The sequence below is a fragment of the Priestia sp. P5 genome (assembly GCF_029522155.1).
Classification (GTDB): domain Bacteria; phylum Bacillota; class Bacilli; order Bacillales; family Bacillaceae_H; genus Priestia; species Priestia megaterium_E.
This window is the reverse complement of the sequence record NZ_JAKWFJ010000001.1, coordinates 1885164-1942289: the sequence shown is the minus strand read 5'-3', so window position 1 is coordinate 1942289 and position 57126 is coordinate 1885164. Positions and strand designations below refer to the sequence as shown.

General features: G+C 38.3%; 63 protein-coding genes, 1 pseudogene and 1 other annotated feature (1 of these 65 cut by a window edge). Of the genes and pseudogenes, 13 read left to right on the top strand and 51 right to left on the bottom strand.

Annotation, left to right across the window (positions count from 1 at the left end):
- From MMB69_RS10630 to MMB69_RS10620, 3 genes are all read right to left on the bottom strand, one after another.
- A protein-coding gene (locus MMB69_RS10630) for a carbohydrate ABC transporter permease (RefSeq protein ID WP_221784903.1) crosses the window boundary here: on the bottom strand, positions 1-611 show its 5' portion. The gene continues 322 nt to the left of window position 1, outside the view; only the first 611 of its 933 coding nucleotides appear in the window; its start codon is at positions 609-611; the stop codon falls past the left edge of the window.
- Between the two features lie 89 nt (positions 612-700).
- On the bottom strand, positions 701-1960 hold the full coding sequence (locus MMB69_RS10625) for an ABC transporter substrate-binding protein (protein ID WP_221784902.1): 1260 nt from the start codon (positions 1958-1960) through the stop codon (positions 701-703).
- Positions 1961-2271: 311 nt separating this feature from the next.
- Entirely contained in the window at positions 2272-3306 is a 1035-nt protein-coding gene (locus tag MMB69_RS10620) for a LacI family DNA-binding transcriptional regulator (protein WP_221813223.1), read from the bottom strand.
- Between the two features lie 333 nt (positions 3307-3639).
- On the opposite strand from MMB69_RS10620, the gene MMB69_RS10615 reads away from it, so the two are divergent.
- Positions 3640-4395, top strand: coding sequence for a hypothetical protein (locus MMB69_RS10615; RefSeq protein ID WP_277447676.1), 756 nt, complete (start codon positions 3640-3642; stop codon positions 4393-4395).
- 29 nt (positions 4396-4424) lie between these two features.
- Here the strand turns inward: MMB69_RS10615 and MMB69_RS10610 are convergent, their stop codons facing one another.
- On the bottom strand, positions 4425-4850 hold the full coding sequence (locus MMB69_RS10610) for a hypothetical protein (protein ID WP_182421442.1): 426 nt from the start codon (positions 4848-4850) through the stop codon (positions 4425-4427).
- A 117-nt stretch (positions 4851-4967) separates the two neighbouring features.
- Here MMB69_RS10610 and MMB69_RS10605 point away from each other — a divergent pair, with 117 nt between their 5' ends.
- Positions 4968-5750: a class I SAM-dependent methyltransferase gene (locus MMB69_RS10605; RefSeq protein ID WP_221784899.1), complete on the top strand. Its 783-nt coding sequence runs from the start codon at positions 4968-4970 to the stop codon at positions 5748-5750.
- Positions 5751-5805: 55 nt separating this feature from the next.
- Here MMB69_RS10605 and MMB69_RS10600 read toward each other — a convergent pair whose 3' ends face one another.
- From MMB69_RS10600 to MMB69_RS10570, 7 genes are all read right to left on the bottom strand, one after another.
- Positions 5806-6021 carry a DUF3951 domain-containing protein gene (locus MMB69_RS10600; RefSeq protein ID WP_014459685.1) on the bottom strand — a complete coding sequence of 72 codons (216 nt, stop codon included), beginning with the start codon at positions 6019-6021 and terminating at the stop codon, positions 5806-5808.
- A gap of 76 nt (positions 6022-6097) precedes the next feature.
- Positions 6098-6553: a GNAT family N-acetyltransferase gene (locus MMB69_RS10595; RefSeq protein ID WP_277447675.1), complete on the bottom strand. Its 456-nt coding sequence runs from the start codon at positions 6551-6553 to the stop codon at positions 6098-6100.
- A 19-nt stretch (positions 6554-6572) separates the two neighbouring features.
- Complete coding sequence (locus tag MMB69_RS10590; RefSeq protein ID WP_221784898.1) at positions 6573-7244, bottom strand: HAD family hydrolase; 672 nt, start codon at positions 7242-7244, stop codon at positions 6573-6575.
- Between the two features lie 144 nt (positions 7245-7388).
- Positions 7389-8282 (bottom strand): alpha/beta fold hydrolase, encoded by an 894-nt coding sequence (locus MMB69_RS10585; protein WP_221785116.1) that lies wholly within the window; start codon positions 8280-8282, stop codon positions 7389-7391.
- Between the two features lie 315 nt (positions 8283-8597).
- Positions 8598-9743, bottom strand: coding sequence for a glycerate kinase (locus tag MMB69_RS10580; protein WP_277447674.1), 1146 nt, complete (start codon positions 9741-9743; stop codon positions 8598-8600).
- A gap of 22 nt (positions 9744-9765) precedes the next feature.
- A complete protein-coding gene (locus tag MMB69_RS10575; protein ID WP_121945309.1) occupies positions 9766-11034 on the bottom strand; it encodes a GntP family permease in 1269 nt (422 codons plus the stop codon).
- Between the two features lie 126 nt (positions 11035-11160).
- A complete protein-coding gene (locus MMB69_RS10570) occupies positions 11161-12261 on the bottom strand; it encodes a sugar diacid recognition domain-containing protein (RefSeq protein WP_277447673.1) in 1101 nt (366 codons plus the stop codon).
- A gap of 158 nt (positions 12262-12419) precedes the next feature.
- Here MMB69_RS10570 and MMB69_RS10565 point away from each other — a divergent pair, with 158 nt between their 5' ends.
- Positions 12420-13604 carry an iron-containing alcohol dehydrogenase gene (locus tag MMB69_RS10565; protein WP_277447672.1) on the top strand — a complete coding sequence of 395 codons (1185 nt, stop codon included), beginning with the start codon at positions 12420-12422 and terminating at the stop codon, positions 13602-13604.
- A 32-nt stretch (positions 13605-13636) separates the two neighbouring features.
- Here MMB69_RS10565 and MMB69_RS10560 read toward each other — a convergent pair whose 3' ends face one another.
- From MMB69_RS10560 to MMB69_RS10550, 3 genes are all read right to left on the bottom strand, one after another.
- Positions 13637-13984, bottom strand: coding sequence for a DUF805 domain-containing protein (locus MMB69_RS10560; RefSeq protein ID WP_098999501.1), 348 nt, complete (start codon positions 13982-13984; stop codon positions 13637-13639).
- Between the two features lie 160 nt (positions 13985-14144).
- The gene (locus MMB69_RS10555) at positions 14145-15146 is read right to left on the bottom strand and encodes a DUF3231 family protein (protein ID WP_277447671.1); all 1002 of its coding nucleotides are present in this window, start codon (positions 15144-15146) and stop codon (positions 14145-14147) included.
- A gap of 255 nt (positions 15147-15401) precedes the next feature.
- A complete protein-coding gene (locus MMB69_RS10550; RefSeq protein ID WP_013083544.1) occupies positions 15402-15680 on the bottom strand; it encodes a hypothetical protein in 279 nt (92 codons plus the stop codon).
- Positions 15681-15887: 207 nt separating this feature from the next.
- On the opposite strand from MMB69_RS10550, the gene MMB69_RS10545 reads away from it, so the two are divergent.
- Positions 15888-16205, top strand: coding sequence for an HU family DNA-binding protein (locus tag MMB69_RS10545; RefSeq protein ID WP_277447670.1), 318 nt, complete (start codon positions 15888-15890; stop codon positions 16203-16205).
- A gap of 201 nt (positions 16206-16406) precedes the next feature.
- Here MMB69_RS10545 and MMB69_RS10540 read toward each other — a convergent pair whose 3' ends face one another.
- The 5 genes from MMB69_RS10540 to MMB69_RS10520 form a co-directional block, all read right to left on the bottom strand.
- Positions 16407-16607 carry a cold-shock protein gene (locus MMB69_RS10540; protein ID WP_045295226.1) on the bottom strand — a complete coding sequence of 67 codons (201 nt, stop codon included), beginning with the start codon at positions 16605-16607 and terminating at the stop codon, positions 16407-16409.
- Between the two features lie 937 nt (positions 16608-17544).
- A complete protein-coding gene (locus MMB69_RS10535) occupies positions 17545-18900 on the bottom strand; it encodes a purine-cytosine permease family protein (protein ID WP_277447669.1) in 1356 nt (451 codons plus the stop codon).
- A gap of 798 nt (positions 18901-19698) precedes the next feature.
- Positions 19699-20610 carry an NAD(P)/FAD-dependent oxidoreductase gene (locus MMB69_RS10530; RefSeq protein ID WP_221784891.1) on the bottom strand — a complete coding sequence of 304 codons (912 nt, stop codon included), beginning with the start codon at positions 20608-20610 and terminating at the stop codon, positions 19699-19701.
- A gap of 182 nt (positions 20611-20792) precedes the next feature.
- The gene (locus tag MMB69_RS10525; RefSeq protein ID WP_221784890.1) at positions 20793-21602 is read right to left on the bottom strand and encodes an HNH endonuclease; all 810 of its coding nucleotides are present in this window, start codon (positions 21600-21602) and stop codon (positions 20793-20795) included.
- Between the two features lie 150 nt (positions 21603-21752).
- A complete protein-coding gene (locus MMB69_RS10520) occupies positions 21753-22565 on the bottom strand; it encodes an amino acid ABC transporter substrate-binding protein (protein WP_016764533.1) in 813 nt (270 codons plus the stop codon).
- 320 nt (positions 22566-22885) lie between these two features.
- Between MMB69_RS10520 and MMB69_RS10515 the strand changes: the two genes are divergently transcribed.
- The gene (locus MMB69_RS10515; RefSeq protein WP_269871840.1) at positions 22886-23938 is read left to right on the top strand and encodes an LLM class flavin-dependent oxidoreductase; all 1053 of its coding nucleotides are present in this window, start codon (positions 22886-22888) and stop codon (positions 23936-23938) included.
- Between the two features lie 59 nt (positions 23939-23997).
- Here the strand turns inward: MMB69_RS10515 and MMB69_RS10510 are convergent, their stop codons facing one another.
- The 17 genes from MMB69_RS10510 to MMB69_RS10430 form a co-directional block, all read right to left on the bottom strand.
- The gene (locus tag MMB69_RS10510; RefSeq protein ID WP_186808517.1) at positions 23998-24135 is read right to left on the bottom strand and encodes a hypothetical protein; all 138 of its coding nucleotides are present in this window, start codon (positions 24133-24135) and stop codon (positions 23998-24000) included.
- A 200-nt stretch (positions 24136-24335) separates the two neighbouring features.
- The gene (locus tag MMB69_RS10505; RefSeq protein ID WP_140451474.1) at positions 24336-24692 is read right to left on the bottom strand and encodes a DUF805 domain-containing protein; all 357 of its coding nucleotides are present in this window, start codon (positions 24690-24692) and stop codon (positions 24336-24338) included.
- A 51-nt stretch (positions 24693-24743) separates the two neighbouring features.
- Entirely contained in the window at positions 24744-25091 is a 348-nt protein-coding gene (locus MMB69_RS10500; protein ID WP_277447667.1) for a DUF805 domain-containing protein, read from the bottom strand.
- A 271-nt stretch (positions 25092-25362) separates the two neighbouring features.
- Entirely contained in the window at positions 25363-25779 is a 417-nt protein-coding gene (locus tag MMB69_RS10495) for a DUF4275 family protein (protein WP_260507841.1), read from the bottom strand.
- Between the two features lie 84 nt (positions 25780-25863).
- Positions 25864-27093: an MFS transporter gene (locus MMB69_RS10490; RefSeq protein ID WP_221813209.1), complete on the bottom strand. Its 1230-nt coding sequence runs from the start codon at positions 27091-27093 to the stop codon at positions 25864-25866.
- A 67-nt stretch (positions 27094-27160) separates the two neighbouring features.
- Positions 27161-27405 (bottom strand) — a binding site (T-box leader).
- 42 nt (positions 27406-27447) lie between these two features.
- Positions 27448-28062, bottom strand: coding sequence for an AmiS/UreI family transporter (locus MMB69_RS10485; RefSeq protein ID WP_098196627.1), 615 nt, complete (start codon positions 28060-28062; stop codon positions 27448-27450).
- Positions 28063-28210: 148 nt separating this feature from the next.
- Positions 28211-29392 (bottom strand): NupC/NupG family nucleoside CNT transporter, encoded by a 1182-nt coding sequence (locus tag MMB69_RS10480; protein ID WP_013057474.1) that lies wholly within the window; start codon positions 29390-29392, stop codon positions 28211-28213.
- Positions 29393-29411: 19 nt separating this feature from the next.
- Positions 29412-29810: a cytidine deaminase gene (locus MMB69_RS10475; protein WP_221813208.1), complete on the bottom strand. Its 399-nt coding sequence runs from the start codon at positions 29808-29810 to the stop codon at positions 29412-29414.
- A gap of 59 nt (positions 29811-29869) precedes the next feature.
- The gene (deoC, locus tag MMB69_RS10470; protein WP_221784884.1) at positions 29870-30544 is read right to left on the bottom strand and encodes a deoxyribose-phosphate aldolase; all 675 of its coding nucleotides are present in this window, start codon (positions 30542-30544) and stop codon (positions 29870-29872) included.
- Between the two features lie 21 nt (positions 30545-30565).
- On the bottom strand, positions 30566-31867 hold the full coding sequence (locus tag MMB69_RS10465) for a pyrimidine-nucleoside phosphorylase (protein ID WP_221813205.1): 1302 nt from the start codon (positions 31865-31867) through the stop codon (positions 30566-30568).
- A 182-nt stretch (positions 31868-32049) separates the two neighbouring features.
- Positions 32050-32373: a hypothetical protein gene (locus MMB69_RS10460; RefSeq protein ID WP_277447666.1), complete on the bottom strand. Its 324-nt coding sequence runs from the start codon at positions 32371-32373 to the stop codon at positions 32050-32052.
- Positions 32374-32378: 5 nt separating this feature from the next.
- Positions 32379-33323 carry a sugar-binding transcriptional regulator gene (locus tag MMB69_RS10455; protein ID WP_026106623.1) on the bottom strand — a complete coding sequence of 315 codons (945 nt, stop codon included), beginning with the start codon at positions 33321-33323 and terminating at the stop codon, positions 32379-32381.
- Positions 33324-33461: 138 nt separating this feature from the next.
- Complete coding sequence (locus tag MMB69_RS10450) at positions 33462-34436, bottom strand: HNH endonuclease domain-containing protein (protein WP_277447665.1); 975 nt, start codon at positions 34434-34436, stop codon at positions 33462-33464.
- Between the two features lie 38 nt (positions 34437-34474).
- A complete protein-coding gene (locus MMB69_RS10445; RefSeq protein WP_221813201.1) occupies positions 34475-34801 on the bottom strand; it encodes a nucleoside triphosphate pyrophosphohydrolase in 327 nt (108 codons plus the stop codon).
- Between the two features lie 33 nt (positions 34802-34834).
- The gene (locus MMB69_RS10440) at positions 34835-35575 is read right to left on the bottom strand and encodes a glycoside hydrolase family 25 protein (RefSeq protein WP_277448051.1); all 741 of its coding nucleotides are present in this window, start codon (positions 35573-35575) and stop codon (positions 34835-34837) included.
- Between the two features lie 129 nt (positions 35576-35704).
- Positions 35705-36016: a hypothetical protein gene (locus tag MMB69_RS10435; protein WP_043982736.1), complete on the bottom strand. Its 312-nt coding sequence runs from the start codon at positions 36014-36016 to the stop codon at positions 35705-35707.
- 306 nt (positions 36017-36322) lie between these two features.
- Positions 36323-36511 carry a hypothetical protein gene (locus MMB69_RS10430; RefSeq protein ID WP_225049418.1) on the bottom strand — a complete coding sequence of 63 codons (189 nt, stop codon included), beginning with the start codon at positions 36509-36511 and terminating at the stop codon, positions 36323-36325.
- Positions 36512-37147: 636 nt separating this feature from the next.
- Here MMB69_RS10430 and plsY point away from each other — a divergent pair.
- Positions 37148-37735: a glycerol-3-phosphate 1-O-acyltransferase PlsY gene (plsY, locus tag MMB69_RS10425; protein ID WP_277447664.1), complete on the top strand. Its 588-nt coding sequence runs from the start codon at positions 37148-37150 to the stop codon at positions 37733-37735.
- Between the two features lie 172 nt (positions 37736-37907).
- On the opposite strand, the gene MMB69_RS10420 is transcribed toward plsY, so the two are convergent.
- Together MMB69_RS10420 and MMB69_RS10415 are read right to left on the bottom strand one after the other, a co-directional pair.
- The gene (locus tag MMB69_RS10420) at positions 37908-38585 is read right to left on the bottom strand and encodes a DUF1129 family protein (RefSeq protein WP_277447663.1); all 678 of its coding nucleotides are present in this window, start codon (positions 38583-38585) and stop codon (positions 37908-37910) included.
- Complete coding sequence (locus tag MMB69_RS10415) at positions 38575-38913, bottom strand: PadR family transcriptional regulator (protein ID WP_013083614.1); 339 nt, start codon at positions 38911-38913, stop codon at positions 38575-38577. Before MMB69_RS10415 ends, MMB69_RS10420 begins: the two co-directional genes overlap by 11 nt.
- 252 nt (positions 38914-39165) lie before the next feature.
- On the opposite strand from MMB69_RS10415, the gene htpX reads away from it, so the two are divergent.
- Entirely contained in the window at positions 39166-40038 is an 873-nt protein-coding gene (htpX, locus tag MMB69_RS10410) for a protease HtpX (RefSeq protein WP_277447662.1), read from the top strand.
- A gap of 41 nt (positions 40039-40079) precedes the next feature.
- On the opposite strand, the gene MMB69_RS10405 is transcribed toward htpX, so the two are convergent.
- Positions 40080-41066, bottom strand: a complete 987-nt coding sequence (locus tag MMB69_RS10405) for an MBL fold metallo-hydrolase (RefSeq protein WP_277447661.1) — start codon at positions 41064-41066, stop codon at positions 40080-40082.
- 307 nt (positions 41067-41373) lie between these two features.
- Between MMB69_RS10405 and MMB69_RS10400 the strand changes: the two genes are divergently transcribed.
- On the top strand, positions 41374-41697 hold the full coding sequence (locus MMB69_RS10400; protein ID WP_014459650.1) for a YnfA family protein: 324 nt from the start codon (positions 41374-41376) through the stop codon (positions 41695-41697).
- A gap of 122 nt (positions 41698-41819) precedes the next feature.
- Here the strand turns inward: MMB69_RS10400 and MMB69_RS10395 are convergent, their stop codons facing one another.
- From MMB69_RS10395 to MMB69_RS10385, 3 genes are all read right to left on the bottom strand, one after another.
- The gene (locus MMB69_RS10395) at positions 41820-43103 is read right to left on the bottom strand and encodes an ABC transporter substrate-binding protein (RefSeq protein ID WP_274862462.1); all 1284 of its coding nucleotides are present in this window, start codon (positions 43101-43103) and stop codon (positions 41820-41822) included.
- A 70-nt stretch (positions 43104-43173) separates the two neighbouring features.
- Positions 43174-44001 (bottom strand): carbohydrate ABC transporter permease, encoded by an 828-nt coding sequence (locus MMB69_RS10390; protein ID WP_013057493.1) that lies wholly within the window; start codon positions 43999-44001, stop codon positions 43174-43176.
- A complete protein-coding gene (locus tag MMB69_RS10385; RefSeq protein ID WP_028408977.1) occupies positions 44001-44963 on the bottom strand; it encodes a carbohydrate ABC transporter permease in 963 nt (320 codons plus the stop codon). Before MMB69_RS10385 ends, MMB69_RS10390 begins: the two co-directional genes overlap by 1 nt.
- A gap of 224 nt (positions 44964-45187) precedes the next feature.
- On the opposite strand from MMB69_RS10385, the gene MMB69_RS10380 reads away from it, so the two are divergent.
- Positions 45188-46027 carry an SDR family oxidoreductase gene (locus tag MMB69_RS10380; RefSeq protein WP_277447660.1) on the top strand — a complete coding sequence of 280 codons (840 nt, stop codon included), beginning with the start codon at positions 45188-45190 and terminating at the stop codon, positions 46025-46027.
- 68 nt (positions 46028-46095) lie between these two features.
- Here the strand turns inward: MMB69_RS10380 and MMB69_RS10375 are convergent, their stop codons facing one another.
- Entirely contained in the window at positions 46096-47427 is a 1332-nt protein-coding gene (locus tag MMB69_RS10375; RefSeq protein WP_277447659.1) for a TIGR00366 family protein, read from the bottom strand.
- A 223-nt stretch (positions 47428-47650) separates the two neighbouring features.
- Between MMB69_RS10375 and MMB69_RS10370 the strand changes: the two genes are divergently transcribed.
- Positions 47651-47785, top strand: a complete 135-nt coding sequence (locus tag MMB69_RS10370) for a hypothetical protein (protein ID WP_277447658.1) — start codon at positions 47651-47653, stop codon at positions 47783-47785.
- A gap of 71 nt (positions 47786-47856) precedes the next feature.
- Here the strand turns inward: MMB69_RS10370 and MMB69_RS10365 are convergent, their stop codons facing one another.
- From MMB69_RS10365 to MMB69_RS10340, 6 genes and pseudogenes are all read right to left on the bottom strand, one after another.
- A complete protein-coding gene (locus MMB69_RS10365; RefSeq protein WP_277447656.1) occupies positions 47857-48342 on the bottom strand; it encodes a GNAT family N-acetyltransferase in 486 nt (161 codons plus the stop codon).
- Positions 48343-48449: 107 nt separating this feature from the next.
- Positions 48450-48684: pseudogene (locus MMB69_RS10360) on the bottom strand (hypothetical protein).
- Positions 48685-48784: 100 nt separating this feature from the next.
- Complete coding sequence (locus MMB69_RS10355) at positions 48785-48970, bottom strand: DUF4083 family protein (RefSeq protein WP_277447654.1); 186 nt, start codon at positions 48968-48970, stop codon at positions 48785-48787.
- Positions 48971-49062: 92 nt separating this feature from the next.
- The gene (locus MMB69_RS10350; RefSeq protein WP_014459640.1) at positions 49063-50169 is read right to left on the bottom strand and encodes a CapA family protein; all 1107 of its coding nucleotides are present in this window, start codon (positions 50167-50169) and stop codon (positions 49063-49065) included.
- 313 nt (positions 50170-50482) lie between these two features.
- Positions 50483-51727, bottom strand: coding sequence for a YeeE/YedE family protein (locus MMB69_RS10345; protein WP_099331099.1), 1245 nt, complete (start codon positions 51725-51727; stop codon positions 50483-50485).
- Between the two features lie 172 nt (positions 51728-51899).
- Positions 51900-52937 (bottom strand): EAL domain-containing protein, encoded by a 1038-nt coding sequence (locus MMB69_RS10340; RefSeq protein ID WP_277447653.1) that lies wholly within the window; start codon positions 52935-52937, stop codon positions 51900-51902.
- Between the two features lie 199 nt (positions 52938-53136).
- On the opposite strand from MMB69_RS10340, the gene MMB69_RS10335 reads away from it, so the two are divergent.
- The gene (locus tag MMB69_RS10335) at positions 53137-53469 is read left to right on the top strand and encodes a hypothetical protein (RefSeq protein WP_033579345.1); all 333 of its coding nucleotides are present in this window, start codon (positions 53137-53139) and stop codon (positions 53467-53469) included.
- A 36-nt stretch (positions 53470-53505) separates the two neighbouring features.
- Here MMB69_RS10335 and MMB69_RS10330 read toward each other — a convergent pair whose 3' ends face one another.
- Positions 53506-54678, bottom strand: coding sequence for an iron-containing alcohol dehydrogenase (locus MMB69_RS10330; RefSeq protein ID WP_098113144.1), 1173 nt, complete (start codon positions 54676-54678; stop codon positions 53506-53508).
- A gap of 85 nt (positions 54679-54763) precedes the next feature.
- Positions 54764-55654, bottom strand: a complete 891-nt coding sequence (locus MMB69_RS10325; protein WP_277447652.1) for a LysR family transcriptional regulator — start codon at positions 55652-55654, stop codon at positions 54764-54766.
- Between the two features lie 208 nt (positions 55655-55862).
- Between MMB69_RS10325 and MMB69_RS10320 the strand changes: the two genes are divergently transcribed.
- The gene (locus MMB69_RS10320) at positions 55863-56009 is read left to right on the top strand and encodes a hypothetical protein (protein ID WP_013057506.1); all 147 of its coding nucleotides are present in this window, start codon (positions 55863-55865) and stop codon (positions 56007-56009) included.
- A gap of 167 nt (positions 56010-56176) precedes the next feature.
- Positions 56177-57088, top strand: coding sequence for a DMT family transporter (locus MMB69_RS10315; protein ID WP_013057507.1), 912 nt, complete (start codon positions 56177-56179; stop codon positions 57086-57088).
- Positions 57089-57126: the final 38 nt, after the last annotated feature.

Below are 57126 nucleotides of genomic sequence, written 5' to 3'. Positions count from 1 at the left end.
TAATCTTTTGAAATACTTTGCAGCCCCGCTAAATAAATAATCATCGCAATTCCAACGAATTGATACGTATTGACGAACACAATAATCCAAGAGTTAAGCTCCGGAGTCCCCAAAGTATTAATCTTCTCAAAGCCTAAAAATACAAGAAGGTCATTTAAAGCGCCTCCTTGGTAGGCAAAAAAGAAGTACCAAATATACCCCATAATAATTGGGCTGATAATAACCGGAAGGTAGACAATTGTTCTTGTTACAGCTTTCATTTTAATGCTTTGATTGAGAAGCAAAGCATATAACAAGCCAATAATGTTTTGGAAAATTGTACTGCCTATTCCGTAGAGCAGCGTATTTTTTATCACAAGCCAAGTCGTTGGATCTGCAAGCAAACGTTTATACTGCTGGAGCCCAATCCAATCGTATGTTTGTGAAAATCCATTCCAATTAGTAAAGGAAAGTCTAATTCCGTTAATAAAAGGATAGATAATAAAAACGGTGATAATTACTAAGCCGGGAAGGTACATCCACCATAAAGAAGACTCTGTTTTTAATTTTTTCTTTCGTTTTTCCGTATCTCTTACTACGGAAACCGACTCTTTCCTGACTATTTCATTCATCGTGTTCACTCCTATTTCAGCTTGTGTTGAAAAGAAGCAGAAGCCTATCTCCCTGCTTCTTAGCGAACAAGGAACTTTTGCACACTATTTTATTGTTTACTCAGACGCTTGTACTCTTTTTCCATCTCTTTTGATAATTGCTTTGGCGTTAAACTTCCCGCTAGCAATTCTTGACCTGTAGAAGACATCACTGCCCACATGCCGCTCGGTAAATACTTCCGGTCGAAGTATGGCTCAACTTTAATATCGCTATACTTATCGTAGTATTCAGAGTAGTAGTTTTGGGTTTTATTGTTTGTCAGAGCCGATGCTGAAGACGTTCCTTCGGCAATCTTTTTGGCAACTTCCGGCTGTGACACAAATTCAATAAATTTTTTCGCTTCTTTAAGGTGCTTAGAATCCTTCCACGCAGCAAGGGTAAAGCGCTCTCCGCCAATCCAGCTTTGCGTACCACCTTTATGAATAGCAGGCACCGGTACCGTTCCTACTTTTACTTCAGGATTTAATTCTGTTGCATCCGGTCCAAGAGATCCGCCCACAAATGTGAAAGCAATTTTATTTTGAGCCATTAATTCCGTTGCTTGAGATACTTTTGCGGTTAATACATCTTCATTCAGCAGCCCTTTTTTCTTCATTTCTGCCATTGTTTCCGCTAGAGGCGTATAGTTTGACCAATTGAATGTCCCTTTTTCTAACTGCTTAGCATAGTTCTTATTTTTTGCTGTAATAAGCTGAGGTGTAGCCAGCTGATCAAACACTTGAGCAATATTGCCATTTTCTCCTCCTGGAATCCATAAAGGAGCTACTTCTCCTTTGCTTTTCTTTTTTACTGTTTCTAACGCTGTTATAAATTCATCCATTGTGTTAGGAGGCTTTATTCCATATTTTTCTAACAGCGTCGCATTATAGCTAATTCCGTCTTTTGCTTGATTTAAAGGATACGCATACACTTTGCCGCTTTTATCTTTTAAAATTTGATTTAGCGCCGGATCCAAATGCTGAACCCAATCCATATCTTTTAAATCTGCTACATACTCCCCGTAGCGAAGCTGAGACCAGCCGTGCGTATCAAATAAATCCGGCATATCATTTGCACCCATTTTCACACGAAGCATATCTTCATAGCCGTTACCCGGAAAATTTGCATCAATCTTAATATCTGGATTTTGTTTTTCAAATTCTGCAATTGCGTTTTGAAGCGCTTTTCTCTCGCCTTTATTACTCATCGTAGAAAAAAGCGTTAACGTTGTTTTCCCATTTTCGCCTGTTGACGCTTCTTTATTTCCGCAGCCCGCTGCCACAACAGAAAAGACTAGTAATAGAACGAAAAGATACGTAAACTTTTTCATTTATCTTCTTTCCTCCTTATACTCTATCAAGTGGTAAATAACAGAATATTCAGTATTTTAATCATAGACAAATTTATTGCACAACGAAATAAAGTCACTTATAATTTAGTCCTATACTTTTACAAAGGTTCAAAGAGTCCTAGAGATGAAAAAGCTTTTTCATTTACATATTTATCTGCCAATAAGTATGTAGTTTCTAGGGCTTTTTAACCTGCCTTTTTTATGATTTTTTCTATTTTTCTTCCCCCTTATCACTCTTTATGTATGAATTCTGATTTTTTATCACCCCCTTTCAAGTTATAGCTTTTAGGTTACTGCTTCTTGAGCAAAGCTCCGCAGCTTTCACGGTAAATTAGTTTAGTCGGCACCATGACTTTTAAAGGAATAGACCTGCCGCTTAGCCGATCTACTAGCATTTTAACAGCCTGCCTTCCCATTTCTTCGGTATATACTTTAACCGTGGTGAGCGGCGTGCTCGCAAATGCTGCGACATCCACATCATCAAAACTTACAATCGCTACGTCTTCAGGAACCTTTATATTTGATTGCTGCAGGGCACGCATCGCCCCTATCGCCATTGCATCACTTGCGATAAAAAATGCCTGAGGAAGATTTCCTTGCTTAATCGCTTGTGCCATCAGCTCATACCCTTCAGTCATTGAGTACTCCCCTATATAAACTTTCTCGGAATCAAACAGTCCCTTTTTGTGCATAACGCTTTCAAAAACCGTTTGACGCTGATCTTCAATAATAGAACTTCCATTTATATAGTGTTCTCTTTCTGTCCCTCCGATATAGCCAATTCTTTTATAACCGAGGTCAAATAAATGATTTAATGCATGTTTAGTAGCTTTCTCAAAATCAATCATGACCGAATCGTACAAATCCTCATCCGCTTTGTGATTGATAAAAACAATAGTATCTAAATGATTGCTCACTTCTTGAACCGTTTCTGGACTAACTCTTCCCACTACAATTACTCCATCAAGATCCTGCAGCAGCTCTTCTTGCTTCATGCCTTTTAGTCTAAATGACTTTACTGTAAAAATTTCTTTTTCTGCGCATTCACTCTCTATTCCATGGCGAATAGAAGAGAAAAAAGGGTCTACTAACTCTTCTTCAAGCGATTGAGCAAAAATAATACCTATCCTTGGAGCTTCTATGTCTTTTCCGTTTGCCGTTCCTTTTCGTATCTTCACAGGCGTATATTGCAGCTCCTTGGCTGCATGAAGAATGCGCTCACGGGTAACCTCAGATACAGAAAGCGTATGATCATTATTTAGTACTCTGGATACGGTTGAACTGGAAACATTAGCGTACGCCGCTATATCTTTTAAAGTTGCCATCTTTTTACCTCTCTATTATAATCTTCTATTTTTACTAAATATTTATCTCTTATATTGGAAGAATAGCACATTAATAAAACGCTTTCAATAAATAATTTTAAAATTTCAGTAAATTTATTAAAATATTCTCCAAAATTCTTCATTTCTTTTGTTAGTTTCGCCTTTAAAATGACAAAATCACCGCTATTACTACTTTGTTTTTATCACACCTCACTAAAACTTAAGTAAACTTTTAGTAAATATTAATTTTCATAAGAATTTGTTCGTGTTTGATATAAAACGGTTTGTTGGGGAAAATAAAAGAAGAAATACTGATAAGGAAAGAGAGAGCCTATGATGAGCCAACATTCTTATTTCCAACAATGTCTGCCTGCCATTAAACAATTGCATAATATGAATTTCACGAAAGAACAGCTGTTGCAAAAAGACTTTTTAATAGGACAAGAAAATGGATTAAGCATGTACTACTCACCTCATAACGACTACATAAATCCAGACGCTCATATTGTCATTGCGGGCATCACACCGGGCTGGTTTCAAATGAAAACCGCTTTTAAACAATGCGTTTCCAGCCTGTCCCATCATCATCCGCTTGAACAAGTACTGTGCGAAACAAAAAAATCCGCTAGCTTTAGCGGAACGATGAGAGTCAATTTAATAGACATGTTAGACAGGTGCGGCGTTCAAAAAGCGATCGGTATGGACAGTGCCGCTGAGTTATTTGCTTCACAGCGAGATATGCTGCATACCACGTCCGTATTAAAGTATCCTGTATTTTACAAAGGAAAAAACTATACGGGTCATCAGCCGCCAATTGAACGATCAGCGCTTCTTTCACACTATGCTTTTGAAGTGTTCACGCATGAATTGAGCGAAATAAAGAATCCATGTTTAATCATTCCGCTAGGAAAAGCAGTTGAAAATGTTTTAAGAAAACTTTCGCGTGAACCTTCGTTTTCTCGGCATACGTATTTATTTGGCTTTCCTCATCCATCCGGAGCAAACGGACATCGAAAACGGATATTTGAAGAACACCTAGATGAATTCACGGAAATTGTGGAGGATTGGGCTGTAAAAAGAAAGAGCTGAAACTAGTTTTGCCTCTTTCTTTTTGTAATTTAAGCCTCTTTATTTCGGGCGATATTTGATGCTTTATTACGCAGCCCTGCACGCATAAAGATTCGCTCTGAGATAAAAGCAGCGATAAAAAATAAAGCGACTAGTCTTCCTAACGTGAACACTAATGAGCATACAGCAATCAAGTGATAGAGCGCTGAAAACATGGGTTCACGTTTTTCACTTGTTTTTTTAATTGAAACGTTCACGGCTAATTCAATCACGGCGGAAAGCAAAATGAGCAGTGCTATTACTTTACCCATCCAATGAAAATCACCAAATCGAGTAGGAATATCAAATACTGGCAGTTTAAGATCCAAATGCAGCCACCGATCTATATAGCTGAAAATAATAGATACAGCAGCTAAGAATACGCAGAAAGTCCAAACCTTCACGACGACAAATCCCACCGCTATTTTTCTAATCATAAAAGAATATAGATACTCCAAATTATTTACCACTCCATTTCTCTATGTTTTTAAGAACATTAGGAACCTTATTTGCTATAATTATGTAAAAATACGCCTACACGGAGGCCAGCCTTTATGTTAACAAATTTAGACGAATATAATAACCCTCTTTTATACGATGATGAAAATGAGCAGTATACAGAAGACGTTGCTTTTTTACTAACAGAAGCAGCTAACAAACGCGGAATGATCCTTGACTTAGCCTGTGGTACAGGGCGCGCAACTATTCCATTAGCACAAGCGGGACATTCACTGATTGGAGTAGATATTCATCCACCTATGCTGCAAGAAGCGCAGAAGAAAGCCGAGGCTTTGAAGCTATCTGTTAAATGGGTGGAACAAGACTGTACTAAACTCGACTTAAAAGTAAAAAGCGACTTTATTTATATCGTAGGAAATTCATTTCAGCATTTTCTAACAAATGAAGAGCAGCATGCCTTTTTACACCGCGTTTATACGCATTTGAACGAAGGTGGAACCTTTATTGTTGGAATACGTTTTCCTTCTATAGAAGAGCTAACATCAACAGAAGCAGAAGAATATTGGAAAAGCTATCAAGATCCTGACACCCGATATACAACAGACGTCTACATAAGCAGCCACTATGATGCCATCAAACAAATTCAGCATAACCTCACAACTAGAAAGATAAGAGATTACGATAAAACAATCATAAAAGAAATAACAACGAAAATAGATTTACGCTACACGTTCCCGCAAGAAATGGCGTATCTTTTAACACGTAGCGGATTTATGATTACGAGCGTCTACGGAGATTGGAAAAAGAGCGCTTTGACCAACCAAAGCACTCAAATGATTTACGTTTGTAAAAAACAAAGAGTCAATTCCACTCCTTAACACGGTTTATAGCCTGTTTATTTCTAGTATTACAAAGAAGGATACACATATCACCTTAGCTTTTTCTTCTTTTGGCATCTCCTTCTTTTTCTTCTATTTCTCGTTCATTTTGCGCTTCGTGAAACTCTTCTTCTGTTTGTGCAGCAAGATAATCAAACGGCGTATAGTAATTACGGGGAAGCTTTCGATGCCACACCGTTTTAATCATAATAATCATCAACGGAATACTCACCATTAAAATAGCGGCTAAAACTAGTAGCGAAAAAATCATAAATTATTTCCTCCTGCTTTATAAACCGTTCCTCCTGGAACAACAAAACGGATACCTTACACCCATTCACTTATATTCAATCTACATTTACCGCCATCAGTATACGAGATTCATCAGTTGTAAAACCGTTTTTTTCAAAGAAACGTTCTGGTTTGCCTTGGCCTCTTTCAGTAGACACATAGACTTCTTTCACTTCTTTTTGTATAAGTAGCTCTTTAAGGAAAGATAAAAGACTCGTTCCTATGCCAGTTTGCTGAGTGCTGCTTAACACACAAATTTCATTTACATAAAACGTCTTATAGTTCGCCCACTGTTCTTCATTTCCTACTATAAATCCTGTGAGTTTATTGTTTTCACTATGAAAGTAACCTATCCCTATGTAACCTGGAGTTTTACTGATATCGTATAAACGGGCATAAGCAGTGTTTATACTCCAAGGTTCATTCCAAGGCCGGGCGCTAAAAACGTTTGTATAGATGATTGCTGCTTCTTTAAGATCTTCATCAGTCAATAGACGAACTTCGGTTTTCATCGTGTTTCTCCTTTTCACATCAGCATTCTTGAAACTCATTAATAACGTTTAACACCTCTTTTAAATTCTCTATTACATACGAATCTTTGAAACTTCCGTCAAAGAAAACGTCTTTTTTCCATACAGCATGCATGCCCGCGCCTCTTGCGCCAAGCACATCATTTTCTGGATGATCCCCGATATATACACTTTCTTCAGCCGACACATCAAGCGCTTTTAACGCTCGCAAAAAGATATCTTTATGCGGTTTTTTAATGCCTTCTTGTTCGGAAACAAGTATGGTATCAAAATAGTGATCAATTCCAAGCCCCTTAATATTCATCCACTGAAAGTCCGTAAAACCATTTGTGATCATGCCTAGTAACAACCCTTTTTTCTTTAGCTCTTTTAGTACATCCTCCATATGTAAAAACGGAACGCAGTGAGCTGGAAAATAGTGAAGGTAGTCGTCTAGCATCCCTTCCCACGTTAAACTTGGAATATCATATTCAGTCAAAAGCTGCTGGTATACTTTATCTTTCCATACGTAGCCTTTTTGATCTAACTCAATAAATCTAGATGTGTACTCTTGCTTGGGTATGAGTGCTAGTTCTTCACTATATCTCTCGTACTGATCTTGAATAAAAAGCTTTAGTGAACTGTCTCGGTCTAATAATGTCCCATCTAAATCAAAAATGACGGCTTTAATCATGATTTTCCTCCTCTATATGTAAATCAATTTAACGATTGGTTAATTATAACATTTATGGCTGTAAAACTAATAAACCATATTTAGTTCTTTCCTGTAAAAGAAAAAGGAGACCCACAGTTCGGGGCTCCTTTTCTTGGATACACTTTATTTTTTTGTACTTGAATTAATAGATGTATCTATAAAATCATTTACATATTTGCTGATTTCTCTGTACTTCGTCCAATGTAAATAGTGATGTCCTTGTAAAACAACTAGCTTTTGCGACGATACGTGACTTAATTGATTTTGATAAAACGTAATATTCGATTTTCCTTCTTTTGCTTCTTTATCTATTTTTCTAGTAAAAATCATTACAGGAATCTTTGAAGGAAACGACATATCGATGGTTTTATTTATATTGTTGTTCAGTTCTTTTGCTTCATCGATGACGTTTTTGTTGTAGCCTTTCCAGCTGGAGATTGCTTTTGTCATTTTTAAATTTTTTGTTGTATACGTTCCTTCTTCGGCTAGAGGTAGATACTGATTAGGACTAGTAAGAAGGGCTAAGCGAGCAAGTCCACTTGGCGCTAAAACACTCATCAAACTTGGTATATTCGGCGCTTCTTCTTTAAAATAATCCAGCGCTTTTGGCAACGTAGGGTCTATTCCAATAATTGCTTTTACTTCACTTGGATATTTATTAGCATAATACATGCTGTAAACGCCAGAAACTGAGTGCGGCATTAATATGTAAGGACCCTTTATATCCGATTTTTGCAAAGCTTCTCTCATCTCGCTTACACTATTTTCTACCGTACGTTTTTTATTCGTAATGTCACTCCATCCGTATCCAAATGGTTCTACTACCACAACTTTATTATCCTTCGACAGTTCATTTACTAACGGTTCAAAATCCAGTGCAGGCGCAGCCGTTCCCAAGCCGCTTAGTAGTACAATTGTATTTTCCCCTTTACCTTTTGTATATACATGAATGTCTCTGCCATTAACCTCTACTAATTGACCAATAGGCGGGTACTTTTTCTTTTCCACTGCCATCATAACTTGATTCGTTACAATCCACACCATGCATATCCCCAATATAGCTACTATCACGTTTCGTAGAATTTTCAAGAACCTAAACTTTTTTTGCACGTTTACCTCTCCTTTCCGTAAGTAGCAGTTAGTAAGCTGACGAGAATGCTAGCGAATCTTTGGAACTGCTTACTTACTATGACGCTTCAGAAAACATTTAGTTCTATTTCCTATATAAAATTTAAAAGAATGATAGCAGCTTACTTCGGTCCTGCACGAAAAAAGGTCTCTTCTGATGGAAGAGACCTTCTAACATTTATTAAAAAGAGAATAAGAAGAACTTTAAGTCCTTTGTTTTATGGCTAAACGTACAACTGATGCTACGTTTTTAGCCGTTCGTTCAATATTTTCATCGGCTTTTTCCATTGCTTCTGACAGAGTCACTGCCCCCGGCACGACGCTAAATAAAGCTGAAATACCATGTTCATACACAGCTTCGCTTCCCACTCCAATGCTCCCTGCTATCGCTATCACCGGAACGCTATGCTTTTTTGCCGTTTTTGCTACGCCAATGGGTGTTTTTCCGTAAATGGTTTGTCCATCTATTCTTCCTTCACCGGTAATGACAAGATTGGCATCCTTAATATAGCTTTCTAGCTGAGTTGCTTCAATTACAATATCTACACCTGGCTTTAACTCCGCAGATAAAAATGCCAGCAGGCCGCCTCCTAGTCCTCCTGCCGCTCCGGCACCAGGGACGTTTTGAATATGAATATCCATTTCTTTTTTAATAACCGCTGCGTAATGAGCTAGATTACGGTCAAGCTGTCTAACCATATCAGGAGTTGCGCCTTTTTGAGGCCCAAATACGGCGGATGCTCCGGTTTCACCAGTTAACGGATTGTCTACGTCGCACGCCACTTCTACTTTGACTTTAGCAAGTCTGGAATCCAAGTTTGTCAGATCAATAGCAGTTAACTGATCTAAGCTGCCGCCTCCTTCTTTTATTTCTGCTCCGTTAGCATCAAGAAGCTTTGCCCCTAAAGCTTTTGCCATACCGGCTCCTCCATCATTTGTAGCACTTCCTCCAATGCCAATAATGATATGCTTCACTTTATGATCTAACGCTTTAAGAATGAGCTCGCCGGTTCCTCGCGTTGTTGTGATAAGCGGATTTCGTTTATCGACAGGGACATGATGAAGACCTGAAGCGGCCGCCATTTCAATAACAGCCGTTTTCCTGTCTCCAAGAATTCCGTAAAAAGCTTCCACCTCTTTCCCTAAAGGTCCGGTTACTCGCGTTTGTATAATCTCTCCACCCGTTGCGTCTACAAGCGACTGAACGGTTCCTTCTCCTCCATCTGCCATAGGTACTTTACTAATCCCCGCGTTAGGAAAATGAGTTTTTATTCCTTTTTCCACGGCTTCACAAACGCGCAAAGCCGTTAAGCTTTCTTTAAATGAATCCGGTGCAATCACAATTTTCATGCGCAAACACTCCTTTTTGTTTTTACCCGTATAGCTTTAATACACCAAATATAAGCGTGGATACAATTGCCATAATGAGTCCAATAAGCGATTCGTACGGTATTAATTTTAAACGTTCTTTTATTTTCATATTTACACTTCCGCCCGTTGCGTGGAAAAAGCTTCCGTGCGGAAGGTGATCAAGTACGGTTGCTCCGGCATGAACCATAGCAGCCCCGGCTAAAGCAGAAACGCCTAGCTCTAAAATCGTCGAGCCAAAAACTTGGCTTGCGACTGCTGTTCCTGCAGTTGTCGAAGCGGTTGCGGCTGACATAAAAATACCTGAAACCGGAGCTAAAACATAAGCTGGCAATCCAATGGCAGACAAGCCTTGAATAATCACGTCTTTTAACTGAGAGTTGGCAATGATTCCTGCCAATGTCCCCGTTCCAAGTAGCATAATGGCTACACCTGACATTTTCCCTAACCCTGAAATAGCGTATGTATTAAGCTGTTTTCCTTTTTTCATCACAATGGCACCAACAATCCCTCCTGCAGGAAGTGCAACCATCGGATCAATATTAAGGTCAAAAAGCGGTCGCAGTGCCAGCAGCACGATGGTAACAATGGGTGCTATGATAGCCGTTAAAAACAGCGGCAAACTGCTTGCATCCACTGTATCTATTTCTTCAGCTTGAACCATTGTTCCTTTTTTCACTAATCGTTTGGCTACTAGATAAGTGGCCGCTACGCCAAATACAGCGGGAATAATTCCTGCAGCCATCACGGATGTAAGAGGAATATTAAATGCATCTGAAGCAGCAATAGCGTTAGGATTAGGAGACATTAAATTCCCTGCCTTTCCCCCTCCAATCATTGCTAATAAAATAGCTGGCTTTGACATACCCGTACGTTTAGCAATAGCTAAAGCAATAGGCGCCACTGTGATAACCGCTACATCAACAAACACGCCTACTGTCGTAAGAATAAGTGTGGCTAGCGCTAGAGCTAAAAGCGCTTTTGTTTCACCTAGTTTTTTTACAATGGTTTCTGCTATAACCGCTGCAGCACCTGATTCTATTAATACGCCGGCTAATATTCCAGCTGCAAGAATCCGCAGTACTGCCGGAATAATTCCTTGTGCGCCTTCAATCATTAAATTAACGGTATCAGCGATATTAACTCCGCCAATCAGTCCTCCAATTAAAGCTCCGGCTATCATTCCGTATGCTGGAGCCACTTTCTTTAAGATTAATATAATAGCAATTACTAATGCACAAATAGCGCCTAATGCGCTTACTTGAACGTCCATAAAGCATCCCCTTTCTTGTTTCTCCTGTCCCTAAAGTAAATTGTAAGCGCTATCTAATATTCTTTCATTAGTCACTTCAACAGAAAAAGACCTTGCTATCACAAGATCTTTTATGCACGTGCACAATTATGAAATTTTAGATAGCAGTAGCGCTACATACAGTTCGAGAAGGTCTTTTACTTTCCTTGGATCTTTTCCCGTAATATCTTGAATTTTATCTAGACGGTAGCTTAGCGTATTGCGATGTATAAAAAGCTTTTTAGCTGTCGTGCTTCCTTCGCCATTTTCTTCTATGTAGGTCGTTAACGTTTCGATAAGCTCTTTTTTCTTATCATATTCCTTAAGCTTTTTATAGTGATGCAACAGATCATGATTTTCTTGAAAACCGGCGCATTGACGTAACAGCACAGGAATTTGATAATCCGAATAGCAGTAGAAAACAGCTTCTGGATGAAGCTTTGAACCAACCGCAAGCGTATCTTTCGCCTGCTGATAAGATACAGGAAGGCCTTTAAAATCAGCTTGAACAGATCCTGTCGCTAACTTACACACCATACCAGACGCCCGAAGCTGTTTTTCCAGCTGTTCCGCATAGCTACTAGCACTGCCTGCTTCTGTAGATTTTAATATGACCACTCCGTCTGGAAGCATAGCGTATAGGTCATTATTAGCTATGTATTTCTTTACAAGCTTCATAACTTCATGGCGATTGTTCGCTGTAACAATCAGTGCCACTCGTGGAAGATATAAGTTAATATCAAAGCGATTCGCCCGGTCAAAAAATAAAGAGTCAAACGGATCTTCTTGTTGAAGAAGTTGATGAACCAGCTCTTCTTTTAATCGTTCATCCCACTGAATTTCTTCTATTAAAATCATTTCTTGAAAAATCATTTCAGCTGCCATACGCACGAGTTCTCCGTAATTACGAATCTGCTCTGGCAGTCCTGTTAATCCCACGACTCCAACAATTTCTCCGTTAAAGAAAATAGGCAAATTCACGCCCGGTTTGGCTCCGCGCAGCGAGTCAGCCTGCTGCTGAGTAATTTCGTAGGAACTGCCGCTTTTTAATACCATTAGCGCTCCTTCGTGAATTTGGTCCATTCGCTTTTTGTCACCAGAACCAATAATGACTCCTTTTTCGTTCATCACGTTAATGTTGCAATCAATAATCTCCATTGTTCTACAAACAATTTTCTGAGCTAATTCTTTTGTTACGTATCTCAACATTTCCCCATCCTTTGCCTCTGTTAAGTAAAGCTCAATTTTTTCGTGACAGCTAATTTGCATTCAATGAAAAATTTGCGATACTTCATTATAATATACGTAGAAGCAAAACCACATCTTTGAAACCGCCAACAAAACAGTGCCTATAGGAGGATAAAAGAATGACTGTGTCAAAACTAGTTTTTACCCCTCTTAGCTATACAGGATGGGGATCACTTCAGCAACTGCTTCCGGAAATAAAAAAATATGACCCTGCTCATATTTTAATCGTCACAGATCCCGTGTTAAAAGACATTGGACTTGTAGATAAAGTGAGTACTCCTCTTATCCAAAATGGATACGAAGTAGATGTATACGCAGATACGGCACCAGAGCCGCCCTTAGCACTTGGTGAAAAACTCGTATCTTACGCAAAAAGCCGAAAATTTGATTTAGTCATTGGCGTTGGCGGCGGTAGCGCGTTAGATTTAGCAAAACTTACGGCCGTTTTAGCCGTTCACGACGGAGCTGTAGAAGAATACTTGAACTTAACTGGCACAAAACAAATTACGGAAAAAGGGCTTCCAAAAATTTTAATTCCCACCACTTCTGGTACAGGTTCAGAAGTAACGAATATCTCTGTGCTGTCTCTTGAAAGCAGCAAAGACGTCGTGACCCACGACCATTTGCTTGCGGACACCGCCATTGTAGATCCCGAGCTTACGCTAAGCGTTCCTTCTAAAGTAACGGCGGCTACAGGGATTGATGCATTAACTCATGCCGTTGAAGCTTATGTATCGGTAAATGCAAATCCAGTAACGGACGCCTTAGCCCTAAAGGCTATACGCATGATCAGCTCTTCTTTAAGAACAGCTGTAGAAAATGGCGAAGATAAAAAAGCGCGAACTCAGATGAGCTACGGAAGCTATTTAGCAGGTCTCGCTTTTTTTAACGCTGGTGTTGCTGGTGTTCATGCACTTGCATATCCATTAGGCGGACAGTTTCATATTTCTCACGGTGAATCAAACGCCGTACTGCTTCCATACGTTATGGGCTATATCCGCAGCAGCTGCGTGACAAAGATGCGGGATATTTTTGAAGCACTAGGCGGAAACGCTACTTCTTTATCAGAAGAGAAAGCTTCTTATCAGTGTGTAAAACAACTGCAGTCACTTGTTAAAGACGTCGGAATTCCTCAAACCCTTCGCGGATTTGATATTCCAGAAAGTGCCCTTCAAAAGCTGACAGAAGATGGCGTCCAGCAAAAACGAATTCTTGCTCGCAGTCCTTTACCTCTTCATGAAAAAGACATACGAGCCATTTACCAATCGGCTTATGATGGAGCTATAGTGGAACCTGTGCACTAAAAAACTCCCCCTTATATAAGGGGGAGTTCTATTTATGCTGCTTTGGCCGTTGTACCAAAACGATTCTCTTTTGGATCGCTAGGCTGGCAGAATAACACAATTAGCCAAATACCGCCGATAAGTGGAACCAATGTAATGAGCTGCCACCATCCGCTTTTTCCCGTATCGTGGAGTCTTCTTGCTCCTACCGCTAACGATGGGACTGCAACCAATAACGAATAGATAACCGGCAGAAAAAGAGGCTTATCAATAACGAACTGAAGGAACGAAAGAATACATGAAATAACAAAGTTAACTAACACAAACATCCAGTATTCAGTTCGGCTTGCTCGACCAGAAAATACCCCGTAATTTTTTAACACCTTTATGTACCATTTCATCTGCAAAATCCTCCTTTTTTATCATATAATTGTAAATTTATAGTTTATATATCCTTTTTATTCAAAAAACAAACCGTTAAATGAACAAATAACGACATTTTTATCCAAAAGAAAAAACTTCTTTTAAAAAAAGAAGTTTTCTTGATGTATTATGATCTTTCTATTTAATCAAATCATTTCGGTCTTCCATACTTGGCGGTTCCTCAAGCCATCCGTTTTTGGCCATGATTTTTCCCCCGTCTTGCCCGTATGTTAAAATGTCTTTGGCCGTACTGACAAGAGTAAGGGGAAGATCTCCACGCAAACTAAACGCAGTGCCTAAAGCGTTGCTCCCCAGCCCGAAACTGCAGAATAAACTCACGCAGTACATCATCAGTTTATCTGAAAAAGGTGCTACTTTCGACTCGGTCGCTTTCGCCCCCCACGTCGCAGGCGTTTGAATATCGCTTTCCAAAAGAATTTTGCTATAATCACTTACAACTTTTTTAGCCAGCTCTTTTCCTTTTACAAAGTACTTCTTCACTTCAGGCTCACTTGCTACTTGAGCGAATCCTGTAATCATTTGCATGCCAAGAATGTTACTTTCAATAGCATAATAAATATGTGCTACCTCTACAGTATTTAATGCACGTTTACTAGAAAACAAATGGAGGCCATTCATGTAATCTGTGCCTTCAGCAAACTTCGCTGTTTTAGGTACGGAAACAGCTGGAGGCCTTGGAAGCACGTTTTTTTCCTGAAGATAATCTACACATTTGTCATAGCCACTTTGCGTGAAAGCGGTAAGCTCTTTATATAGAGAGATCATGTCTTTTCTGTAGGACATGGTTAAATGAAGCGTATGTAATCCCATGCTAATTTCTTTTAAAAGGCGAAGAAACATAATATCAAACATCTTATCATAGAGCTTAGGAACCCCTACATTTACGTCTTTTTCTGTATATCCTACCGGTATGGCTGCCCCTTCATTTTTTAGAATCGTTTTAATATCTTCAATATAATTCACCACTTGCATATGCGTATCTTGCATAATTTCTTTTGCCCCGTCATCTTCTGCCTGTGCAATAAAATATTCCAAAATTCTTTGGGTCATTGTTTTTTGCTGATAGGTCATCCAAAGAGTAGCAATTTCACTTGAACTTAACGGTATTTCTTGACTCATACACCAAACCTCCTGCTAGGGATACATACGTAAATCTTCATTTATTCAAGAGTGGGTATCTGTAATGAAGACTTTATTCTAGACCTTAACATTCGTCCCCGCAGTCAGATACAAAACTCTGTCTCTTCCTCAATTAATTCTGCTTCATTTACTATGCACAAATTGGAAGAATTCTATGTATTTACCCTCGCTTTTAAATGGAGGAAACAAAAAAAGCCCCCTCTCATTAAAGGCGCTTTTTCAAAGAAAACGTTTTTATTCCATCGTATCAGAAATTCTTTTGTAGCTTCCGCATTTTTTTAGATATTGAATAATATCTTGATCTTTTACACGCTGAATAGCTGATCCGAACAGTTCTGCTGCTACCTGCATGCGTTCATGTTTATGTTCAATGGTCATAATATATCGAAGCGCATCCACAACCGGTGCATTGTGACGTGTACGACGAGTTATGTACTCGTGAATGGCTTCATTTAACCCTTCCGATTCCGCTTGTTGAAACTCAGGTTTTCTTACTGCTTGACTATATACCACTTTTTTGCCACTCCTTCTCCTCATTTTTAATCATTTTTTATCTTTCTTTTATTTCCATTTCCCTAACAAAAAGGAAACAAAACATGCAATGTTAACTTTTTTAGAGTTTTTTAGCAGATGCATTACGCATTTAAAAGAACGTACGTTTGATCCTTATAAGGGAACTATGATATATTTTTTGTCTACACAGACTATACACAGTAAGGAATGAGGTATTTAGATACGAATAAAGCTGAATTTATTGATGCTGTTGCTTCAAAATCAGAATTAACAAAACAAGACGCAAAAAAAGCGATTGATGGATTATTCGAAATCATTTCTACAACACTTGCACAAGAAGAAAAAATTCAAATCGCTGGATTTGGTACATTTGAAGTACGTGAACGTGCCAAACGTACAGGCCGTGTCCCCCAAACAGGTGAACAAATCTTGATTGCTGCTACAAAGGCTCCAGCCTTTAAGCCAGGAAAAGAATTTAAAGGCTATGCTTTTACAAAAATCGAAACTGACTACACTTTATATTAAATGCACACATCTTTGTTCATATATTCACATTTGCTTTATATCTCTATTGTATGTTGTAACTAATTAACCTTGTATCGATCGTCTTGTCTAAAACCCAGGCTTTTTTAAAGCCTGGGTTTTCTATTGAACCAATAGTATGCTAATCATGAGACCATAAAAAAAAGACCCCTTCATAGGAGTCTTTTTTGTTATCACTTTTGATTATGCTTTGTGAACGTTAGCAGCTTGTGCTCCACGTTGACCTTGCTCAATATCAAAAGTAACTTTTTGACCTTCTTCTAATGATTTGAAACCTTCACCTTGAATAGCACTGAAATGAACGAATACATCGTCTCCGCCTTCAACTTCGATGAAACCGAAACCTTTGTCTGCATTAAACCATTTTACTGTACCTTGTGTCATAATGTTGCCTCCTGCTGTGGAATGCTCCACAAATGTATTACCAATCTTGCCCAAACATACTATTTCAAGATAAAAACTTCTAATTAGGTTTTTTCTTTTCTCAATATACCGAACAAAAATAAGTTATCTGTAGTGTAACATATAGTAGGGTTGATAGCAAATAAGGAAAACAATACCTTTAACAAATTCTATCTACTCACCTTTCCCCTATCAAAAATTTATGATATGACATAAGTGGCATAGCTATTTGATGCTCCAACACATCAAATAAAATGAATAAGTACATACATACCTCTGCTTATTACAGATCTTCATAATAAAACTTCATTATTTAATCTTTCTTATAAATAAAGGGTGCATGTAATCCAAAAAACCCCTGTTAACTTTACTGAATTATAAATAGGCTATTGGGATATTCTATTTAGGGAAGAAGGAAAACAAGTTATTGATTACAACTAATCATTACAAAGCTTCTTACATTTGGGATGAGGTGTCTACAGCAGGCATATTTCAGAAAACCTTATTGTAAATCGATGTATATTTGATTCATAAGGGGATGGTAGTCATGAACGTAGTAAGAATATATATAATGGGTAGACAATAATATTCATTTATAACTATACAAATGAGGTGTTTGTCCCAGACCAAGAACGATTTCGTTCACATTGTATATTTTTTAGTTCAATGCTTAAATGAGGTGTTTGTTAAAGAGAATATACTTTTTCAAGTTACTGTTTCATTAGGCAATGGAATTACGTAAATGAGGTGTTCCTTAAAGATCATATGCTGCATTAAAAGCTGATTTTTCCTTCTTCACATGACGGGATGCATAATCGTTTGCATCTCGTTTTTGTTACATAAAAAAAGAATGTTTATTCTCTTTTCATGGGTTAAAGAAAGGCCTGTATCTGTTTAGATACAGGCCTTTCTTTCGAGTTCAGTTACCACAAACTTCTTTATTTAACTTTTGTTTCATCGGAAAATAATATAAGATCGCAGGAACTATTATTCCAATTAGCCACGCAATATCTGCGCCCCCAAATGCCTTTGCTATAGGACCAATGTAGAATGATGTGTTAATAAAAGGAATTTCTGCAATAATTGATACAGCAAATGCCATGCAAGTGATTCCATTTATTTTTCCGTATTGACCATTTACATCAAAAATATCTTTCACATTATATTGACCACGGCGCAATAAATAGTAGTCCACAAGATTGATAGACGTCCAAGGAATCAAGAAATAGCTAATGAAAAAGATAAAATTTAAGAAAAATGATAGAAAATTACTTTGGCCTAATAAACATAGGATAGTACCTGCCAATGTAACACAAAATATCATCCATACTCTAACTTTTTGTGTTACTTTCAGCTTCCAAAAGGGCTCTATAGTTGTAATGGTTGACATGAAAGCACCATATAAATTAAAAACATTAATAGCTAGTTGACCAAAAATAATGATCAAATACATAAAGATAGCAAAACTTCCGAATAAGTGAGCTAAATTCCCACCAGAATGATCAAGGAAATTAGGAATAGCAATTGTTAAAGTTGCTCCTAAAATCATCATCCATACAGTCCCCACAAATGTACCCAGGTAACTATACCAAAAGGTTTGTGCAGTTGATGTATTAACAGGAAGATAGCGTGAATAGTCTGCTACGTATGGTGCATATGCTAATTGCCACGTTGCTACAATGCTGATAGCGAGTAAAAATACAGGTAAATCCAAACCACTTAATGAAAAACTTCCTGTCGGAAGTGGTAACTGAAATATAATAATTGTTGCTGCTAGATACACAACAAATGAAGACCATGATAAGACTTTCTGCATTTTATGAATTAAATCATGGCCAAAAATTGTAACAACGAAACAAAGAATATTTAAGATTATTATGGCCCAGCTTTGATTAATGGGTATTAAACTATTTAGTGTTTGTGCTGCAAGCACACTACTACTTGCGAAAAAACCTAAATACACGAACATTACAAGAAATAACGGAAAAATAGCCCCGATTACTCCAAACTGTGCTCGACTTTGAATCATTTGAGGAATTCCAAGTTTAGGCCCCTGAGCAGAATGTGAAGCCATAAAAATAGCACCTAATAAGGTTCCAAGTATAATAGCTGCGAAACTCCAAAATAAATTAAGGCCTAAACTAATTGGTAATGCACCTGTTACAAGAGTTGTAATGTGCATGTTTGCTCCAAACCAAATGGGGAACAAATCTTTTGCTTTTCCATGACGTTCGTCTACTGGAACAAATTCAACGCTACGTGTTTCAACTTTCAATAGATATACCACCTTGTAAGATATTTGCTGCTTGCACTCTAAGTCAAACTATATAATTCAACGTTTTTATACTTACTTATAGTAGGTGATGAATCATTCGTATAATTAACATGTATTCCCTTGAATCATTTGATATAACAGCTATATAAGACTTCGCTACGTTTAATTAAGTAACAATTTTATCTGTGCTCCTTTTATAAATTGCTGTTCATAAAAAAGGTGGTGCAATGGAGGGATAAACTTTCTTAATAAGAGGAACTGCAAGGTTTTAGTACCTAACTGCTTAGGTATCTTCTTATTTAACCTGATAATTTTTTATACGGTTTCTTAGAGCATTAGTATACATAATAACATAGATGCATCTTCTATTAACAATTTCTTTAGGACCGTCCAATACTACTTGAGGTATTGAACTTGCTTTTCCTGCGCCAGCTTTTCCAATCTAACTTATTTATTCAAATATCAAACTTCCTTTTATTTAATCAAAAACATTCATAAAAGTGCATCATAAACATATGAAGACGTTCGTAATTTGTTTTTTAACTAAAACGATAAAATTGATAATAAGTGCATCTGTGTGTAAATCTGAATTTTGTAATCCTGTTGATACACGTGCATATCCAATAAACACCTATTATCACTCTTTCTTATTTTGGTCTTATCCGATTGTAATATAAGATAGAATAAGAAAGGTTATTGAACACAGAATATTGTACAGAGTTTTATTACACACAAAATACTAAAAATCGACTTTTCCCACTTAGAATGTAGCGTGTTCAGAAACAGATAAAAAAACAATTATTTTTTATAAAGCTCTAACAAGCGTTTGTGTATCCAAATAGCGGCTTGTAAACCTTCTCCCATCGCTACCGTAACTTGTTCAGAATGAGCCACAATGTCTCCTGCTGCCCACACGTTTGAAACATTTGTTTCTTTTGTACGCGAATTTACGATAACGTGCTGATTTTCTAGGAGTTCTACTCCGAGCCCATGCGCTAATTCTGTTCGAACTTCATTTCCTCCAAACGCTAAAAAACCTCTTTCTCCATAGATAAATTCATCGTTTTCGAGGATGACTCCTTTTAACATTTCTGCTTCAGTTATGACTTTTTTTATTGCCCCTTCTTTATAGGTAATTCCCTTTTGTATCAAAGTATCTGCTAAAAGTCCAATCTCTTTTTTGTCATGATTAATGTACGTAATGTCATTTGTCCAATATGTTAACGTAAGAGATAAACTGGCTCCTGCTTTTCCCGACCCTAGTACTAATACCCTTCTATTATTTACTTCATACCCGTCGCAGTCGGGACATACATATACCGTTTTTCCCATACAGTGATGTAGCTCTTGCTGAAGTTCAGAAGGAATTCGGTCTACGACTCCGGTCGCAACCAGTAAAGTAGCGGCTTCGTAGTTAGCAGAGTTTGTAATGACGTTAAACCCTTCTATTTCTTTTTCACACTGAAGGACACGCTCTTCTGCAAATTGAATGCCGTAGCTTTTTGCTTGCTGCCTTCCCGTTTCTCTTAAAGTTTGACCGCTTATTCCCTCTGGCCATCCCAATATATTTTGATAATTTTTGCAAAGATTGGAACGTCCATCGTTTGAATCAATAACCAATACACTACGCTTATATCTTCCAAGCTGAATAGCAGCTTGAAGTCCTGCAATTCCTCCACCTATAATGACACAGTCATACTTGTTTGCCACAGCACATCACCCCAGCTTTTACTATTTTCTAAACGAAAGCTTCAGTTTTTCATTATCTGTTCTTCTATTATTTTTATACGCTTTACTGTCTTTATTTTTTGAAGTCATTCTACATACAAAAAAACCGCCTCGGCAGCTGACCTGCCTAGAGACGGTTTTTTATAAAATGAAGAAAGACGATATTACTCATTTTTCTTTCCTGCTTCTTTTTCATTAATTTTAGTAATCAGCTCTTCTTTATATACTTCACTATCTTTCCCGTAGCGTAGACGGCTATGACAGTTGGGACATAGTGCCGCAGCGTCCTTTGGCTTAGAAAGTCCGCCCTCTGACAGCTTTGAAAGATAATACATTTGCAAAAAGGAGCTTCCATCTTTTGCGATAAACGGCGCGCTTTCTCCGCAGGCTTCACAAATACCAGCTGCGCGTTTGTGAACATATTGTTTAAGAGCTGCGGTTTGCTCATAAATATTTGTCTTTTTGTCTTCCCCTAACGCTATATGACGAAGTTGTTCAGTTGAGTAAGCTGCAACATCCAGCTTTGCTGCTTTTTCCTCGATCACAGGATTTCGTTCCAGTTCAAAAATAATGGCTTCACGAAGCTCTCCGTCTGAGTCCCACATAATTTCTAATTGATGATTAATATACGTCACTTCATTAATAAACTCGACTACTCCCGGCTCCACGTAGTGAAACAAGTAAACGGCTTTTCCTGATAAAAAATGTTCACGAAGCGCTTTATTGCCTTTAATGAGCTGCATCGATCCTCTTTGACCTTCTCCCGTATAGAAAAAAGAGGTCTTATCTCTATTCCATCCGTGTCCTGTTCCGTATTCACTTCCGCTTTCTTTTGTGAAAATAAAAATATATGGATGCGCTTTCGGCGTTGATATTTCGCTTTGTTCCTGTCCTTTATAAAGCTTATGAATTTGTTTTCTGCGATAACGATGTCCTTTTTGAAAGAAATCTCCGCGCTGTAAATCCGTAATCAATGAATTGCCTCCTACTGCGGTCCTGCTTTTATAGTACTTATAGCTCTACTATACACTAATTTTTGTTTTCTTTGCAGATCGTTTCCTCTATCTATTGGATTTATATCATACAAAAAAGCAGCTGTATGGGCAGCTGCTTTTTTGCTATAGTCAATTTTGCACCGTATAGTCTTCTCCTAGCCATTTTGTGCTGAGTTTTTTTAACGTACCGTCTTTTTTCAGCTTTTTAATCGCCTGATCGACTTCCGACTTTAACTTTTCGTCTTTTTTGTTAAACATAAAATATACTTTTGAATTAATCACGATATCTCCAACCGTTTTTTGCTGAAATTTCAGCGCTTGATTGCTAAAGTCGATGGAAAATGGTGTCGCAAGCGTAGCATCTGCCCGGCCTGTTTTTAATTGAGTTGTGGCATCATCCGCACCTTGACCGGCGTAAACTACATCGATTTTATTGCCGTGTTTTTGATTGTATTTGTCTAGATAGACAGCCGCATTGCTTGTAGCTCCTACAATCATTTTTTTACCTTCTAAATCTTTTAATGAATGAATATCATTTCGATTTTTAGGAACTGTTACATAAAGCGGAGAATAATTATATGTTTCATCATTAAATAAAAACTTTTTCTTTCGCTCAGCGTTCTGAGCCATATTATGAGCAATCATATCAATTTTATTACTTTCTAAGCTGAGAAGCAGATTTGAAAATTCCATCGTTTTAAATTCAAATTTATAATCCTGTAGCTCTTTGTCAATTGCTCTTACTACTTCTACATCGTAGCCGGTCAGTTTGCCTTTATCATCGATAAAGCAAATATTAGGAAACTGAGTGCCTGTTCCAACAACAATCGTTTGAACATCTTTTTCTTTCTTTTCTCCTGCACTTGAAGATGCGTTTGTTCCGCATCCTGCCACGCTCACAGCTACTACAATTGAAAGTAAAAACAGCCAATATTTTTTCATACGTTCCTCCTCTAAATCCCTATATTATGTAATAAAAAGAGGCTCTTGATAAAGCAGCTGCTTCATCAAGAGCCTCTGGTTAACCAGTGGGCTTACGTCGTGTAAGATTATTCACATCATAATACTAGTTAACCGATAAATCAAGTGGGTTTTTAGAAAAAGATTATCTTGACAGCCCGGTGTCTACCGCTTAAGATACAACTAATAAAACATTGAAACTGCATATCTACCAGTCAACTGGAGGCAAATGGACACGATAATGCGTGTACGTTTGCTTTTTTTATTGTCGTCCACCATTTTATCTTTTGGAGGTAAAACGTATGAAATTTGCTTTATTTAGTCTTATTCAAAACATCCCGAACCCGGTTACTGGAGAAACATTCACTGCTCAAGAAAAGTTTCAGCATGTGTTAAATCAAGCAGTGATGGCAGAAAAGTTAGGTTTTGATGCTTACGGAGTCGGCGAAAGACACGGAGCTCCTTTTTTGTCTTCTTCTCCTCCCGTTGTTTTAAGTGCAATTGCGGCTAAAACGTCACACATCCGTCTCCTTACGACCGTTACCGTTCTAAGTATTTTAGACCCTGTACGAGTAGCTGAAGATTATGCAACGCTTGATCACCTGTCAGGTGGACGCCTTGAACTAATTATTGGAAAAGGCAACGACCCGCGTCATTATCCGCTTTTTGGTATTACAGAAGAAGAACAATGGGAATCTCTTGCTGAAAGATACGCTCTTTTGAAACAGCTTTGGACAGAAGAAAATGTCACGTGGAGCGGCCGTTATCGTCCGCCTTTAACAAACGTTACGACTCAGCCTCGCCCGTTTCAACCTTCTATTCCTGTTTGGCATGGAAGCGCGTCAAGCCCGCTGTCTACAGAACTTGCAGCTAAATACGGAGAGCCGCTATTTTCATCCAATTCTTTTCACCCTCAGGCTAAATATAAAGCGCTGATTGACCATTACCGGGAACGTTTTGCCTATTATGGTCATGATCCAAGCAAGGCCATCGTCGGTTCAGGAGCAAGCAGCTTATATATTTCTAATACAACGGAAGAAGCGATTCGCCGCTATCGCCCGTACTATAACGCGTTTAGCAATACAGAGGCAGCGAAACATAATCAATCGCCGTTCACGTCACTAGAAGATATCGTTCAACACGGTCCTGCTTTAGTAGGAAGCACGGAGCAAATCATTGAAAAAATAATAGATTATCACCATGCTTATGGAAACGAAGTGCTGAGCATCAGCGTAGACGGTCTAAGCGAAGCAGAACAGCGCGAACAGCTAGAGCGCTTTGCAAGTGATATTGCACCTGTTCTTCGAAAAGAAATTCCCAGCAGCGTATGGGAAAATGAAAAAAAAAGAGATTGAGACATAATGAAATCAGTCCAATCTAAAGACGAACAAATCAGATACATGAGCTGAACCGCTTATGACACCGCAGTTGATTTCCGTGCAAGGCTTCGCTTTCCGCGGGCGGGCGCTGAGCCTCCTCGTCGCTTGTGCTCCTGCGGGGTCTCATCTCTCCCGCTTTTCCCGCAGGAGTCTTCGCCTTGCCCTCCAATCAACTGCTAGAAGAATCTACATACATAAAATTTACGTTCACCATCACACTATGAAAAAATCCGAACTAATTGGATTCTCTATCAAGAATCTCAATTAGTTCGGATTTCCCTTCAACTAAATTACTTTTGTCCCAACCTCTTTTTAATTAGAAACAATTCGCACGTTTAGTTTACTAACTTTTTAAACTAATAAACTACTCTGGTTAAGAAGCCTGCGTGTCTGTGTCGTAAATATTGGCCGTTACTTCGCTTCTTTGACAAAGTAAGATGAGCAGCCAAATGCCTCCGATAACTGGAACAAAGTTAATTAAATACCACCAGCCGCTTCTTCCTGTATCATGCAGTCGGCGAACAGTAACTGCAAGTGAAGGCAGAATCATTGCTGCTCCGTAAAGTAATACTAAAATAACTCCAAATACTGCAAGTGAATCGATAAAAACCAAGATATATGGAATGATCATAAAGATATAAGCAAATAATGTAAACAGCCAATACTCCGTACGCGTTGCTCTTCCTCGAAACGTCGCATAATTTTTTAACGCTTTTATATACCAGTACATTTTTAAACCCTCTCTTTGTTTATTAAATTAAACTACCTAACTGTTTAAGTCCTACGCAACTTTATTAGGTACATCAAAACTGTTTAACTGCGACTCACTTCTTAGACAAAGAAGAATTAATAGACAAATAGCTCCGGCAATCGGAATAATATTAATGAGCTGCCACCAACCGCTTCTTCCTATGTCATGCAGTCGGCGCGCCGTCACAGCAAGAGATGGAATGAAGACTGCAACAAGATAAACTATACGCAAAAACGGAGGCATATCTGTTATAAGTTCAATAGCTAAAAGCACACACCATATAATAAAATTAAATAAGACAAACATCCAATACTCTTTACGCGTTGCTCTTCCTTGAAACGTTGCATAATTTTTTAGTACATGTAAATACCACTTCATATAAAAACCTCCTTTTTAAACTGAATTTTGTAAGACAAGCTTACTAGCAGTAATTACCTTAGCATACAAAAAATTAATTTCATATCCTATTTTTTGAAAAAATCCCAAATAGTAATATATATAGGAGAGAGATGGATAATAATTAGTAATAAATACCCAAAAACTCCAAAATAAAAACCATTTTATTACTATAATTACTTTTAATTAATAAAATGTTCTTTTATAACAAAAAACCTACCGTGTTATTAAGCATGGCAGGCTCTATCTTCACTTATGTTCGATAAAAGTAAGGTCCACGTGAACTTTCATGCGTGATCACATAAGTCCACGTAAAATCTTTATCCACCACATATAAATCTTCTAAATACATATTTGTATTTCCACTCAAATCAGTGGTTAATAAATGCTTACATTTAGATAGCTGCAGCACTCGTTCATCATGCTCAAATAACAAATAACAGTCGTACTTTGCTTGCTTCTCAAAAGCTTGAATTGCCTGTTTTTCTTGTAAACAAAGAAGCTTTTCATAGCTAAACGCATGCCACAGAAACTGATCCATATAAATTTTCTTTTTTTGCGATGTGCTTAAAGCACTTGCAAATTCATGTTCCCACCGCTTTCGGAAGAGCTCACCTTGATTCGGTAATTTTTTAACAAACATTCCTTTTTTCTTTAACGCATCTTTCATTTTCACTGTGCTTTTCCATCCTTTATCCTGTATTCATTTCTTTTTATCGGCTTCTTAGCTTATTTGTCCACTAGTACCCGTGCGTTAGATTCTTTGCTTTTTGACCAAATTCACTTTATAAAACGTCGGCTTTAACGTGCACAAAAACAATACAATTGTACTTAAAAGCATGATCAGGCTTCCACCAATTACAGCTTCCTGAATCGAAAAGATGTGCGCAGCCATGCCGCATAAAAAAGTCATGATTATGATCAGAAATGACTCAAGCAGTCCATATATACTTCCTACTCTCCCCATCATGTCAACGGGAATGCTGTTTTGATAAAAGGTTTGAAAACCAGCACTTGCAAAAGCTAACGCAAAAGATAAGCTAAAAAATCCCGCTCCAATAGTTTGAAAAGAAGACGAACACGCATACAGCAAATAGCCAAGCGATACTCCTACACTGCCGGCACCTATTAGAAAGTTCGTGGACAGCTTCTTAGCAAACAGTGTATTAATAACTGCGCCAATCATAATGCCAGCGCCTGCTACGCTTAATAAAAATCCGTATTCACTTTCGGACAAATGAATGACTTTTGTTGCAAATGAAACTTCAAGTGAATCAATTGCGGTGGCCATGACCATTAAGAAACTGAATAATACATAAATGGTCATAATATATCTGTTAGCTCTACTGAAACGAAACACCGCTTTCCAATCTTCTCCAATTGTGTTTACAGAGAGTTTATTTTCTTTAGCTTCTGTTTTTATATCTAAGTTCGGCATTAATAAAGTAACCATTCCTGACACCACGAGCGCTGCAGCATTGGCATAGATAGCAAACGCAGGCGTTCCAATCATAAATAACGCACCGGCTGCGGCCGGACCAAGAAGAAAGCCTCCTGAGTCAATCAAACTGCGCAGTGAATTAAATCTTTTTCGTTTTTCACGTGGAATAAGCTTTGTGATATAAACCATCGATGTCGGACGAAACATCGAACTTGCCATACTGATGATAAATACCAGCACATAAATGATAAGGATGGATGAGAAAAACGGAAGGCAAACAATAATTCCGGCGCGCATCCAATCTAAAAACATCATAAGCTTCCGTTTGTTCATGCGGTCAATTAAGCTTCCAGACCATATATTTGTACAGAGCGCAGCAAGCGGCTTTATCATGTATAGTCCTGAAACCGCAAGCGGCGAATTCGTCATATCAAGCATCATGACATTTAAAGCAATTAAATAAATCCAGTCGCCGATATTGCTAGTGCCAATTCCAAACAGCAATAAACACGGGTATTTCCAAGACAACAGCTTATTTTTCATAAAAGAAAGGCCTCCGCTTCACTATTGATTTTGATCAATAAAAAAATCCCACCCCCAAGACATCTGTCTTAGGGGCGAGATTATAAATCGCGGTGCCACCCTAGTTTGTTCATATGTCGCCATATAAACCTTATCGAGTACGGCTTTCGCTTATACTCTAGCTTTGTAACGGAAGCAGCCGTCGCACTATCACGTTAGATCCAATGCGCTGCTCAGAGGCTTGTTTCAACAGCGTTTTTCTTGCTCCTTTTCAGCTTCCGGAGCTCTCTGCTAAGAATACGCGCTGTCTACTTTTCTCTTCACGGCATTTAATTTCTAACATCTTACCATTATTATCTATTTTTTGTAAATACTTTATTTCAAAATCATTTTTTTCGGCTGAGAAAAGAATAGTCGATATCCTACGTATACAAAATAAATGATGGAAGCTACCAACACGATTCCCCACATATTGTACATATCTTTATTTCCCCATACGCCCGTTAGCGAAAACAGCGCTGGGATTGTTAAGGTCACCCAAGACTGTACAATCGCCACTTTCCCTACATATGCAGATACATCTTTTTTGCTCGTATTAAGCACATAAAATAAAAACCATAAAAACGACCAAAGAATCCATGTAATGGCATTCACTACGTCATGATAGTGAACAAGAGAAACCGTAACGTACACTAAAGCGATAATGGATACCCAAAGTGAATAATAGCCCAGCCCCGTTCCCTGCATTCCTTTTAATACCGTCACGCCTACATATAAATACGTGAGGCCAAATAAAAAGATTGCCGTTCTTTCATATAAAATCCAGTTGCTTTGGTCTGACGTAATAATTAAATAAAACGGAGCAATAACTTGAAAAGCTCCAACAAATAGGTTAAATACGCCTACATTTTTTTCATCTGCTTTTCCAAGCAGCATCAGTCCGTTTAAAAATAAAGCTGCACCTGACAGCAATAGTCCAATTTGATCCATTTTTCAGTAAGAAAAGCCCCCAGCTTTTCTTGTCCTCCTCTGCGTCGATGTTTTTCTTTAGGATGTGCGGAGTTACGGTTTACATGTAAAAAAGAAAAAGCAATTCCTTTTGAAAAGGAAACTGCTTTTCTTTCTGTTTCTATTACACTTATAAAATGAAGCTGACAACAATCGCTGACAGTACGCTTACAAGCGTAGCTCCATACAGTAAGCGAAGACCAAAGCGCGCTACTGTATTTCCTTGCTTTTCACTTAAGCCTTTAACCGCTCCTGACACGATTCCAATTGATGAGAAGTTAGCAAATGATACTAAGAATACGGATACAATTCCAAGTGTTTTAGCACTGAATGTTGAAGCCATATCTGAAAGACTCATCATTGCCACAAATTCATTTGTTACAAGTTTTGTTGCCATAATTCCACCCGCTGCCACAACTTCTGAAGCAGGAACACCCATGATGAATGCAAACGGTGCAAACACATAGCCAAGCAGGTGCTGGAACGACAGACCAAACAGCATTTCAAACACATTATCAATCGCAGCCATTAGCGCAACGAAACCAATTAGCATCGCGCCTACGATAATCGCTACTTTAAATCCATCCATAATATATTCGCCAAGCATTTCGAAGAACGTTTGCTTATGACCTGTTTGTACCTCTAAAATATCTTCTTGATCCGTTACTGTGTAAGGGTTAATGATAGAAGAAATAATAAATCCGCCAAATAAGTTAATAACGATCGCTGTTACTACGTATTTTGGTTCAATCATTGTCATATAAGCACCGACAATTGACATAGAAACAGTCGACATAGCTGATGCACAAAGCGTATATAAACGGTTTGGCGGCAGTTTGTCTAGTTGCTTTTTAACAGTAATAAATACTTCTGACTGACCTACAATCGCAGAAGCTACTGCGTTATAAGACTCTAATTTTCCCATTCCGTTAATCTTGCTGAGAACTAAACCAATCCATTTCATAATGAAAGGAAGAATTTTAAAGTGCTGTAAAATCCCAATCAAGACAGAGATAAAAACGATTGGAAGCAGGACGTTTAAGAAAAACGGCATTGATCCTTTGTTCGCAATGCCTCCAAACACGAACTCTACTCCTTGGTTTGCGTATGAAAGCAGCTTTCCAAAAACGCTGGCAATCGCATTGATAATAATCAAGCCAAACTTTGTATTAAGAAGTAAAGCTGATAAAAGAACTTGAATCACAACCATAATAATGATTGGTCTATATTTGATTTCTTTACGGTTATTACTTGCAAGATACGCTAATCCAAAGACAACGAGTAACCCTAAGATGCCAATTAAATATTTCATAGTATCCTCCACTGCTTACTTATTTTTGTAAGTCTTTTGATGAAAAATAGCCCGGTAAGATTTCGTTGATGTGGGTAATCACAAAATCTCCTTTTAGGTTTGCTAAGATAATTTGTGTGTGATCATCACAGAACTCAGCTAATACTTGTCTGCATGCGCCGCAAGGAGAAATTGGGCCGTCCGTATCTCCTACAACTGCAATAGCTGAAAACTGCTTGTCCCCTTCTGAAACAGCTTTAAAAATAGCCGTTCGCTCAGCGCAGTTCGTCAATCCATAGGAAGCGTTTTCAATATTGCATCCACGATAAATCTTCCCATCGGTTGTTAAAAGAGCTGCACCAACATGGAATTGAGAATATGGTACATGTGCTTGTTTGCTTGCTGCGATTGCTTCATCTATTAATTGTTTTGGCTCCACCGTCATCACCCTTTGCTTAGTTTACAGCAGGTTAGCTAGTACTAACCTGCTGTCATTTATTAATAATCAGAGTTGCTTAATTGACCTTTTGCAATTGATACGCCAGAGCTTGCACCAATACGTGTTGCACCTGCTTCAATCATTGCTTTTGCATCTTCTAAGCCTCGAACGCCGCCAGAAGCTTTGACACCTACATCTGGTCCAACCGTTTTTCTCATAAGCGCTACGTCTTCTACCGTTGCGCCTCCTGTTGAGAAGCCCGTTGACGTTTTAACAAAATCAGCTCCAGCTTTTACAGCTAGCTCAGAAACTTTTGCTTTTTCTTCGTCAGTTAAAAGAGCTGTTTCAATAATTACTTTTACTAGCGCTTTGCCTTTTGCAGCATCTACTACTGCTTGAATATCGCTTTGCACTAGGTCATAGTTTTTGTCTTTTAACGCGCCGATATTGATTACCATATCTACTTCATCTGCACCGTTTTCGATTGCATTTGTTGTTTCGAATGCTTTTACTGCTGAAGTCGTAGCCCCAAGAGGGAAGCCGATTACCGTACACACTTTTACTTCTGGAGCGTCTTTTAATAACTCAGCTGCTTTTTTTACCCACGTTGGATTTACGCAAACCGAAGCGAATGAATATTCTTTTGCTTCTTGTGCTAAAATCGTAATTTGCTCTTCTGTTGCATCTGCTTTTAATAATGTATGATCAATAATACCCGTAATGTTTTGACTCATTTTGTTCTTCCTCTCTGTCTCTTAATGAATTTCTTTATAAATTAACGTTGGAGCTTCCACTTTTTCAGCGACTGTGCTGTAAGAATCATAAACGATATCCATTACTTCCTGTACATCTTCACTGTTGCTGTGAATTGTAACAAGAGAGTCGCCTTTTTTCACTTGGTCTCCAACTTTTTTATTTAGCATAATACCAACTGCTAAGTCGATTTCAGATTCTTTTGTTGCACGTCCTGCACCTAGCTTCATTGCTGCTACGCCGATTTTTTCTGCAACAATTTCTGAAATGTAGCCATCTTCTTTTGCTGGCACTTCAATTTTGTGCGCTGCATCCGGTAATTTAGACGGATCGTCTGCCACAGAAGCGTCTCCGCCTTGTGCGCTTAAGAATGTTTTAAATGATTCTAATGCTTTTCCGTTTTTAATTACTTCTTGAAGCATTGCACGCGCTTCGTCTAGGCTGTTTGCTTTTTCAGCAAGTACAACCATGTGACTTCCTAATGTTAAGCAAAGCTCCGTTAAATCTTCAGGACCTTCGCCTTTTAACGTGTCGATCGCTTCTTTCACTTCAAGCGCATTACCAACCGCAAAACCTAGAGGCTGGCTCATATCTGAAATGATGGCTTTTGTGTTTCGGCCTACGCCTTTTCCGATTTCAACCATTGCTTTTGCTAATTCTTCAGCGTCTTCAAGCTTTTTCATAAATGCGCCGTTTCCCGTTTTTACGTCCAAGCAAATGGCATCTGCTCCAGCTGCAATTTTCTTACTCATAATCGAGCTTGCAATTAACGGAATCGAATCAACCGTTGCTGTTACATCACGAAGCGCATAAAGTTTTTTATCCGCTGGCGTTAAGTCTCCGCTTTGACCGATAACGGCAATTTTATTTGTATTTACTAAACGAATGAATTCTTCGTTTGTAATTTCAACGTGGAAGCCAGGCACTGCTTCAAGTTTATCAATTGTACCGCCAGTGTGTCCTAAGCCGCGGCCAGACATTTTAGCAACCGGTACATCAACCGCAGCTACTAAAGGTCCCAACACAAGTGTTGTTGTATCACCTACGCCGCCTGTGCTGTGTTTGTCTACTTTAATACCTTCAATTTTTGATAAGTCGATTTGATCGCCTGATTCAACCATTGCTTGCGTTAAATTTACGCGTTCTTCCTGCGTCATTCCTTGAAAGTAAATTGCCATCGCAAATGCCGATAGCTGATAATCAGGTAAATCCCCTTTTGTATAACCTTCAATAATAAAATCGATTTCAGCTTTATTTAATTCATGTCCATTACGTTTTTTTTCAATTAAATCAACCATTCTCATGACGTTTTCCCCCTAAAAGTATCTGCATATTGTGCATCCACTAAAACGTTTTCAACAACTTACACCCTTACTATATAATAGCTTTGAACAATTGTAAACAGATATATTTACATTTGTTCAAAAATATTTATAGCCGCTGTTTTAGTGAATAAAAAAAAACTTCCGCACTCGGAAGTCTTCCCTTATTTTTCAGCTTTTATCACAAATGACAATACGATTCTGTACTTATTCTTTACCTTTTTATAAGGAATTAATACATATGGCTGATCCGGCGGCGTAAACCGTTCAATTCCTTTTTGATTAGCATCAGGAGAGAAGTACATTCTTCCCCACCGTTTAATGATATAGCCCGTCGTTCCCTTGGCAATCACTCCATCTTTTGAAGCGCCTGCTTGAAAAGGATACCGGTTTCTCTGTGCCTGCAGAGATGATGCAGAATAAGATACAATACCTTCTATTATTTCAATTTGATGAAGCTTTTGCTCTTGAAAAAACAGCGCCTTCATCTCCTTTACTCTTGTTTATCTAATAAAAAGCGCGCCGTAAACTGATCAGTAACGAGCACATTTGCAAATTTTCCTTGCAGCGCTCCGTAAATGCTGTCAATTTTCTGATCCCCGCCCGCTACTAAAATCGCGTACTCTTTCTTCTTCAGTTCCTCCAAATCAAGTCCTAGCGTCCGTTCATCCAGGCTTTCATTGCAAATTTGTCCATCTTTATCAAAAAAGCGTGAACAAATGTCTCCCACTGCTCGAGAGGAAATCATCTCTACATCTTGTTCGGAAAAGTAGCCAAGCTGAAAAAGCAGCGAATCCGTTTTGATGGGTCCCGTAGTAAAGACGGCAATGTTGGCTTGTTTGCCTAAATCTAAAATGCGCTTAATATGACGATCCGTTTCCATTGCTTTTTTGACTACCACGTGATCAACAATTACAGGCAAAGGAAGATGCATAGGAGGCGTATTGTATGCCTTTCCAAATAAGTACATAATTTCAGAAGCATACGTGCTCGTTTCCGAATGGCTTACTCCGCCTTTTAACTGTACAACCTGCACGTCATTCACATACTTTTGTTTTAAATCGATGGCCACTTGATAAAGAGTTGTTCCCCACGTCACCCCAATAATGTCTCCATCTTTTACAATGTCATAGAGATAGTCAGCTGCTGCCACGCCTAGATGACTTTTAATAATGTGATTTTCATATTGAGGCACCGGTGTGACGATTGCTTTTTTTAAATTGAATTTTTGTTCAAGCTGAGAAGACAATTTTTCACTATTGATAGATGAATCCACAATTTTAATTTGAACAATGCCTTCTTCTTTTGCTGTTTGCAGCAATCGAGAAACCGTAGGCCTTGATACACCAAGCTTTTTTGCAATTTCACTTTGATTATAATCAAGAATATAATACATCCTTGCCGCTTCAATCACTTTATTAAATTTCTCTTGATCCATCTCCATCGACTTGTTCTCCCTTACCTCATGAATTTCTTATCCCAATTTTACCAAACTTATGTCTTTAGTTTACTTGTTTGGTGAACAAAATTTCAAGAGGGGATTTTGTAACTGAGATGAAAAGAGAAATACTCGGGATTAAGGAGACCAGTTTTCTACGTATCCATTCATTCCAGCATACTCATAAAGAGCTTTTAACTTACGCTCTGAATAATAGTTAAAATCATTGTGAACTGCTGTTAATTTAAGATTATCGTTACGAACAAACATCTTCTCGAGGTATACACTCTTAGCAAGTTTATTGCTCTTTTTTGTGTTGCAGCTTTGACAGCTTAACACCAAATTCCACATATTATCTGATTGGATATAACTCCATGGAATAAAATGATCTACATGAGTAGCGATGCGTTTATCAGACAGCTGTTTTCCACAATAAAAACATTCTTTTGTTTCATATTTCCAAAGGATGTTATAGAATGCATGCAGCGATTCACGTTTTGAAACATTTTCTACTTTTAACAAGACATCTTCTAACTTATTTTTGTCATTATACTTTTCTAAAAATTTCGCCAAATGATAATTAGTTAAATGAGTAACAATTTGTCTATATTTTTGTAAAAAAATATATATACTGCTATTAAACTTTATGTATTCTGTTCTTTTATCAAACTCATAAACAGAACCTTCCATATCTCCGTATAACGCCCCTACTACATACCTTGCCCCCACTTTTTTAGTTCTTTCTACTAACTGCAATTGAAGATTATTTGGTAAACGATCAAATACTATTTTATTGGGGACACCATGCATTAACTGAAATTCCTTTAACTCTTTTTGAATTCCAGCTTGTCTGTTGGGTGTATTTAATTGATTTAAATCATGATGAATAACCAAGTTCCAATATATTTTAGCAAATGAAAAATACACTTGATCAAACGTGAGTACTAACCGATTGTCAACATTATATAGGTTTTCAATTAAAGCTTTCATCAATCCATATTTATATGTTGTGGTAAAGTGACCATTAGCGAAAAATTGGTTAATGATCTTCCAAATTTCTCGTTCTGTTAAATAAGTTTTTTTTATTTCTCCTACTTTTAAATTAAAACTCACCTGCCACCGCTCGCTCCTTCCACTATTGCACCACCAAACTACGCTTCTTCTGTTTCCACTAAATAAATCCGATCATCAAACTTCCCGCGCTTCTTGGCCTTCTCTTCACGCACTTTCTCAAGTTGTTGGGGCGTGGCCCCGTGCACAGCTGCTAGCGCGTGCATAACTTCCAGTAAATCTGCGAGTTCTTCAATGGCATCTTGATGCGTTTGGGCTTCTATGTACTCTTGAAGCTCTTCTTTTGCCTTTTTCTTCAGCTCATTTTGATACTCCTCTCGCTGCAGCACGCGTGATTTGAAGGTGTTTCCACTTTGTTCAATAATCGCAGGAATTTTATCTCGCACTAGCTTGTTATAAGTAGGCATCGTTTCTCCTCCCTCTCTTACCTTTCTAGTAAACTAGTATTTTTCAAATTCTGCTTGGTTTCCGTTAAACACATTTAAATCAATAAACGTTTCTTCACCTTTATAGCCGCTTAACCGCCCTTTGTCCGTATACTGCCAAAACGTCCATTCTTGCTGTTCTTCAAGAGTTGGCTTTTTTACAACGTCGCGAATCCAAATATCACATCCGGGATATCTGTTTTTAATGTACAAGTCATACGCTTTAGGCGTCGTATAAAGAATAACGCGCTTGTCATAATGAGATTCAAGACGTGTAATCATGCTAGAAAGCTCCTTGTATACACGTTTCTGAGACGGCAGGTTTTGTTTTTTATCTCCGTAAAATTCTACATCAATCACTGGTGGCAAATCGTTATTTTTAAGAGAGACCGCCTTGATAAAATTAGCCGCTTGTGTGGAACCTTTGCTATCGTAGCTAAAAAAGTGATAAGCTCCGATTCGCATGTTTTTCCGATTTGCTTGTTCCCAGTTTTGTTTAAATAAAGGATCTTGAAATGAACTTCCTTCCGTTGCTTTGATAAAAGCAAACTGAATATCTTGTTTACTCAGCACACTCCAATCAATCTCCCCTTGATAAGAAGATACGTCTACGCCTTTTACATCATAGCGGTTGGCACTTATCGCATTAGGAATTACCCATCCTTTACTCCATAGTAAAAATATAAAGCTTACAAGAGCGACTAATATGAGTCCTGCTGTAAACAGTCTTTTGTTTTTTTGATTGGCTTTGTCTATTATGTTTACCCCCTTTTTTAGAAAATACTTCTAATATTCTAACATAAAAAGGATTTTCCAAAACAAGAGAGCATACAGGTCTTTGTTAATAAATACAAAAAACCACCTAAAAATCAGGCGGCTCTTCTTTTATGCTGCGTCTTCAGATGGCTCGTTATCTTTGGCTGCTTCTATCAGTAAGAAAATAGCCGTTAAAATATGCATAATCATGCCGACAATTGGAATCCACGCAATAGCAGAACAGACAATTCCCATGATATGCCCTGTCCGAACTTTGTTTGTTTTAATCGCAAATACTAAACCTACGACGTGCAATGCGAGCATTAGAATGAGCGGCGTGTAGGCTAGACTTATAACCAAGGTGCCGCCTAAGAGGGGAATCCCCCAGAGAGCCTCTAATCCTCCGCTGACCCATTTCAATATACGACTTGTTTTTCCCAATGTATCCTCCCCCTTTGTCTTCAATGTATGCACAGACGTTTTGTTTCTGAACGGTTGTATATGAAAAAAGTGGCAAAAATACGTGTGCTAAAAATAAATCAATAGTCCCGTATAAAGATACGCTTTTGTACGGGACTATTGTAATAATGGAAAATGAATGAGAGGAAAAGACGCGGTTTTACATGTAATAACAAGGAGCTCTTCGTAAAGAAAACGAATTAAACATAAACAAAAAAGCCGAACTCAAAATGTAAGCTCGGCTTTTTCTTATATAACAAATAGAAGTATTATAAAATGTTTTTCGTATTAGTGTTCTCGACTCTTCTCAAATTTTTCAACAGCTTCAAAATCAAGCTCGGCTGATATCCAATCGCCTTTTTCCGGGAATTCTAGATTGCGCACGACTATTTTATTCGGCACCTTTTTTTCTAAAATTTTCGCCTGGCAGTTTTTGTACATAACTACTTCTCGTTCTTTGATATCTGTCCACAACAAGTGCAGGACCCCTTTCAACTTTAAGAAGTTAATATTTCGAAACACCGTTTTACATTTTATTATATTTCTTTTGATTTGTTAATTTCTTTGTCTTATTTTTTATAAAAAAATATTAAAACACATTTCTTCTAATACAATATACCCAAAATATCTTTTAATCCTTAAACATTTATGTTATATTTTAAAAATTGTATTACAAGTTTTTATTTTTGTAGAAAAAATCAGAACGGCTGATGCGCAAAAAACTTTGCTGTTGTTGTAGGAAGTTTTTTTATTTTTGCCTTTACGCCTATCCTCTTTTCTTTTTTTACATATTTATAATGGACATATGGATTCGTCCTAATACGTAGAAAGGCTTGAAAATCCAAAAATATCCTAGCATAAAGTCATGAAGCTGTTCCGCTAAAAATATAGTTGAATCTACAAATGCTCTACCGAAACAGCCAGCACCCTCTATCCATACAAAAAACTGCTTTTTCCGCGTTTATCTTTTGTAGAGATATAAAAGACTACCTTCCACAATTTACTCGCTGGGAAGCAATACATACTGATAGAAGTGTTCAGAAACAAAATAAACTTTACTCTTGATATCTTGCTATAAAATGAATAATAACAACACAATTTGAGGTGCCAACAATGAACGTATTAACAAACACTATAATTATCTTATTAGCTTATTTAATTGGGTCAATTCCTTTTGCTTTAGTGATTGGAAAGGGCTTTTACAAAACCGATGTTCGCAAGCACGGAAGCGGTAACTTAGGAGCTACTAATACCTTTCGCACTCTAGGAAAGAAAGCAGGTATTATAGTATTGATCGGCGATATAGCAAAAGGCTCGCTAGCTGTCTGTTTACCGCTTATGATGAATAGTCACTTGCATATGCTTGTCCCTGGATTTATTGCTATTCTTGGACATAGCTATCCGGTTTTTGCAAGGTTTAAAGGAGGAAAATCTGTAGCGACTGCCGCTGGTGTATTCCTTGCATTTTCACCATTAGCTTTCATTCTAGGGATTCTTGCTTTTTTAATTTCTCTCAAAATTTCTAAATACGTATCCTTATCTTCACCTATTGGCGCATTAGTTGCCTTTTTAGCATCAATCTATGTAGGTGATGTTGTACTAATCGTATTTGCAGCCGTTATTTTTGTTTTCATTACATGGAAGCATATTAAAAACTTCAAACGAATTAAATTGGGTACAGAACCTAAAGTTAATTTTTAAACGTACTAAAGTTAGTAATCTTTAAATAGTGTTACCAAAAAGGTGTTCATGAGTTGAACACCTTTTTTTATTATTTTAGTACGCCTTGTCCCAAGATAGACGTAAATTATGAAATTTCTTTAAAATGCTCTTGATTATAGAGTAAACAATACACTTTACTGCTTCCTATATCTCATTTTGTAATTTGATATTTACTATTTAACCACCTTAAAACGATGAGTGTTACGGCACCAGCAGCTAAATATAAGAAGCCTCCAAATTCTATTACATAGCCAAAAGGTGGAATAAGCTTTGGTAAAAAAACCATCCCTGCAAGAGAAATAAAAATTAAGACAAAGAGTAGAAAAAAGTCCTTAATCTTATTCGTAATTTTGTAAACAGATTTTTGTATCCATTTTAAAAGCAGAAAAACATCAAGAGAAATAATAGCTGCAACAATAACAAAAGTGACGATTGCTGTTCCGATATAAACAGTCTGGCTGCTATCCCTAAAATAATGTACAGCAATATTTCCTACCCCGTTTACAATAGCCATTAAACTTGCTAGCTGTAACAATAAAAAGCTTATAAAAAAAGCAGTGCTTTTTAAGGGTTCTTTAGGCAACTGTTTAATCATTTCATCACAGTACGTCTTAAGGTTCTCTCCAAATACCTCTTCAGCACGCTTCCCTTCCGCTTGTGCGTCAATAAGGTGATCTAAAAGCTCCATCAATAACTCCTCAGCCTGCTGTTCAGAAACTGACACACTTGTTCGAATGTAAACAAGCATATTATCATAGTACTCTTCATTTTCCTTGGTCAGCTCTTTTCGCTTCTTATTATTTAATTTAATTAATTCCTTAGCGTTCATCGTAAAAACTCCTATTCAACAATTTATCTACAGGGTTTTGAATGTTGATCCATTCCTCTTGGATTTCACATAATGCGCTCTCACCAGATGCCGTAAGATGATAGTACTTTCGTTTAGGACCCGAAGGCGATGCTTTCATTTCTCCCTTTATTAATCCCTCCTTTTGAAGACGTAGTAAAATTGGGTAAATCGAACCTTCACTCACATCATTTAATCCATATTGTTGAAGCTTCTGGGATAGCTCATAGCCATAAACCGTTTCTTTTTGAATGATTGATAAGATACACCCTTCTAAAATTCCTTTTAACAATTGACTTCTCAAAGACATATCGATTTCTTCCTTTTCACTATCTTGTTATACAAGATACATTTTTAAAGTAAAGCTACCTTGCAAGACAAGATAGCTTTATATGACTTATAATAACCTATTTATGGTAAGTATTCAACCATTTATTTACTTTTTTTTATTAAACCACTTAACATAGTAATCTTTTTAGTAAATTTGAATAAATAAATGAAACCTTTCCTCTCCTCTGACCGTATACCTATCATGCACGTATTAGTTAAAGGAGGAAGACTTGTGCTAAAACGAATTTCACTGTTTATTTTCGTTAATATTTTAGTATTAATTACAATCACAACGATTACATCTTTATTAGGTGTTCAAAGCTATATGGGAAGCAGCGGTTACGGCGGCCTGCTGGCATTTAGCATCATCGCCGGCTTCAGCGGCGCGATTATTTCTCTTATGATGTCACGCTTAATGGCAAAGTGGATGATGGGTGTTCAAGTTATTGATGAACGTTCCCCTCAAGGTGAATATGAACGATTTGTTCTAGAAGAAACGCACCGACTTGCATCTGTTGCAGGATTAAGAAAAATGCCTCAGGTCGGAATTTATCACTCGGCGGAAGTTAACGCTTTTGCAACAGGGCCAAGTAAAAGACGCTCACTTGTTGCTGTTTCCAGCGGAATGCTTGAACGAATGGACCGCGATGCGATCAGCGGCGTTATCGCTCACGAAATAGCGCATATTAAAAGCGGTGATATGGTCACAACTACGCTTCTGCAAGGAGTATTAAATACATTCGTTATTTTCTTCTCTCGTTTAGTAGCCAAAGCGGTGTCAAACTTTGTGCGAGAAGAGTTTGCGATGGTTGTTTATTTCCTTACATCGATTGTATTTGAGATTCTCTTTAGTATCTTAAGCAGCCCAATTATCTTCTGGCATTCAAGAAGACGTGAATTTAAAGCCGATGAGCTTGCAGCTAAACTCGGTGGTAAAGAAAAAATGATTTATGCATTAGAATCGCTTCGTCATACTACTTCATTAGTAGATGACCGTCAAAAATCAATTGCCGCTTTTAAAATTAGCGGTAAAGAAAAATTCTCACGCTTATTCTCTACTCACCCGCCGCTTGAAAAACGCATTGAGCGCTTGCATTCACTGTAAGCAGACAAAACCAGCTTCTTTAAAGAAGCTGGTTTTTTATGTTATGACTGAGGAGCAAGCACACGTGCAGCTTCCCACAGCAAGACGTCGTCTTTATTTTTTGTTAATTCCACGTAGCCTTCTTTTTCTAGATACGTAAGCTGGCCGTACACTTCTGAGAAAATAAAGTCCGGTGCTTTTTGATACATATCCGGGAAAAAAGCTGCGCTGACTTCAAGCGTTGTTTTCTTTCCTTCCCCCATCGCTTGTAACACGCGCAGCGCCCATTTATGCTGCTTTTGAATGCGTTCCATAATTAAAGAATGAATGTCACTAAGCGGTTCACCATGTCCGCTGTAAATCAAATCAATGTCGTAGTTCAACGTTTTTTCAAGAGACGCTAAGTAGTCCAGTAGCGGCGTTGGCTTAGGATTTTGAATGGTTGGCTCTAAATATGGATTTGACGGTACTTTTGGCAAAATATGATCTCCGCCAAACGCGACTTTTTCTTTTCGATTGTAAAACATCAGCTGACTCAAAGAATGTCCCGGCGCTTCAATTACTTCCCACTCACTCGCATACGGAAGTGTATCTCCTTCTTTTAAATACCCGGTTAGCTTCTGCCCTTTAGGTGAATAAACTTGAATCGCAGCCGTTGCTTTACGAAGCCATTCTTCCATTACATCATCACTGACTCCAAACTCTATAAGGAAATTACGGTATAACTCATTATGCTGCTGAACAAACTCTTCATCTTGGGAAATCCAAGGCTCCACAAGCTTATGACCGTAAACCGGTATATCACTCGGCAGCCATTCTAAAAATCCAGTGTGATCCGGATGCTGATGAGTAAGAATAACTTGTTCAATATCTGTTACTTTATATCCTTCTTTACGAAGCGCCTCTTCAAAAACATTCCACGCTTCTTTGGTTTTCATACCTGCATCAATTAACGTTAACTTGTCTGCTTTTAATAAAAACACATTCACTGGTCCAATTGGAAATGGCGTAGGCAGCTCAATGCGTATTACTTTATGATCTAAACTCATTTTACCAAACCCCTATATCTGCATTCTTTTTACTTTTTTATACTGTTAAACGTTCTATTCTTTTAAATAGTCAATTTCCTGCTAACGTCTACCTGTAAAAGTACTCTGAGCAGCAGTCATTACATAGCTCTTTGCACTCGTACAAACAGTCACATAAACTCATACTATTAATAGTTTAGCAGGTTTGAAGACAAATTGATAAAGGAATGCTTTCCAGTGTACTTATTTAAAGCAAACGAATGGTTCATCAAACGAAAAAAGTAAGATAGAATAAAGAGACGAAATGATGATATAAGGAGTATAGGTTATGATTAAAGCGATTTTTCTTTTTATCTTAGCAGGTCTTGCTGAAATTGGCGGAGGCTATTTGATTTGGCAGTGGCTGCGCGAAGGAGCATCAAGCTGGTTAGGACTTCTGGGCGGTATTGCTTTGGTGCTGTACGGCGTCATTGCTACGTGGCAGTCGTTCCCCGACTTTGGACGTGTATATGCAGCTTACGGCGGTATTTTTATTGTTTTAAGCCTGTTTTGGGCGTGGTGGGTTGATAAAAAAATGCCCGATACATACGATTGGATTGGCGGACTTGTGTGTCTGATTGGCGTAGCGGTTATGCTTTGGCCAAGAAGTTAAGTGATAATACAGAAAGCGGCAGAACACATAGATTCTGCCGCCTTTTATTTTTTTAGATAAATACAGCTATGTTGCAGGTTTACGCACTCACAAAAAAGACAACCCCAAGGTTGTCTTTTCCATTACTTCAATTCAGCCCATCTTTTATCTAATGATTTTAACAGCTCATCTTCAGACGTTTGGCCGCCGATGTATTCTTGTACATCTGCTCCAAATTTTTGCGTTACGCCTTCAGGGAACTTTGTCCATTCCCAAGGAATCGTTTTTTGATCTTTAGAATATTTAAGAAGCTCGTCACCTAAAGGTCCGATGTCTTTTGCTTCAATTGACTTAAAGGCTGGAATGTACTTAAAGTCTTCTACTAACGCTTTTTGACCTTCTTTAGATGTAACCATCCAGTTTAAGAAGTCTTTGGCTGCTTTTTTATCTGCCGCTGGTGCTTGTTTGTGAATAACCCAGTTGCTTGGAACGTCAATTGCAAGCTTGTCAGATACAGCTGCATCATCGCTTAACGGCATAGGTAGAATACCTACATCCATGTTCGGCGTAATTTTATCAAGCATTGGCTGAATCCAGTTTCCTTGCTGAATCATCGCTGCTTCACCGGTCGCAAATTTCGTTACTTGTGTGTTGTAGTCCGTCGTTAACGGATTTTTGTTTCCATATTTCACTGTTAAATCAAGCAGCTTTACATACTGTTTGAACTGCTCGTTTCCTGCGATTTTCGTACTGCCGTCATTTAATCCTTTAATAAATGCATCCGGATCTTTTTGACTGGCGAATGGAATGTTTAAGCCATGATTTCCAAGCACCCACCACTCTCCGTAGCCGATAGAAAATGGCGTAATGCCGGCTGCTTTTAGCTTTTTAGCCGCTGCTTCTAATTCTGGATACGTTTTTGGAAGTTCTTTGATGCCTGCTTTTTTGAACAGTTTTTTGTTATATGTAAATCCATAGCCTTCAAGACTGATTGGCTGTCCATATACTTTACCGTCCATCGTCATTGGTGTAAGTGTGTTTTCGTACGCATCATCAACCCAAGGCTGATCTGATAAATCTTCTAATTTATTTTTCCACGTTTTCGCCTCTTGATATCCGCCGTTTGTGAAAAGGTCAGGTGCATTCCCCGACGCAAACTGCGCTTTTAAAGCTGCTGCACCGTCAGCTCCTCCACCAACCGTTTGGATATTGAACTTCACGTTTGGATGTTCTTTTGTATATTGATCAGTTAGAGCTTTTAGCTGATCTGCAATTTCTACTTTTCCTTGAAATACATCTACTACTACTTGATCTCCGCCGCTTTTTTTATTACCAGATGCGCTTTCGTTTGAACATGCGGTTGAAAATAAAAGCGTAGCCGATAAAACACCTACTGCTAAAGGCCATTTTTTCATTTTGAATGCCATTTTCTGTTCCTCCCTATTTGCTGCTGGTTTTGATGCCTCAGCCTCAAAACCAGCCCTGTTGCCGCTTCTATTATTTAATTGAACCGCTTGTAATTCCTTTAACAATGTGTTTTTGCATTGCAAAGAAGAAGATTAATAGCGGGATAATACTGATTACAAGTGCTGCTAGTGCTAAATCCCACTGCTTTGTATACTGACCAAAGAAGAAGAATGTCGCAAGCGGAATCGTTCTTAGCTCAGGATCTTGCAGAACAAGAGACGGAAGTAAGAAGTCATTCCAAATCCATAGGCTGTTTAAGATAACGACAGTTACTGTAATTGGCTTTAATAACGGGAATACAATTCTCCAGAATACGCCTAGACGTGAGCATCCATCGATGATTGCCGCTTCTTCTAGCTCAACTGGAATTCCTTTAATAAATCCGTGGTATAAGAAAATCGTCATACCCGAACCGAAGCCTAAGTACATGATCACAATACCCCAAATGCTGTTTAACAGATTTAAGTTTCCTGCTACTTTTACAAGTGGAATCATGATGGATTGAAATGGAATAACCATTGCCGCTACGAATGCCATAAAGATAATGCTGCTGATTTTTTTCTTTGTTCGAACCAGCATGTAAGCTGCCATTGAACAGAAGATGACTAGAACTGCGTTACTGATGACTGTAATGATTAGCGAGTTGCTAAGCACTTTTAAGTAGTTCATTTGGTTAAATGCATTAACAAAGTTTTGAAACTGAATCGTTGTTGGCAGTGCCGATGTGTTTGATAAAATTTCTGCAAATGACTTCAGTGAGTTTGAAAGCACGTAATAAAAGGGAACCAAGAACACCAGTCCAAGCAGGACCGCTAAAATTTCAACAATAAAGGTTTTGCTCGTATATTTGTTTCCCATTACGATTCAACCTCCTTCTTCTTCGTGTATGTTACTTGAATAATCGTAATCGCTGCTACGACGATGAAGAAAATTAAGGCTTTTGCTTCACCTAGACCGTATCTGTTATTCACAAATGCTTCTGTATAAATGTTAAGCGCTAACATTTCTGTTGATTTGAATGGACCACCGTTTGTTAATGATAAGTTGACATCAAATACTTTAAATGACCATGAAATCGTTAAGAATAAACAAACCGTTACTGCCGGCGCTACCATTGGAATTGTAATGTGACGAAGAATTTGCCATCTGCTTGCTCCGTCAATTTTTGCTGCTTCAATCAGCTCTTGCGGTACGTTTTGCAGTGCTGCTGTGTAAATAAGCATGATATAACCTGCTCCTTGCCATACACTTACAATCACGATGCCCCAAAATGCTGTTTTTGCGTCTCCCAACCAAGGAAGTTCAAAAAGCGAAATTCCCGTGATTTGTCCGATAGATGCAAATCCTTTTACAAAAATGAACTGCCATACAAATCCTAGTAAAAGTCCGCCAATTAAATTCGGCATAAAGAAAACCGTACGTAAAATGTTTCGTGTTTTCAACATTTGAGTAACAAGGATTGCTAACACGAACCCGACGACATTCGTTAAGATAATTGCAACGACCGTATACTTTGTTGTGATCCAAAACGACTGCTGAAACTGCTTATCTTCAGTGAATAAGTACTTAAAGTTATCAAGTCCCACCCAGTTAATCGTACCGTTTACTCCGTTCCAGTCTGTAAATGAGTAATAAATCCCTGTAAAAAATGGTATAAGTACAATCACACAAAACGCTAAAAGTGCGGGCCCTACAAATAGAGCAAATAAACCTACATTTTTCAAATTTTTACGTCTTTTCGTATTAATGGATGGTTCTCTTTTAAGTTCTTGCTCTAAAGGAACATATTCTGTCTCCTGTAATTTACTTTGGCTATTCATCTTACTAGCACCTCCCTATGTCTTATTTTAGCGAAATCCGTTATTTATGAAACCGCTTTAATTGACGAGTAGGGTGTAAAATATTGACCTTTGTGCAACATTTTCTCCCCTGTGCACATTTTACGCATTTTTTTAAAGTATGTATGAAAGAAAAGCTAGAAGTGGACGGCGTATCTTCTTATCTTATACACTAGAAAAAAGATGTAGTTGGGAGGAACATACGCATGACAGTCAAACAAGCGTTAATTACGGGTGCCAATTCTGGAATGGGGCTGGCCACAACGATTGAACTAGCTAAAAAAGGATTCGAAGTCATTATGGTATGCCGAAATGAAGAAAGAGGAAATACGGCTTTAGAAGAAGCTAAGCGTCAAAGCGGATCGGATTCCATATCTCTTATGACCTGCGACCTAGGTTCTCTTGACAGTATCCGGGCTTTCAGTAATGACTTTATGTCTCGCTACAGCGTGCTTGATGTGCTCATTAATAACGCGGGCGTCGTGACAGTTAAGCGGGAAACAACACAAGACGGATTCGAAATGATGCTTGGTGTCAATCATTTGGGTCACTTTTTGTTAACTAATTTACTTTTAGATCCGCTGAAAAAATCTCAACAGGGACGCATTATAAACGTTGGGTCCGGTGCTCATAAAGCTGGAAAAATAGACTTCAACAACCCTCACTTAACAACAGGATTCGGAATATGGCGAGGATACTCTCAGTCTAAATTAGCGAATAATTTATTTACGGTCCATTTAAGTAAAAAGCTAAAAGATACTTCTGTAACCGTAAATTGCCTACACCCCGGTGCAGTCTCTACCGCTATCGGCGTTAATCGTCAAACGGGTTTTGGAAAAAGCGTTCACGCCGTGCTTCGCCCTTTCTTTTTAACACCTCTTCAAGGTGCCGAAACAGCTATTTATTTAGCAGACAGTCCTGAAGTGACGCATATTAGCGGCGCTTATTTTTATAAAAAACGCGTGACTCCTCCTTCTTCAAGAGCAAAAAATGAACGGCTTGCAGAAGAATTTTGGGACTGGAGTGCGCGCGAAGTTGGTTTATAAAGTAGATAGATACGCTCGGAAAGAAAAAGTAATGAAAAAAGGTCAGCTTTTCAGCTGACCTTTTCGTATTAAAAAAACGTTAGTCCTATAGCAAAAATAAAGCCTGATACAATTAAGGTCGTCACGCAGTAGCCCATTATATCGCGTGCTCCGAGCCCTGCGATAGCTAGTGCAGGTAGTGCCCAAAACGGCTGCGCCATATTCATCCATGCTTCTCCGTAAGCAATGGCCATCGCAGCGACTCCCGGATCTACGCCGAGCTGTTCAGCTGCCGGCATAATAAAAGGTCCTTGTACAACCCAGTGTCCTCCTCCTGACGGAACAAAAAAGTTCACAACGCCAGAACTTAAAAACGCAAGAAACGGAAATGTCGTTTCATTTGAAATCGAGATAAATGCGTTCGTTAGCTTCCCGCCTAAGCCTGATAGCTCCATCATGCCTTGAATACCTGCGTAGAATGGAAACTGAATCACAATTCCAGCGGTTCCTTTCGCAGCATTGGAAACGGCATTCATATAGGATAAAGGCGTGCGGTGAAGTAAAATACCCGTCGTAAAAAACAATAAATTCACTGTGTTGATATCCATTTTAAAACCGTTTGTAGCAAAATAATAAATTAAATATGAATACCCAAGAAGTGCAATTGTTAGACTTAAAAACCTACTGTTCTCCATGCGTACAGCAAATGTTGGCTTAGAAGAAGTTGTCTCAACAACTGTAGCAGGAGCCATTTCATCTTCTGCCAATAGTCTTGGATTAATTTCTACCACTTCTTTTCCCGTCGGCATCATCAGTCTTGTCATAATAGGAAGGACAATTAATAATCCGAGGGTAATAAATAAGTTGTAGCCTGTAAAAATTGTGTCTGACAGTGGAATAAGTCCAGCCGTTTTTTCCATTGGGTTTCCAGGTGTAGCAGCGACAAGAGGAATCGAACCTGACAAGCCTCCGTGCCATGTTAAAAACCCTATGTAAGCACAGGCAATTAAAAACCGATAATCAGATCCCGGCACGCGTTTCGCTACTTCTTTCGCAAACAGCGCACCTACAATTAAGCCAAACCCCCAGTTAATCATACAGGCCATGGCTGCGCCTAGCGTGACCAGAATAACCCCTTGCGCCGGAGTTTTGGCTAACAGTGCTATGTTTACAAGCCACTTCTTTACAAGCGGCGAGCTAGCAAGCGCATGCCCTGTGACAAGCACTAAGCTCATTTGCATCGCAAATGCAAGAAGGTTCCAAAAGCCGCTTCCCCAAAACTGAACCATCTCAATCGGCCCGTGAGGAGTAAAAACAATACCTGATACAAATAAAATCAGCGTCAGGATTAAAGCAAATACAAACGGATCAGGTAAAAAACGCTGCACAAGCGCCGTAAAGAAATTAGATAACGCTTTCATTTTACTCCTCCTTTACAGGAATACTCCTGTGAATAAATGTCGACAAGCATCTTTAATTATACATAATTTGTTGAAAATTGTTAATATTTAGTTTAATAAAAAAGGCTGGGACAAAAGTATTTTAGCCCAAGTGAAAAACGAACCATTAATCAACGTGTTTGATGAGTGGCTCGTTTTTTTGTGATTGTGCATATAATTTTATCTGTTTCGTTCCTTCTAGCAGTTGATTGGAGGGCAAGGCGAAGACTCCTGCGGGAAAAGCGGAACAGATGAGACCCCGCAGGAGCGAAAGCGACGAGGAGGCTCAGCGGCCGCCCGCGGAAAGCGAAGCCTTGCATGGAAATCAACTGCGTTTTAACAAGCAGTCCAGCTCATGTACCTCATTTGTTCATCTTTCAATTGGGTTCATTTCGTTATGTCTCAACCTCTTTACACATTAAATGTTTGAACAAGAGTTAGCTCTCCGTCAAGTTCAATTTTCTTTTCTTGAAAGGAAATATGTAAGCTTTCATAAATATGTTTCCAAAATGAAATAGCCCGCTTGTTGCCTGCAAGCTCAATAATCATATACGTTCCTTTTCGATGAGAGAAAATGTCTTTTACCGTTTTAGAAGCAATGCCCTGCCCTCGGTATTTGTTTAAGATAAAAAAATCATTGATGCAGTAATCTGCTTCTTGCTGAAGTGCGGGCTGTTCAAGAAGTAAAAAAAAGCCCGTCAGCTTATCATCTACTTTAATAAAGTATGGCGAGAGGCCTTCTACTTTCCAAAACAGGGGCAGCTCTTCAAAATGAAAAGCTCCATCTTCGCGAATATCTAAAGAAGGTGTATACGCAGATAAATCGTGGAGATAAAGAGAATACAAATTTTGCAAAACGCCCGCTTGGTTTTTAGGTACTTTTTCAATCGTAAGCATTCCTAGTTCATCTCCTTCTTTTACTATCATAAGGGTTTTTTATGAAAGTTTACAGTAAAAATGTTTGGGGCAGAGTACAGAAAGATAGATAGTGAAACAGCTCTTTTTCATTTTGTGGATAAATTAAATGCAAACAAAAAAACGATCATCTCCGGTACTGTACGCTCCGTCTGATAATCGTTTTTTATGTTTTGTGTGCCGATGCTGAAGTTTTTCCTGCTTTGTTTTAGTTTTGCGCGTTTCCATGTCTGCAAATACAAACAGGCTGCGGTTTAATTCTGGATTTCGCTTTCCTTCACGCGTCATTTTATCACGCATTTTTTTTGCTTTTGACTTTGCCATGTAACTTCCTCCCTATATAAACGATGTATACATATCTTACTGCTTTTTTATAAAATGTCAAGTGCAGAAGCACTGATGTGTTCACAGTGCTTCTGTATAGTCAAGACTCTTTGTTTTTCAGCATATCATCTAATCTTTGCTCTATTCGCTGAAGCCTTTTTTCATTTGCTCCCTGCCTTTGAATCAATCTTTTTATACCTATAATAAATGCAATAATTATCCCTGCTCCGCCTATAAGAATCAGCAGCATAAGAATTTGAAAAATAATATCACCTATATTAACCATAGTTCCACCTTTTATCTATTTTTTTACATTATATCATTTTTTTAGTTATTTCTGCTTTATTTTATAAAAAAAAGCTCTCAGTGCTGAGAGCTTCATTTACTATCTTCATCGTAGACCGTCCACTTTTCCTGTTTGATTTGATTGGAAACATCAATCAGTTTATTTTTCACTCGATCCTTTTCTGCTCCTGTTAAAGGCGTAGGTCGGTAGTCGTTTCGCGCAGTTGTGGAAGAAATGCGGAATGGAATGACATTGATGTCTTTGTTTGTCGTTAGCTTTCCATCTTTAATCGTAAACGTCTGCTGAAATACAAATGTGTCTTTATCACTTGGATTTTTGTTTCCGCCAAACATAAAGTTTCCTAAGCTATAGACAATAAATTTATTTTTGTACTCTTCAATTCCTTGAACAACATGAGGATGATGACCTAAAATTAAATCTGCTCCGTTATCAATTGTATACTTCGCCAGTGCCTGCTGCGCTGTATCAGGAACATAGTGTCGTTCAGATCCCCAGTGGAAATGCACAATGATAATTTTAGCGCCTTTTTCTTTTAAAGACTTAATTCCGTCTTTAATCTGACTTCTTACTTCTTTTGTGTCATCCCAGCCCGGATATCCAAGCAATCCTACTTTGACTCCTTTTACCGTTGTAATATATGTATCTTCATAGCCAAAATAGCCTATTCCGCTTTTCTTTAAGTTTTCTCGTGTATCATCATATCCTTGCTGTAAATAATCATGCGTATGATTATTAGCCAAGTTAACGGTTTCAATACTTCCTTGTTTTAAAATATTTACAAACGAAGGATCACCTTTAAAACGAAATGTTTTACTTGCTTTTTCCGTCGCAGTTGTCAGCGTTGTTTCTAAATTAACCGTTGTTAAGTCATCTTGCTCAAAGATCGATTTTACATTTTGCGTAAAATACGGCAGGCCATTTCTTGCTGCTACGTCGTTAAAAGTAGAATCGTACCCAAAGCTTTCATCGTTTCCTAAGGTAAAATCTCCTGCTGCGCTAACTTTAATAGTTGTATTGATTGCGTCTTTTTTCTCTTTTTTACTCGCTTCTTCTTTAGACTTTACCGTTTCTTCTTTTTTCTGCGGCTCAGAAGAGGTTTGTTCTCCTGCTCCTCCGCACGCTCCCAATAAAAAACACAAACTTCCATAAATAACAGCTTTTTTTAAATACTTGTTCATGTAACGTTAAAACCCCTTTTTACGTTTTGATAACTGTGTCTGGACTTGGTGTTTACTGCTTATTTCGCCAAATACATACAATTCTCCTGTTTTATCGGCAAAATAAGTGAAATTTTTATAAAAAAAGGAAGTTTTTATATTCTTTTTGGGTTAGAACAAGAGGATTTGGCTAAGAGAAAAGCAGCGCAAACGCTGCGGAGAAAACTGATGAGCTGTACTAAACTTCAAGTGATTCACAAAATAGCAGAGCGATTCCAAACATCACCTAAAATAAAAACCTCCTTTGCTCATGCAAAGAAGGTTTTATTTAAACTTAACAAATCGAATCATTAGATTTAGGATTTTTGAGTCCAAATAACGGGCGGATAAATAGTGCTAAGCCTGTACCTAGCATCGCCATAACCATCCATACCCATCCGTGAAGACTAAATGAAGCAATGCCGCCAAAGTAAGCGCCAATATTACAGCCAAAAGCAAGACGCGCACCATATCCCATTAAAAGGCCTCCAACAACAGCTGCTCCTGCAACGCCAGGTTTAATCTTTCCTGGTTTGAACGTTCCTTGAGCCGTCGCTGAAATGAAAGCGCCTAGTATGATCCCAAAATTCAATACGCTGGTAGAGTCTGCTAGCACACTTTGCGTTAGCGCTTCTCCATTTGCACCTTGGAAAAATCCCCAGCTTGATACATCTATTCCAGCTGCCATCATTGCTTTTCCGCCCCATAAAGCAAAGGCAGAAGTAATACCCCAAGGATTTCCTCTTACAGCCAGCGTTAATGCATTTAATACAGCCAGCACAATCGCTGCAGTGAATAGAGGCCAAGAGCCGCGAATGATCTTTTTCCACCCTTTTGTCGTAGGAAGCTGCTTCATCATAGGCGGATTTTTCTTTTTGGCAATTTGAATCGTAATCCAGTAAATCGCTGCAAACGCGATAAGCTGTACAATCCAAGCACCAAAATAACCAAGGCCTGTCGATTCAGCTAATGAAATAGGAGGAAGTGAAGGTTGTTTTTGCCAAAATGGCAAATGATACGCCCCGAACATAGAGCCTACAATAAAGGCTAAAAGCGTTAAAATCATGGAAGAAGAGCCACCGCCTAACGAATACAGCGTTCCTGAGGCACATCCATTTCCTAGCTGCATGCCAATTCCAAACATAAATGAACCAACTATCACGCTGACTCCTACAGGTGAAACATATCCTTTTGGCGTTACCCCTGTAAAGCTAAAGCCTGTACTTAAAATAATAGCAAACAGCGTTGACGCAATCGCTAGCATAAGCATATGCGCTTGCAAGCCTTGAACGTTGCCGACAGATACGAGTCGGCGAAATGCTGATGTAAAGCCAAAACGTGCGTACAGAAGCGTCATTCCTAGTGCTAGACCGATAATAAATAACACACCTTGCGTCCAATCAGTCATTAGCACAATCGCTAGAAGTAAAATAACCGCTGCTATAACCCCTCCTGCAAATAACGGCTTTTGCATAGGGCTTAATTCTGTTACAACAGTAGTTGGCTTTGATTTATATGATGAGTGCAACGTTTGTGCCAAATCATCCACTCCTTTTCTGATAGAAATACTAAGAATTAATATTTATCATCTTATAGCACTTCTCTTTCTCTGTAAACTATTTAGCAAAATGAAAGTGAATTGTTTATTTTTTGAGTATTCTTACTTTCATTCATACAAAAAGCAGAAGTTTCTGTTCTTCTGCTTTTGGCTGCTAAACGTAAATAGAATGAATCTCTTTTAACGGTTTAGGATTAGGCTTTGCAAAATAATACCCTTGAAACAAATCATAACCCATCTCTATCAGACATTTTAAATCTTCTTCTGTTTCTACCCCTTCTGCAAGAGCCTGTGCCCCCATTTTATGGGTGATAGCTAACATCTCTTGGGCCACTTTTTTCTGTTTCTCATTCTTACTGACTCCGTTTGTGAATTCAAATGCCAATTTCACGACGTCAGGCTCCACTTCTAAAAGCCGATTCAGCGTATTATAACCAACTCCTACGTCATCTAAAGCATATTTAAATCCGTGGGAGCGATAATAATTCAAAATGTTTTTCAAATGCTCAATATCTTGAACATCCTCCGTTTCAATCACTTCAAACACAATTTGCTCGGGCTTTATATTCAATTCTTTAATTAATGTAAATGTAGATGCTAAGCAATGCTCAGGGTTATATATTGCTGTAGGAATAAAGTTAATAAAAATCAGCTGATGATCAATAATACTAGCATTTTTTACAGCTTCTAAGCGGCAGGCTCGGTCAAGAGCGAAGGTTTTATTTCTTATTTGAGCAGCTTCAAACATTTTAAAAGGAGGTATAATACTTCCGTCTTCTTCTAATCCTCTTGATAAAATTTCGTGGCCAACGATATGCACGCGTTCATGATCAACCGATACAATCGGCTGATAATACGAGCAAATTCGCTTGTCTTCAATCAGCTCATCAATCCACAAGGCATCTTTCATTTTTTGGAAAGCGGTGATCGGCTCCATACGCCGCAGGTTTTCAAACGGGCTCCGCTGCTTGGCTTCTAAAGCCCACACATGCCGAGGGTCTAGATGCTGATGAACATAATCCATAAAATTCCAAAAGATATCTTCCCTCATCCAGATCATATCTTCTCCAAGAGTCTTCCATTGGTTTTGAGAAATATCTTTAAAGTATTTTTCCAATTTCTTTGCATCCCTTGATTGCTGAAAAGAAACCGTATATCCTGTCCTAATTGGCAGACACGCGTCGCACCCCATAGCTCATCTTCTCCCTCATTTGTCATCAGTTTTTTGTATGTATACACGGATAGTTCTTAGGAACTATACCACTTTTAAGAAACTTGCAAACCCTATTTTTCCGCTAAAATAGAATGTACCAAAAAGTTTTGGTAAAATGATAGACGTGTTTTATTGTCTACATCATAAGACGCACTTGATAAAAGGAAGTGAACCATACATGAGCAAAAACCGTTTTACGAAGTGGTTTTTATTTTCTTTACTACTCTTTGCCTTAAGTACTGGAGCAATGTATTATACGCTCTATATATCGTACTGGGCGTATTCTATTAAGCTGTTTTTAATTGTGGTGCCGCTCTTTACATTATTATCGGTTGCTTTTGGTTCGTTGGTAATCGTTCATGAGCGCAAAAGAAAACGCGTATTTCAGCTACAAAATGAAGGAGGCATTCCCAAAAATACGTTTATTCAAGGTTTTTCCGAAATAACGGTAGGAGCAGGCTGCATCTTGCTGTGCTTTTTTCTCTTTCTTTATTTTCTAATGGATTATTAAGTACATATAAAAAAGACGAGCAGGCAGCTCGTCTTTTTATTTGGATCTTTCTAGAATATCTCGAACGCTTGCATAATCAAGCTCTTTATAAGTACCAACACCTGGTTTTACAAAGGTCTTTTCAACAATCGCATCAAATTCAGAGTCATCAATATCATAGTCACGCAAGCTGTTCGGGGCTCCTAAGTCATTCCAGAAAGTGCGAAGCGCTTTTGCACCTTCCATTGCTGTTTCTTCATCGCTTTTTCCTTCTGGGTTGATGCCAAATACGTTTACAGCCAGTTGTTTTACACGAGAAGGATCTTCTTTTAGCACATGCTCCAGCCAATTAGGGAACAAGATAGCAAGGCCGCCTCCGTGGGGAATATCATACACGGCCGACAAAGCATGTTCAATACGATGAGTAGCCCAGTCTCCCCCGTCCGTTCCGTTTGCTAAGCTTCCGTTAAACGCCGTCGTGCTGATATACATCATCGTTTCACGATACTGATAAGAAGTCAGGTTTGTAAGAAGCTTAGGACCTTCTTGTACAGCCGTTCTTAGCAATGATTCAATAAAGCCGTCGATCATCGGCGTATTTTCTGTACGATGAAAATAGTGTTCAAGCGCATGCGACATACTATCAACAATTCCATAGACGGTTTGATCGCGCGGCACTGAAAACGTGTACGCCGGATCTAAGATAGAAAAGACGGGAAATACATGAGAAGACGTCCAACCTAGCTTTTCTTTTGTTTCCCAATTTGTAATAACAGAAGTTGAATTCATTTCAGATCCTGTTGCCGCAAGTGTTAAGACCGTTCCAAAAGGAAGAGCACCTGTAATCTCTACTTTGCGTGTAATTAAGTCCCATGTATTCCCTTCATACACGGCTCCAGCTGCGATAGCTTTTGTACAATCGATCACGCTTCCTCCCCCAACGGCTAAGAGAAAATCAATGTTTTCTTTTTTACATATGTCAACGCCTTTAGCTACCGTAGTCAAACGAGGGTTCGGTTCTACACCAGACAGCTCGTGAACAACTGCGTTAATAGACTGAAGTTCAGCTTTCACTTCGTCGTATACGCCATTTTGTTTGATGCTTCCTCCTCCGTATACTAACAGAACGTTTACTTGTTTATGATAAGAAGCAAGCTCTTGCGATAGCTTCGTAATTTGATTTTTTCCAAAGTATAATTTGGTAGGATTGTGCTGCAAAAATATATTCATGTTCTACACCTCTAGTTTTCTTTTCTTGTAAAAAGTGTATCACGAAAGCAGCTTCATCATTATTGAAGATTCTCTATATCTATTATCAATATTTTTGATAACCTTCTTGTACAAGTGAAATCAAGTGTTGAATGGGTGCCGTCAGCCATTTTTTCTTTTTGAATATGAGCTGTGAATAAAGATAAAATTCTTCATGGTCAAACGGGATTTTAATCAGTTTTCCATTTTCAATCTCTTGTTTTACCGCTATTTCTGGCACAAGAGCAATACCTAAATTATCCGCTACGCACTGTTTAATTGCTTCAAGACTGCTAAATGAAATCACCGATTGCATATGAATACCCCTGCTGCGCATCATCTCTTCTAAAAGCGTACGATAAGGGCAGCCACTCTCGGTTAAAATGATGGTTTCACCTTCAAGCTCTTCCATTACAACGTTGTTTTTTTCACTAAAAAAATGCGAAGGCGAAGCAATCATAACCATGTTTTCTTTTCGAATAGGAATCACTTCTAAACTTGAAGAGGTTTGAAGGCGATCAAGCAAAACGGCTACGTCATACTTTCCGTCAATAATCCCTTGTGTTAAATTTGGACATAAACCCGCTTCTAGCATAATCTTTAGAGAAGGGTGCTGCTTTTTTAATTCACGAATATACGGTGTAATAAAATAAGCGGCCAGCGACTCCACGGTTCCTATTGAAACTGTTCCTCTAGCATCTTCATTCGTAGTAAGGCGCTCTTTTGCTTCATTTAATAACTCGGTTACTTGATTCACATAATAAAGCAATTCTTCACCAGGCTGAGTCAGCTTCATTTTTTGTCCTGTTCGTTCAAATAGTTTTTGACCGTAATGATCCTCTAATTTTTTTATATGAGTGGTAACGCTTGACTGAGCATACCCTAATTCCTCGCCCGTTCGTGTATAGCTCCCCCACTTCGCTACTTCTTTAAATGTATATAAATAATTAATATCCATGTGCTGCTCCTTATGTACCGCTGGTTTGTTTCGTTATCTCTGTGCTAAAGCTGTTCTAGTAAGCAGACTAGAATCACAGTACAGTATAAACGAACTTGTTTTGCCAAGCAATTTTATCAACCGTAAAGATTATTTTTATATTAGGCAATTACGCCGTTTTTTGTTCATAGAATGAAAAACAAACCTATGAAAAGAAAGGGTGTATCTCGTGACAGCCTACAAAGAAGTGTTATATAAAGGCAAACGCTTTGTACTGATTCACGTATATGATTCAGGATACTGTGAAATTCGACCGATTGATCATGCTTTTAAAGTCGAACTTGTGCGGTTAGATGAGATAGAACAATGTGGATAACAGTCATGAACGCAGCTAATGCAGCTGCTTTTTTGTTTGTATTAAAAACAAGTGGATGAGATAAAAATAGCTGAATTGGCTGGCCTTTTACATAATTTCTTCCTGTATACTTTGTAACTAAGGATATTCGCACTTATTTAGTTTCTATACTTACTCGAGGTGATTACATGAAAAAAGGCTGGCTGGAATGGATATTATTATCCGTGGCGTTAATTTGGGGAGCCAATTATACAATCGGAAAATTTGGAGTTGCTCATATGTCTTCCATTCAATTTAGCGCACTGCGTTTTATAATGGTTGCTCCTATTCTTTTACTTATTACAGGAATAATAGAGCGAGGCATTCGTATCGAAAAAAAAGACTGGGGACGTTTAATAGCGGTCAGCATAGTAGGCGTTACGCTCTATCAAACGCTGTTTATGGTATCTGTTAAGTATACGACAGCTACAAATGCTTCTTTACTTATTTCGATGTCTCCTATTTTCACAGGAATCTTAGCTATATTATATAAGCATGAAGCTTTTTCGTTAAAAACACAGCTAGGCTCTGTGCTTGCTTTTTTCGGGGCTGCGTTTGTACTGCTGTTTGGTCACTCGAGTCATGCCCTGTCGCAGCTTGCATGGTTTGGAAACATCATGGGGATTGTGGCAGCCATTGCTTGGGGCTGGTACCCGATTTTAGCAAAACCTTTAGTCGTAAAATATTCTGCTTTACGCGTGACTGCCTGGTCTGCTTTAATCGGAGCTATTCCGCTTACTGTCTACTGTCTTTTCACCTATCAAACGCTTATCTGGCCAACAGATATAGGCAGCTGGAGTTCTCTGGCATACTCTGTTTTGTTCGTGACGGTGTACGGGCTGGTGATGTGGTATGTAGGAATTGGAAAAATTGGCTCTACAAAAGTAATGGTTTACATGTATGTTATTCCTTTGTTTGCCGTTGTTTTTGCTGCTGTAGCCATTGGAGAAACCATCAATGCTATGCAGCTTCTTGGAGGACTTATTATTTTTAGCGGTTTATATATTGTCAAAAAAAGCCCTGCTCCTAAAACAGCTCTTAAACTTAAAAAAGCAAACTAACAAGAGTAACGGGTTCGATTGATGCATGGTAACTAATA

Coding starts and splice junctions, on each gene's coding strand:
- MMB69_RS10515 (WP_269871840.1), top strand. CDS start 22,886: ATGAAATTTGCTTTATTTAGTCTTATTCAAAACATCCCGAACCCGGTT.
- MMB69_RS10420 (WP_277447663.1), bottom strand. CDS start 38,585: ATGAACGCTAAGGAATTAATTAAATTAAATAATAAGAAGCGAAAAGAG.
- MMB69_RS10390 (WP_013057493.1), bottom strand. CDS start 44,001: ATGGGAAACAAATATACGAGCAAAACCTTTATTGTTGAAATTTTAGCG.
- MMB69_RS10605 (WP_221784899.1), top strand. CDS start 4,968: ATGTTAACAAATTTAGACGAATATAATAACCCTCTTTTATACGATGAT.
- MMB69_RS10490 (WP_221813209.1), bottom strand. CDS start 27,093: ATGAAAAATAAGCTGTTGTCTTGGAAATACCCGTGTTTATTGCTGTTT.
- MMB69_RS10610 (WP_182421442.1), bottom strand. CDS start 4,850: ATGATTAGAAAAATAGCGGTGGGATTTGTCGTCGTGAAGGTTTGGACT.
- MMB69_RS10405 (WP_277447661.1), bottom strand. CDS start 41,066: ATGAGTTTAGATCATAAAGTAATACGCATTGAGCTGCCTACGCCATTT.
- MMB69_RS10315 (WP_013057507.1), top strand. CDS start 56,177: ATGAAAAAAGGCTGGCTGGAATGGATATTATTATCCGTGGCGTTAATT.
- MMB69_RS10365 (WP_277447656.1), bottom strand. CDS start 48,342: ATGCTTACGATTGAAAAAGTACCTAAAAACCAAGCGGGCGTTTTGCAA.
- MMB69_RS10415 (WP_013083614.1), bottom strand. CDS start 38,913: ATGTCTTTGAGAAGTCAATTGTTAAAAGGAATTTTAGAAGGGTGTATC.
- MMB69_RS10340 (WP_277447653.1), bottom strand. CDS start 52,937: ATGGGGTGCGACGCGTGTCTGCCAATTAGGACAGGATATACGGTTTCT.
- plsY (WP_277447664.1), top strand. CDS start 37,148: ATGAACGTATTAACAAACACTATAATTATCTTATTAGCTTATTTAATT.
- MMB69_RS10555 (WP_277447671.1), bottom strand. CDS start 15,146: ATGAGTCAAGAAATACCGTTAAGTTCAAGTGAAATTGCTACTCTTTGG.
- MMB69_RS10575 (WP_121945309.1), bottom strand. CDS start 11,034: ATGGACGTTCAAGTAAGCGCATTAGGCGCTATTTGTGCATTAGTAATT.
- MMB69_RS10335 (WP_033579345.1), top strand. CDS start 53,137: ATGAGCAAAAACCGTTTTACGAAGTGGTTTTTATTTTCTTTACTACTC.
- MMB69_RS10560 (WP_098999501.1), bottom strand. CDS start 13,984: ATGAAATGGTACATAAAGGTGTTAAAAAATTACGGGGTATTTTCTGGT.
- MMB69_RS10380 (WP_277447660.1), top strand. CDS start 45,188: ATGACAGTCAAACAAGCGTTAATTACGGGTGCCAATTCTGGAATGGGG.
- MMB69_RS10585 (WP_221785116.1), bottom strand. CDS start 8,282: ATGATGGCAGTGGAAAAGAAAAAGTACCCGCCTATTGGTCAATTAGTA.
- MMB69_RS10565 (WP_277447672.1), top strand. CDS start 12,420: ATGACTGTGTCAAAACTAGTTTTTACCCCTCTTAGCTATACAGGATGG.
- MMB69_RS10480 (WP_013057474.1), bottom strand. CDS start 29,392: ATGAAATATTTAATTGGCATCTTAGGGTTACTCGTTGTCTTTGGATTA.
- MMB69_RS10395 (WP_274862462.1), bottom strand. CDS start 43,103: ATGGCATTCAAAATGAAAAAATGGCCTTTAGCAGTAGGTGTTTTATCG.
- MMB69_RS10590 (WP_221784898.1), bottom strand. CDS start 7,244: ATGATTAAAGCCGTCATTTTTGATTTAGATGGGACATTATTAGACCGA.
- MMB69_RS10465 (WP_221813205.1), bottom strand. CDS start 31,867: ATGAGAATGGTTGATTTAATTGAAAAAAAACGTAATGGACATGAATTA.
- MMB69_RS10520 (WP_016764533.1), bottom strand. CDS start 22,565: ATGAAAAAATATTGGCTGTTTTTACTTTCAATTGTAGTAGCTGTGAGC.
- MMB69_RS10595 (WP_277447675.1), bottom strand. CDS start 6,553: ATGAAAACCGAAGTTCGTCTATTGACTGATGAAGATCTTAAAGAAGCA.
- MMB69_RS10330 (WP_098113144.1), bottom strand. CDS start 54,678: ATGAATATATTTTTGCAGCACAATCCTACCAAATTATACTTTGGAAAA.
- MMB69_RS10545 (WP_277447670.1), top strand. CDS start 15,888: ATGAGGTATTTAGATACGAATAAAGCTGAATTTATTGATGCTGTTGCT.
- MMB69_RS10615 (WP_277447676.1), top strand. CDS start 3,640: ATGATGAGCCAACATTCTTATTTCCAACAATGTCTGCCTGCCATTAAA.
- MMB69_RS10580 (WP_277447674.1), bottom strand. CDS start 9,743: ATGAAAATTGTGATTGCACCGGATTCATTTAAAGAAAGCTTAACGGCT.
- MMB69_RS10620 (WP_221813223.1), bottom strand. CDS start 3,306: ATGGCAACTTTAAAAGATATAGCGGCGTACGCTAATGTTTCCAGTTCA.
- MMB69_RS10325 (WP_277447652.1), bottom strand. CDS start 55,654: ATGGATATTAATTATTTATATACATTTAAAGAAGTAGCGAAGTGGGGG.
- MMB69_RS10350 (WP_014459640.1), bottom strand. CDS start 50,169: ATGAACAAGTATTTAAAAAAAGCTGTTATTTATGGAAGTTTGTGTTTT.
- MMB69_RS10455 (WP_026106623.1), bottom strand. CDS start 33,323: ATGGATCAAGAGAAATTTAATAAAGTGATTGAAGCGGCAAGGATGTAT.
- MMB69_RS10355 (WP_277447654.1), bottom strand. CDS start 48,970: ATGGTTAATATAGGTGATATTATTTTTCAAATTCTTATGCTGCTGATT.
- MMB69_RS10505 (WP_140451474.1), bottom strand. CDS start 24,692: ATGTACTGGTATATAAAAGCGTTAAAAAATTATGCGACGTTTCGAGGA.
- MMB69_RS10500 (WP_277447667.1), bottom strand. CDS start 25,091: ATGAAGTGGTATTTACATGTACTAAAAAATTATGCAACGTTTCAAGGA.
- MMB69_RS10445 (WP_221813201.1), bottom strand. CDS start 34,801: ATGCCTACTTATAACAAGCTAGTGCGAGATAAAATTCCTGCGATTATT.
- MMB69_RS10385 (WP_028408977.1), bottom strand. CDS start 44,963: ATGAATAGCCAAAGTAAATTACAGGAGACAGAATATGTTCCTTTAGAG.
- deoC (WP_221784884.1), bottom strand. CDS start 30,544: ATGAGTCAAAACATTACGGGTATTATTGATCATACATTATTAAAAGCA.
- MMB69_RS10570 (WP_277447673.1), bottom strand. CDS start 12,261: ATGTTGAGATACGTAACAAAAGAATTAGCTCAGAAAATTGTTTGTAGA.
- MMB69_RS10460 (WP_277447666.1), bottom strand. CDS start 32,373: ATGAAGGCGCTGTTTTTTCAAGAGCAAAAGCTTCATCAAATTGAAATA.
- MMB69_RS10400 (WP_014459650.1), top strand. CDS start 41,374: ATGATTAAAGCGATTTTTCTTTTTATCTTAGCAGGTCTTGCTGAAATT.
- MMB69_RS10600 (WP_014459685.1), bottom strand. CDS start 6,021: ATGATTTTTTCGCTACTAGTTTTAGCCGCTATTTTAATGGTGAGTATT.
- MMB69_RS10540 (WP_045295226.1), bottom strand. CDS start 16,607: ATGACACAAGGTACAGTAAAATGGTTTAATGCAGACAAAGGTTTCGGT.
- MMB69_RS10375 (WP_277447659.1), bottom strand. CDS start 47,427: ATGAAAGCGTTATCTAATTTCTTTACGGCGCTTGTGCAGCGTTTTTTA.
- MMB69_RS10485 (WP_098196627.1), bottom strand. CDS start 28,062: ATGGATCAAATTGGACTATTGCTGTCAGGTGCAGCTTTATTTTTAAAC.
- MMB69_RS10625 (WP_221784902.1), bottom strand. CDS start 1,960: ATGAAAAAGTTTACGTATCTTTTCGTTCTATTACTAGTCTTTTCTGTT.
- MMB69_RS10495 (WP_260507841.1), bottom strand. CDS start 25,779: ATGAAAGATGCGTTAAAGAAAAAAGGAATGTTTGTTAAAAAATTACCG.